Genomic DNA, 55,905 nt, shown 5'->3' with positions numbered 1-55,905 from the left:
TCGTCGTCACCGCCTTGCGGCAGGCGAAGCGGCCTGACTACGCTCGGTCGTCCTCCCGGTGAACCGGCGGTGCATGGTGGCTGTCACGCAGGGGCATGAGCTTGCGGGGGGTCGGCGCACCGAAGAAGTAGCGCGTGATGGAAACTGTTTGGTGGATACGGACGTTGTGAAGATGTCCGGCTCGGCCGGTGTAGGCAATCAGGGTTCGTCCTGCCCCACGGGCGGGTCTGTTTCGGTCAAGGGGAATCGCCCGTGAAGTTGTTTGCGAAGTTGTTCGGCAAGAGCGCGCGAGAGGGCGGCGACAACGCCACCGCCCGTCATCGCGCGCAGCCTGACGCGGAGGATCGGCGCCCGCTGTTCCGGGACCAGGTCGCTGGTCCGGGCGGTGACATTTCCGGTGGTCAGGGCGCGGCGTCTGTTGACCCTGCCCAGTCCGGCGGCATAGGTTTCGGGCAACCGTCAACCTCAGGTGCGGGTGGAGGGTTCGCCTCCGGCCCGTACGCGTCCAACGCCCCCGCGGGGCAGCCGCGGCAGGAGGATCCGTCGATGTCGGTCCTGGTGTGTACGAGGTGCGGTAACCGGAACGCGGAGAACGCCCGGTTCTGCTCCCACTGCGGCGCGCCGCTGCGGCCGGGAGTGACGCCGGAGCGGGCCTCCGAGACGACGTCCACGATCTCGATCTCCGGCCTGGAGGCCTACGACTCCGAGGCGACCGGCCAGACCCCGCTGCCGATGCTCTCCCCGGAGGCACAGGCCGCGGTGGACGCGCTGCCGCTCGGCTCGGCGCTCCTGGTGGTGCGCCGGGGGCCGAACTCGGGCAGTCGCTTCCTGCTGGACAGCGACCTGACCACGGCCGGCCGGCATCCGCAGAGCGACATCTTCCTGGACGACGTGACGGTCTCCCGGCGGCACGTGGAGTTCCGGCGGTCGACCGACGGCTCCTTCACGGTGGCCGACGTGGGCAGCCTGAACGGCACGTACGTCAACCGGGAGCGCATCGACCAGGTCGCGCTGGCCAACGGCGACGAGGTGCAGATCGGCAAGTACCGGCTGGTGTTCTACGCGAGCCGGCACGGCATCTGACCCACCCCCGGACCGGCGTCCGGGGGGAGACCCCAGGGAAGGTCCATGCTGCGTACACCGAGCGGCGGTGCCGGAAGCGGTACCGCCGCCAGGGACGGCGGGCTGATGAGCATCGGCACGGTGCTCAACGTGCTGCGCGACGAGTTCCCCGAAGTCACGATCTCCAAGATCCGTTTCCTGGAGTCGGAGGGGCTCATCGAGCCGCAGCGGACTCCGTCGGGTTACCGCAAGTTCAGCACCGAGGACGTCGAGCGCCTCGGTCACGTGCTGCGGATGCAGCGGGACCACTATCTGCCGCTCAAGGTGATCCGCGAGTACCTGGACGCCATGGAGCGGGGTGAGGCCGCGCCGCTGCCCCTCGTCGGGCGGCAGCGCACCGCGGAGGACGGCCCGGAGCCGCCCGAGAGGCCCACGGTGGCCCGGATCGGCCGGGCCGGGCTGTTGGCCGCAGCGGACATCGGCGAGGCCCGGCTGGGGGAGTGGGAGTCCTACGGGCTCATCGCTCCCCTGGAGGACGGGGCGTACGACGCCGAGGCGGTCACCGTCGCCGCCCTCATCGCCGAGTTGGGCCGTTTCGGGATCGAGCCGCGTCACCTGCGGGTGATGAAGGCCGCCGCGGACCGTGAGGCGGGGCTGGTGGACCAGGTGGTGACCCCGCTCAAACGCCACCGTAACCCGCAGACCAGGGCACTGGCCGAGGCGCGTACGAAGGAACTGGCGGCGCTCACGACGAAGCTGCACGCCGCTCTCGTACGGACCGCGCTCGGCGTACGGCTCCCCTGAATCCCGTGCGGCGACCGGGCCGCGTCCGCCCGGGACCGGGGCGGAAACGGCCTCGGGAACCCGAGGAGCCGGCGGGCCTCCGGCGGCCGGATCGGGCACCTGTTCCCGGCCCGACTACCCAAACGTCCCGGGGACGGCCTAGGGTTGCTGTGTGAACGAGCTCGATGTCGTAGGTGTCCGGGTCGAGATGCCCAACAACCAACCGATCGTGCTCCTGCGCGAAGTGGGAGGCGATCGCTACCTCCCCATCTGGATCGGGCCGGGGGAGGCGACGGCGATCGCCTTCGCCCAGCAGGGCATGGCCCCCGCGCGACCGCTGACCCACGACCTGTTCAAGGACGTGCTGGAGGCCGTCGGCCAGGAGCTGACCGAAGTCCGCATCACCGATCTGCGGGAAGGGGTCTTCTACGCGGAACTGGTGTTCGCCAGCGGGGTCGAGGTCAGCGCCCGGCCCTCCGATGCCATAGCGCTGGCCCTGCGCACCGGGACGCCGATCTACGGCAGTGACACGGTGCTGGACGACGCGGGCATCGCCATTCCCGACGAGCAGGAGGACGAGGTGGAGAAGTTCCGCGAGTTCCTCGACCAGATCTCGCCCGAGGACTTCGGCACCAGCAGCCAGTGAGCGGTGAAGGTCGCCCGCCGGCCCCCGGTTCCACCGGGGTCGGTGGGCCGCTCCCGGAATCCGCCGCTCCGGCAATTGCCTCCGGCCAGTGAGAGCGTCCTACGGCCTCCCGCGAGCGCATTCGGCTAGCCTTTCCCCGCGGTGGGACACGGGAAACCACTCTCAGGGTGATTATCACTCGGCGTGCCGAGTGTGGCGATCGTTGACGCACCCCTGGTGACTGCCTACCGTCGAGAAGGCAGGTCAAGGACGGAGGTCGGCGTGAGAACAAGCGGCGACGGTACGGCTGGGGGTGCCCCCGGACGCGGTTTCGGGGAGAGCGGTCCGTACCCGCCCCCGGACTCGCGGTTGCGGCCGGGTGGGGGTCACCCGCATCCGGGCGGCGCGGCCGATCACGCCCCGCAGCTGCCGACGGCGGTGCCGAACGGCAAAGGGGTGGCGTCCATGGCGTCCGAGGAGATCGGCTACCGCGGGCCCACGGCCTGCGCGGCCGCCGGCATCACCTACCGGCAGCTCGACTACTGGGCCCGCACCGGCCTGGTCGAACCCAGCGTAAGACCCGCCTACGGGTCGGGCACCCAGCGTCTGTACAGCTTCCGGGACGTCGTCGTCCTGAAGATCGTGAAGCGGTTCCTGGACACCGGGGTGTCGCTCCAGAACATCCGCACGGCGGTGCAGCACCTCAGGGAACGCGGTTTCCGTGATCTGGAGCGCATGACCCTGATGAGCGACGGCGCCACCGTGTACGAGTGCACCTCGCCGGACGAGGTCCACGCCCTGCTCCAGGGCGGTCAGGGGGTCTTCGGGATCGCCGTGGGCGTGGTGTGGCGGGACGTGGAGAGCGCGCTCTCCCAGTTGCACGGCGAGCGGGTCGACACGGGGGAGACCCTCGTCGGGCAGAACCCCGCGGACGAGCTGGCGCGGCGCCGCAACCGGGCGGTCTGACCGCCCGGTCCCCCCGGGGTGTGCGCCGCGGTCACCGCGTTGTCAGTGCCGTGGTGCAGCATCGGAGATGTGAGAAACGCGCCCACGGTCCTGCATCTCGACATGGATGCCTTCTTCGCCTCGGTGGAGCAGGCGTCCAAGCCGAGCCTGCGCGGGAAGGCCGTCGTCGTGGGCGGGCTCGGACCGCGCGGGGTGGTGGCCACCGCGTCGTACGAGGCACGGGTGTTCGGGGTGCACTCGGCGATGCCCATGGGGCAGGCGCGCCGGCTGGCGCCCAACGCCGCTTACCTGGTGCCCCGCTTCACCCTGTACCGGACGGTCAGCGAACAGGTGATGGCGCTGCTGCGGGAGCTGTCGCCGCTGGTGGAGCCACTCAGCCTGGACGAGGCGTTCGTGGACCTGGAGGCCGGGGACGCGGCCTGGGACGAGACGTCGGCGCGGCGGGCCGGGGAGAGGCTCCGCGCCGACATCCGGGCGGTCACGGGGCTCACCGGGTCGGTGGGGCTCGCCGCGTCCAAGATGCTCGCGAAGATCGCCTCCGAGCAGGCCAAGCCGGACGGCCTGGTGCTGATCGAGCCGGGTACCGAGCGGGCGCTGCTGGGACCGATGCCGGTGCGGACCCTGCCGGGGGTCGGGCCGGCCACCGGGGACCACCTGCGCCGGGCCGGGATCACCACGGTGGAGGAGCTGGCGGAGGCGGGTGAGGACGAACTGGTCCGGATGCTCGGCAAGGCGCACGGTCACGCGTTGTACGCGATGGCCCTGGCCCGTGACGAGCGGCCGGTGGTGGCCGAGCGGGGCACCAAGTCGATCTCGGTGGAGGACACGTACGACGTGGACATCCACGACCGGTCGCGGGTCGGCCTGGAGGTGCGGCGGCTCGCCGACCGGTGTGTACGGCGGCTGCGCGAGGCCGGGCTGTCCGGGCGGACCATCGTGCTGAAGGTTCGCAGGTACGACTTCTCCACGCTGACCCGTTCCGAGACGCTCAGGGGGCCCACGGACGATCCCGCGGTCGTCCGCGAGGCGGCGGCGCGGCTGCTGGACTCCGTGGACACCACGGGCGGGGTGCGGCTGCTCGGCGTCGGCGTGTCCGGGCTCGCCGACTACACGCAGGAGGACCTGTTCGCGCAGGCGGCGGGGGAGCGGGCGGAGGACCTCGCCGAGGAGGCGGTGGTCCCGGCCCCGGTGGAGCGGGCCGAGCCGGCCGAGCGGCAGTGGCGGGCCGGCCAGGACGTGCGGCACGAAGAGTGGGGACACGGGTGGGTGCAGGGCAGCGGACTGGGCCGGGTCACCGTGCGCTTCGAGACACCGCAGTCCGGGCCGGGCCGGGTGCGGACGTTCCGGGTCGGTGATCCGGCGCTGGCACCGGCCGAGCCGCTGCCGCTGGTGACGGACCCGGACCTCGCCGGCCCGCCGTACCTTCCCGGGCCGGCGGACGGGCCGCCGTCCGCGCCTCTTCCGCCGTCACTGCCGCCGGCGGCTGTCACGGGCGCCCCGGCCGGTGCGGGCCGCCCGGACGCCGGGCGGCCCGGCGGCGGGGATCAGGGGCCCGGCGTCGAGCGTGACTCCTCCGTAGAGGCCAGGGTGCCGAAGTCGTGGTCGGGCAGCGCGGACGGGGGCGCCGTGTCGAGACCGTAGTGGCGGTAGAGCTGGAGTTCCTGCTCGGGGGAGAGGTGGCGGCCCACACCGAAGTCGGGGGCGCCCTTGATCAGGGCGCGGTCGAACGGGACGTGCAGGATGCCGTCGCGCAGTTCGCTCGGCTCCAGGGGGACGAAGGCGTCCCGGGAGAAGAGACTGGTGCGTACGGCCGCCCATTCGGGTACGCCGGTGGCGTCGTCGAGGTACACCTCGTCGATGGTGCCGATCTTGTTGCCCTTGACGTCGAACGCCTTGCGGCCGATCAGGTGGCGCGGATCGATGTCGGTCTGCACGGTCCCTCTCTCTCCACGTGGTCGCAACTCATCCGTAAGCACTACGAAAGAGCACATTCAAGGAGGCGGCCACTCGAGGGCTCGGCTGTTGACCCCGCTGGTAGGCTGACAGCGGCTGCTGACCCCGCGCGGGAGAGTCCTCCGACCACGTCGGAGGCGCCGAAGGAGCAAATCCTCCCCGGAATCTCTCAGGCTCACGTACCGCACGGGCGAGGTCACTCTGGAAAGCAGGGCGGGTTGCACGGCGTCCGCCCTCACCGACGGTGAAAGCCGGTGCCCGCGCGGGCCCGGTGAAGCTCTCAGGTCGAGATGACAGAGGGGGAGGCCGTCGGGGTATCCGTACCGGGGTGCCCCTCGAAGGTCGCGTCAGACCAGGAGGCCTCCGCAATGACCGCCCACCGCATTCCGCTCTCCGAACTCGAAGCGGGCATCCCGTTCGAGCAGCGCCACATCGGCCCTGACCAGGAGGCGCGGGCGAAGATGCTCGCGCACGTCGGGTACGGCTCGCTGGACGAGCTGACCGCCGCCGCGGTGCCGGACGTGATCAAGAACGCCGACGCCCTCGACCTGCCGGACGCCCGCACCGAGGCCGAGGTGCTCGCCGAGCTGCGCTCCCTCGCCGACCGCAACCAGGTCCTCGGTTCGATGATCGGTCTCGGCTACTACGGGACGTTCACGCCGCCCGTCATCCTGCGCAACGTCATGGAGAACCCGGCGTGGTACACGGCCTACACGCCGTACCAGCCGGAGATCTCCCAGGGCCGCCTGGAGGCTCTGCTGAACTTCCAGACGGTGGTCGCCGACCTGACCGGCCTGCCCACCTCCGGTGCCTCCCTGCTGGACGAGGGCACCGCCGCCGCCGAGGCGATGGCGCTCTCCCGGCGCATGGGCCGCAACAAGAAGGGCCTGTTCCTGGTCGACGCGGACGTGCTGCCGCAGACCATCGCCGTGATCCAGACGCGTGCCGAGCCGGCCGGCGTCGAGGTGGTCGTCGCCGACCTCGGCGACGGCATCCCGGCCGGGATCGCCGAGCGCGAGATCAACGGCGTGCTGATCCAGTACCCGGGCGCCTCCGGTGCCGTGCGGGACATCAAGCCCGTCATCGACCAGGCGCACGGGCTCGGCGCCCTGGTGACGGTCGCCGCCGACCTGCTCGCGCTGACCCTGCTGACCTCCCCGGGCGAACTGGGCGCGGACATCGCCGTCGGTACCACGCAGCGCTTCGGCGTGCCGATGGGCTTCGGCGGCCCGCACGCCGGCTACATGGCCGTCCAGGAGAAGTTCGCGCGCAGCCTGCCCGGCCGCCTGGTCGGCGTCTCCGTCGACGCCGACGGCAACAGGGCCTACCGCCTGGCGCTCCAGACCCGTGAGCAGCACATCCGCCGGGAGAAGGCCACCAGCAACATCTGCACCGCGCAGGTGCTGCTCGCCGTGATGGCCGGCATGTACGCCGTCTACCACGGCCCCGAGGGCCTGCGGACCATCGCCCGCCGCACGCACCGTTACGCCACCCTCCTCGCCGCGGGACTCAGCGCCGGCGGGGTCGAGATCGTCCACGGCGCCTACTTCGACACCGTCACCGCGCGCGTGCCCGGCAGGGCCGCCGAGGTCGTCGCCGCCGCCCGGGACCAGGGCGTCAACCTGCGCCAGGTCGACGCCGACCACGTCTCCATGGCCTGCGACGAGACCACCGGGCGGGCCCAGCTGGCCGCCGTCTGGACCGCGTTCGGTGTCGAGGCCGACACCGAGGCGCTGGACCCGGTGGCCGAGGACACGCTGCCCGAGACGCTGCTGCGCACCGACGCCTACCTCACCCACCCCGTCTTCCACCAGCACCGCTCCGAGACCGCGATGCTGCGCTACCTGCGCAGGCTGGCCGACCGCGACTACGCGCTCGACCGCGGCATGATCCCGCTGGGCTCCTGCACCATGAAGCTCAACGCGACCACGGAGATGGAACCGGTGACCTGGCCCGAGTTCGGGCAGCTGCACCCCTTCGTGCCCGCAGAGCAGGCCGAGGGCTACCTGACGCTCATCCGTGAGCTGGAGGAGCGGCTCGCCGAGGTCACCGGCTACGACAAGGTCTCGCTCCAGCCGAACGCCGGCTCGCAGGGCGAACTGGCCGGCCTGCTCGCCGTACGCGGCTACCACCGCGCCAACGGCGACGAGCAGCGGACGGTCTGCCTCATCCCGTCCTCCGCGCACGGCACCAACGCGGCCAGCGCCGTGATGGCCGGCATGAGGGTCGTCGTCGTCAAGACCGCCGGGGACGGCGAGATCGACATCGAGGACCTGCGGGCGAAGATCGAGAAGCACCGTGACGAACTGTCGGTGCTCATGATCACCTACCCGTCCACGCACGGTGTGTTCGAGGAGCACGTCGCCGACATCTGCGCCCGGGTCCACGAGGCCGGCGGCCAGGTGTACGTCGACGGCGCCAACCTCAACGCCCTGGTCGGGCTGGCCAAGCCGGGTCACTTCGGCGGTGACGTCTCCCACCTGAACCTGCACAAGACGTTCTGCATCCCGCACGGCGGCGGCGGTCCGGGCGTCGGCCCGGTCGCCGTCCGCGAGCACCTGGCGCCGTACCTGCCCAACCACCCGCTCCAGCCGGCCGCGGGCCCGGAGACCGGTGTCGGCCCGATCTCCGCCGCCCCGTGGGGCAGCGCGGGCATCCTGCCCATCTCCTGGGCGTACGTCCGCCTGATGGGCGGCGCGGGGCTGAAGCGGGCCACGCAGGTGGCCGTGCTGTCGGCGAACTACATCGCCAAGCGCCTGGAGCCGCACTTCCCGGTCCTGTACACCGGTCCCGGCGGCCTGGTCGCGCACGAGTGCATCATCGACCTGCGCCCGCTGACCAAGGCGACCGGCGTGAGCGTCGACGATGTCGCCAAGCGCCTGATCGACTACGGCTTCCACGCCCCGACGATGTCCTTCCCGGTGGCCGGCACGCTGATGATCGAGCCGACCGAGTCCGAGGACCTCACCGAGCTGGACCGTTTCTGCGACGCGATGATCACCATTCGCGCGGAGATCGAGAAGGTCGGCTCCGGCGAGTGGTCCGCCGAGGACAACCCGCTGCGCAACGCCCCGCACACCGCGGCCGTGCTCGGCGGTGAGTGGACGCACGCCTACAGCCGCGACGAGGCCGTCTTCCCGGCCGGTGTCTCGGCCGCCGACAAGTACTGGCCGCCGGTGCGCCGCATCGACCAGGCCTTCGGCGACCGCAACCTGGTCTGCTCCTGCCCGCCGCTGGACGCGTACGAGGACTGAGCGAGCCGCTGGTGAGGGTCCCGCCCGGGTGCCGGGCGGGACCCTCCGCGTTCTGTCTACACCGTCGCCAGGGAGACCTCGGTCGCCTTGATCAGGGCGACCACGTCGGAGCCCACGAAGAGGCCGAGGTCCTCGGCCGCGTCCCTGGTGATGGCGGCGGTGAGTTCGCCGCCGTCCACGGTGACCTTCACGGAGGCCATCACGTCGCCGATCACGAGGTGGGTGACCGCGCCGGGCAACTGGTTGCGGATCGACAGACCCCTGACACGGTCGGTGGCCAGGGACACCTCCGTCGACTTCACGAGGACGCGCACGGGGAGGTCCGGGGCGAGGGCGAGCTGCTCGACGGCCTCCAGGGTGATCGCGGCCGTCACGTTCTGGCCACCGTCGAGACGGACGCCGACGGTCGCCATCACCTCGCCGGGGCGCACCTCGGTGACGGTGCCGGGCAACTGGTTGCGGATGCTCAGGGTCATGACCCCCCACCGTAGTGGGGCGAGGCGCTCAGGCCGGGTACGCGTGCGTCTGGGTCGCCTTGACCGTCGCCCAGACCGGGGCGCCGGGACGCAGGTCCAGCTCGGCCGCGGCGACCGTCGTCAGGTCGGCCGTGAGCGGCAGTCCGCCGGTGAGGTCGGCGCGGACGCGGTCGCCGTGCGTCTCCAGACCCGCGATCTGGCAGTGCCACACGTTGCGGGCGCTCGCACCGGCGGGCCGGTCCCGGAACAGGGTCACCGCCGACGGGGGGAACGCCACGAAGACCGGTCCCGACAGCTCCTCCGTCGTCGTGATCGAGGGTCCGGCGTCGAGCCGTACCGTGTGGCCGGCGGCCCGGCCGCGGTAGAGGTTCAGACCGACGAGCTGGGCGATGTAGTCCGTGCGCGGGTGGCGGGCGATACCGGCGGGCGTGCCTTCCTGCACGACCCGCCCGTCCTCCACGACCACCAGCCGGTCCGCGAGCACCATCGCGTCCAGCGGGTCATGGGTGACCAGTACGCAGACCGCCTCGAACTCGGCCAGGTGCCGGCGGAGCTGGGCGCGGACCTCCAGCCGGGTACGGGCGTCCAGGGCCGCCAGCGGCTCGTCCAGGAGCAACAGCCGGGGGCGGGTGGCGAGGGCGCGGGCGAGGGCGACGCGCTGCGCCTGGCCGCCGGAGAGGCGGCGCGGTCTGACGCCCGCGTGGCCGGCCAGGCCCATGCGGTCCAGCCAGGCCGCCGCCTGCGCGCGGGCCTCGCCCTTGTCCGCGCCGCGGCAGCGGGGCCCGAAGGCGACGTTGTCCAGGGCGGACAGGTGCGGGAACAGCAGGTAGTCCTGGAAGACCACGCCGACCGGGCGGGACTCCGGGGGAGTGTCCTCCAACGGGGTGCCGTCCAGGCGGAGGTGGCCGCCGGTGAGCGGGGTCAGCCCGGCGAGGGCGCGCAGCGCGGTGGTCTTGCCGGCGCCGTTGGGGCCGAGCAGGGCGAGGACGTCCCCAGGCGCGACCGTCAGGGTCACGTCCAGGCGGAACGGGGGCCGGTCGACGACGAGGCGGGCGTCGAGACCCTCGTCGGACGCAGGCGTCCGGTGCGCCGTGGGGGCGTGGAGGTCGGTGGGCTCGGGGCCGGTGTTCCTCATGAGGCGGTCGTCCAGCGGTCCCTCAGGCCGGCCAGCACCGCGATGGACACCGTCAGCAGGACGAGACTGAGGGCGACGGCGGCCTCCGGGTCGTTCTGGAGGGCCAGGTAGACGGCGAGTGGCATGGTCTGGGTGCGGCCGGGGAAGTTGCCCGCGAAGGTGATCGTCGCGCCGAACTCGCCGAGCGCGCGTGCCCAGGCCAGCACCGCGCCCGCCGCGACCCCCGGGGCGATCAGCGGCAGCGTGACCCGGCGGAACGCGGTGAAGCGGGAGGCGCCCAGCGTGGTGGCCGCCTCCTCGTAGCGGGGATCGGCGGCGCGCAGCGTGCCCTCGACACTGATGACCAGGAACGGCATGGCCACGAACGCCTCCGCGACCACCACGCCGGCGGTGGTGAACGGCAGGGTGATCCCGAACCAGGAGTCCAGCCACTGGCCGATGACGCCGTTGCGGCCCAGGGCGAGCAGCAGGGCCACCCCGCCGACGACCGGCGGCAGCACCAGGGGCAGCGTCACCAGGGCGCGTACGAGACCGCGGCCGGGGAAGTCCGTGCGGGCCAGCAGCCAGGCCAGCGGCACGCCGAGGACGAGGCACACGGCGGTCGCCGCGGTGGCGGTGACCAGGGACAGCTGGAGCGCCTGCCACACCTCGGCGCTGGTCAGCTGGTCCGGCAGAGTGCGCCAGGGCGCCCGGACGAGCAGGGCGAGCAGCGGCAGCAGCAGGAACGCCAGGGCCAGCAGGCCCGGCAGCAGCAGCGGCAGCGGCACTCCGCGCCGGCCCGCGGCGCCGGCGCGCCGGCGCCGCGGCCGGCCCGTGCGGGGGCCGGTCGCGGTATCCGCCTTCCGGGGCGAGGTCACGGCTTCAGGAACCCTGCCCCGGTCAGCACCTTCTGGCCCTCGGCGGAGCGTACGAGGGCGATGAACGCCTTGGCGGCCGCGGCGTTCGGCGCGTTCTTCAGCAGGGCGATCGGGTAGTCGTTGACGGCTCGGGCGGACTCGGGGAACTCCACGCCCTCCACCTTGCCGTGCGCGGACCGCACGTCGGTCTTGTAGACCAGGGCCGCGTCGGCCTCCTTCAGCTCCACCTTCGCCAGGGCGCCCTTGACGTCCTGCTCGTAGGAGACGGGCGTCAGCCGGACCTTCCCGGCGGCCAGGGCCTTCTCGGCGGCGGCCCCGCACGGCACCGTCCTGTCGCACAGGACGACCTTCAGACCGGACGCGGTGAGGTCCTTCAGGGCGGACAGCTTGTGCGGGTTGCCCGGGACGGTGGCTATCTCCAGCTGGTTGCGGACGAAGGTGGCCGGGGTGCCGGCGGTGCTCTTCTTGTCGGTCACGACCGCCATCGTCTTGGGGCTGGCGGCGGCGAAGACGTCCGCCGGGGCCCCGGCGTTGATGCCGGCGGCCAGGCTGTCGCTGCCGTTGAAGCTGAAGGTGACCTTGGTGCCCGGGTGCTGCCTCTGGAACTCCCGGCCCAGCGCGGTGAAGCTCTCCTTCAGGGAGGCGGCGGCGAACACGGTGACCGTGCCGGACAGCTCGGGGGCGGACCCGGTGGCCCGGTGGGACGACGAGTCCGAGGAGGAGGAGCAGGCGGCGAGTGCCATCAGGGCGGCCGCCACCACGCCGGCCGACTTGCCTGCCCGGCGGGTCCGGCACATGGAACGGGTCATCACGGAGGTACTCCTCGGTTCGGTGGAACAAGCTGTCGCGCCCCTGGACGGCCACCATCGACCGTGCGGCGATGATACTGCCGCATCTGCCAGGTGTAAGTCTCCTGTCTCATCGCATGAGCCCGGCACTCACGCCTTAGGGCTTGCATGTGCGTTCGTACGGCATGCGACTGTCGCCGGTTCGTTCGCCGGGGCCGGCGAGGGACTGCACCACGATCCTCACGGTGGACAGCAGTTCGCCGGTGCGCGGCTTGAGAGCGCAACCACCCGGTCGGTCCGGCTGTCCCAGGAGATATGACTCCCCCCTGGCCGCCGCCCTGGTCGCACTGCGACGTAACGACGCCGGACCCGTGCTCCGGGACGCCGATCGGCACGCACACCAAGTGCCTGGCCCACCTCGCACCCGCCGACCGCGCCGCCTATCTGGCCGGCCTCGTCCCCGGCGCCGACGTCAACGTCCGCGGCACTCGCATCACCGCCGCGCTCCTGCGCCAGCTCCTTGACGCGGTCCGCCTTGCCGGGCGGCGTCCCTGTTTGGGCGAGGTCGACTTCAGCCATGTGGACTTCCCTGACGGTGCGGACTTCATCAACGTCGACTTCGTCGGAAGCGACGCGAACTTCTATCTGGCTTCCTTCGCGGGCTTCGCCTGCTTCAACGGCTCCCGGTTCGCCCGCGGCGGCGTCAACTTCCACGACACGACGTTCTCCGAGGCTGCCTTCCGCGGCATGGTCGTCAACGGGACCGCCACTTTCGTGGGCTCTCGATTCAGTGGCGACGCCCGGATCGAGCACGTGACGTGTAGGCGCGTCCTCGCTCTCTCGAACGCGAAGTTCGGGGGACAGACTCGAATCGATGCAGCCGCGGCGCGGGTGATGTGCCACCAGACGCGATGGGACGCGGCCGCCTCGCTGACCCTGCGGTACGCGGATCTCGACCTCACCGGCGCCATCATCAGCCAGCCCTTCGCTGTCTCGGTCAGTCCTTTCGCCCGCCCGGCGGAATCCGCCTGGTTCAGGGGGAGGACTCCGGACGTCCGTGTCGTGTCCCTGGCGAGTACCGACACGACGCACGTGTTGCTGACCGACATGGACCTACGGAGCTGCCGGTTCGCCGGTGCGGTGCATCTGGACTTGTTGCGCCTGGAAGGGAGCACACGTTTCGACCGTCCGCCGACCGGCGTCCACTGGCGGCACGGGGTGCCGCGGCGGTGGACCCGGCGCCGCGTACTCGCCGAGGAACACGCCTGGCGGGCCCTCGGGCAGTCGCCCGCGAACCCGGCCGCTCCCACTGACCGTGAGTGGAAGCCGGGACCGCACCACACCACGCACCCGGCCCGCACGCCCAACCCGGACGACTTGGCCCCCCTGTACCGGGCGCTGCGCAAAGGCTCCGAGGATGTGAAGAACGAACCGGACGCGGCCGACTTCTACTACGGCGAAATGGAGATGCGCCGCAGGGACCCCGCGCGCCCCCTCGGGGAACGCGTCCTCCTCACGCTGTACTGGGCGCTGTCCGGCTACGCGCTCCGTGCCGTGCGCGCCCTTTTCTGGCTCATCCTGGCCATGACCGGCAGCTTCTTCGCCCTCATGCTGTGGGGCCTGCCCAACGCCGACCCCGAGCCCCGGATCACCGGCAAACAGACGGCAGTCGGCCAGGATGTCCGGCTCACCGTCGACAACCCCGACCCGGCGCTCACCCTCGGCTACGGCGACCGCGTCACCGGGAAACGCGCCGAGAAAGCCCAACGCGTCCTCTTCAACAGCGTGATCTTCCGCTCCAGCGGCCAGAACCTCACCACCGCCGGCACCTACACCGAAATGGGCTCTCGCATCGCCGAACCCGTCCTCCTCGGCTTCGCCCTCTTCGCCTTACGCGGCCGCATCAAGCGATGACGTGCCGAGCTGTTCCGGCCTCTGGTGACGGGTTCGGGTATGCGGCTGTCACCAGTTCCCCGGGGAGGGGGCCGGCCTGGTGGTGACCGGACGTGGTCCGGCGTGAGGCGGACGACGGTCAGACCCGGTCGATGTGCACGTTGGTGGACTTCACGCGGGCAGTGGCCTCCATGCCGACCTCGAGGCCGAGTTCCTCCACCGCTTCCCGGGTGAGCAGCGAGACGAGCCGGTGCGGGCCGGCCTGGATCTCCACCTGGGCGGCGACGTCACCGAGCTTGATCGCGGTGACGATGCCGGGGAAGGCGTTGCGCACGGAGGTGCGGGAGGCGTCCTCCTCGCCGCTGCCGGCGCCCGTCCGGGCCAGTTCGACCGAGAACGCGGCCAGGTCCCGGCCGTCGATGACGCGCCGCCCGGACTCGTCGCGGTGGGTGGTCATGCGGCCGGCGTCGGCCCAGCGGCGGGCGGTGTCCGGGCTGACGCCGAGCAGCCGTGCGGCCTGGCCGATGGTGTAGGACTGCATGGCGGTCACGATAGGGCACCCCTGACCGGGCTCGCGGCCGTGCCCTCACCCGGTGTGCACCCGGGGCCGGCGTGCTCGGTCCGGCTCCGCCTCGCGCAGCACCTCCCGGGTCACCGGGGCGACCTCGCCCTGGCCGAACAGGAAGAAGCGCAGGAAGTTGGTGAACGGGCTGCCCTCGGTCCACTCGAAGTAGATGTGCGGGGTGCAGCCGGTGACGTCCCGCACGTGCAGCAGGAGCGCGGCCAGGGCGTTGGAGATGGAGGAGTGCTCCAGGGTCAGCACGCGGTAGCGGCCGTGCAGGACCTCGCCACGCACGGTCAGGCCCGTCTCGAACTCGGACGGGTCGGTCACCGTGACCTCGGCGAAGACGAAGTCCTCCTGCTCGGGCATGTCGTTGTCGACGCGGATCTGTTCGATCTTCTCCCGGTACTCGGCCTTGTCGCGGCGGTCCGGCTCGTTGGCTATGAACCGCATCTTCCGGCTGGCCATGTCCCGGATGAACCGCTCCGCCAGCGGGTCGAGGGACACGCTGGTCACCCGCAGTTCGAAGGCGCGGGCCAGCCGGGACAGCAGGGAGACGAGGATGATGCCGGCGATGAAACAGGCGCCGATCTTCACACCGTCCGGGCGTTCGATGACGTTGACCACGGTCGTGTACAGGAACACCGCCGCTATCACCGCGAACCCGATGGTCCAGCCGCGCTGCCCGGCCTTGCGCGCGGCGATGGTCACCGCGATCGCGGCCGAGCTGATCAGCACCAGGACCCCCGTGGCGTAGGCGCCGCCCTGTTTGTTGACGTCGGCGTCGAAGATCCAGGTCACCAGGAACGCGATGAGCGTGAAGACGATGACCATGGGACGCACGGCACGCGCCCAGTGCGGGGCCATGCCGTAGCGGGGCAGGTAGCGCGGCATCAGGTTGAGCAGGCCGGCCATGGCGGAGGCGCCCGCGAACCACAGGATGGCGATGGTCGAGACGTCGTACACCGTGCCGAAGACGCCACCGAGGTACTCGTGCGCGAGGTAGGCGAGGGCGCGGCCGTTGGCCGCGCCGCCGGGCTGGAACTCGCGCTCCGGGATCAGCAGCGTGGTGATGAAGCTGGTGGCGATCAGGAAGCAGCTCATGATGAGCGCGGCCGTGGTCAGCAGCTTGCGGGTGTCCCGGATCCGGCCGGTCGGCCGCTCCTCGGTGTCGTCCGGGTCGCCCTGGACGTGCGGCATGACGGCGACCCCGGTCTCGAAGCCGGACAGGCCGAGGGCGAGCTTGGGGAAGACGAGCAGGGCCACGCCGACCATCGCGAAGACGTTGCCGTGTTCCGCGGTCAGGGCGCCCGCCCAGTCGGTGACCAGGTGGCCGGCGGTGATGACGTGCCACAGGCCGACGACCACGACGACGACGTTGAGCCCGAGGTAGACGCCGACGAGGGCGACGGCGACCCCGATCGCCTCCAGGAAGCCCTTGAGGAAGACCGCGCCGAGCAGGGCCACCAGGAACAGGGTGATCACCATCTGCTTGCCCTGGAGGGCGTCGGTCAGGTGCGGGTTCTCCACCAGGTGGGTGGAGGCGTCGGCGGCCGAGAGCGTCATGGTGATCAGGAAGTCGGTGGCCGCGAAGCCCAGCAGCGTCAGCACGAACAGCTTGCCCTGCCAGAAGGACAGCAGGCGTTCCAGCATCGCGATGGACCCCTCGCCGCGCGGGCTCTCCTGCGCCACCCGGCGGTACACCGGCAGGGCGCCGGCCAGGGTCACTATGACGAGCACGACGGTCGCCACCGGGGAGAGCAGACCGGCCGCCAGTGCGGCGATGCCCGGCTGGTAGCCGAGGGTGGAGAAGTAGTCGACACCGGTCAGGCACATCACCCGCCACCAGCGCTGTCCCTTGTGCGGGGGCGCGGGCTCGGCGTGCGGGCCCGTGTGACCGCCGCCCTTGCCCATGTCGGACAGCCCTTCCAGCATCCAGGCGCGTAGGCGGCTGGTACTGGGAGGGCGCTCGGTCGTGGCCATCGGCGTGCTCCTGACGTGCGGCTCAGCTCTTTCCGGCCATCACGCGGGACGGCGGCAACAGCGTAAGCAGAGCGTGATGCCCAGGCCTGTGGATCGGGGCCCGGACGGCGTCAAGCTTGCGTTAAGAATGGCCCGGGAGAGCGGGTGCCGCACGAAATGCGGAGGCCGGGGGGTGGGGGACGGTCAGCGGGGACGGGGCGGCCGGAGGTGCGGGGGTGGGTTCGGTGGGACGGCCGCCGACCACCGAGCGTCACAGGCGGCCGGGCATCCGTGAGTGCCCTTCGCGGGCGGCCGGGCATCCGCGTGGGTGGTGACACCGTGGCACGCCGCCGGTCCGGGCGCCCGGCCGTCGATCCCGCGCGGCCGTCCCCCCTCCCGGTGATCGCGACCTCCCGATAGGATTCGCTACTGACTCCGAAACTTTCGAACCCTCTTCGGGAGCGAGCATGCGGACCTACGAGAATCCCGTCCTCCCCGGCTTCCACCCCGACCCGAGTGTCTGCCGGGCCGGGGACGACTACTACCTGGTGTGCTCCAGCTTCGAGTACGTCCCGGCCGTTCCCCTCTTCCACAGCCGGGACCTGGTGCACTGGCGTCAGATCGGCAACGTCGTCGACCGGCCGGAGCAGCTCGCCCTGTCCGACGACGTCCCGGCCTCGGGCGGCGTCTACGCGCCGACCATCCGCCACCACGACGGACGCTTCTACGTGATCACCACCGCCGTCGGCGCCGGCGGCACCTTCCTCGTCACCGCCGACCGCCCGGAGGGGCCCTGGTCCGACCCGGTGTGGATCGACCTGCCCGGCATCGACCCCGACCTCGCCTGGGACGAGGACGGCGCCTGTTGGTGCGCGATGGCCGGGGTGACGGTCGCCCGGATCGACCCGGCCACCGGCAAGGTGCTGGAGGGCCCGCTGCCCATGTGGTCCGGCACCGGACTGGCGGACCCCGAGGCCCCGCACCTGTACCGGATCGGTGCCTGGTGGTACCTGCTGCTCGCGGAGGGCGGCACCGGACCGGGGCACGGGGTGTCCGTCGCCCGGGCGCGATCGCCGCGCGGCCCGTGGGAACCGGCGCCCGGCAACCCGCTGCTGTCCCACCGCGGCACCGGCCAGCCCGTCCAGTGCACCGGGCACGGCGACCTGGTGCGGGCGGCCGACGGCAGCTGGTGGATGGTGCTGCTGGGCACCCGGCCCCGCGGCTGGTTCCCCGACTTCCACGTGCTCGGCCGGGAGACCTTCCTGGTGCCGGTCGAGTGGGCCGACGGCTGGCCCGAGGCGGGGCCGGTGCGGGAGCGGCATCCGGCGCCGGCCGCCTGGGCGCCGGTCGACGGGCCGCCCGTGCGGGACGACTTCACCGGTACCCGGCTCGCGCCGCACTGGATCTCCCCGCACCGCAGGCCCGAGGGCAGCTGGTCACTGACCGAACGTCCCGGGCGGCTCACCCTGACGGCCACCGGTGACAGCCTCGACCGGCCCGGGCACACCTTCGTGGGCCGCCGCCAGCAGCACCACGACTGCCGGGCCGCCGCGCTGCTGGAGCCCGGGGCGGCGCGGGCCGGGCTGTCCGTCCGGCTCGACGAGGCGCACCACTACGACCTCGAGGTGAGCGGGGGAACGGCGGCCGTGATCGCGCGGATCGGCCCGCTGCGCCAGACGGTCGCCGAACTGCCGGTGCCGGCCGGTCCCCTCACCCTCGCCGTCGACATCCGTGCGAGCCGCAACCCGGGACCGCAGGACGGCCCCGACACCCTGGTCTTCACCGTCGGCACCGGGGCGCAGCCCCTCCGGCTGGCCGAACTCGACGGCCGGTACCTGTCCACCCAGGTGGCCACCGGCTTCACCGGCCGAGTCATCGGCATGTACGTCACCGAGGGCCGCGCGGCCTTCGACTGGTTCGACTACGCGCCCACGGACGCCGCGAGGTGACCCTCGCGGACATGCTTCAGGGCCGGTACGCACCCGGTGGGTGCCGACCGGCCCCTCGATCGCGCGCCGTTCTCAGGCGGCCGTCATCACCCGCTCCGCACCGAGCGGACGGTGCGGAGCGATGACGCGGCCGTCGGGCAGCAGCTCGCCGGTGTCCTCGAAGAGCAGGACGCCGTTGCACAGCAGGCTCCAACCCTGCTCCGGGTGGTGCGCCACGAGGCGGGCGGACTCCCGGTCGGCGGATTCGGCTGTCGGGCACGGCGGCTGGTGCTGGCACATGGGCGGGATCTCTCGCTCTGTCGTGGTCATGTCCGTCCCCCGTGGTGATGAGTCGGTCGGATTCCAGTGTTGTCCTCTGGGCGTCATTCCGCAGGGATTTCACGGCACCGGTTCTCACAGGTTCATGACGCGTCACCCGCCCGGTCGGTTCAGTCCAACTGCACTGTCCCTTTGGGTGGTTCGCAGTGACCGGATAGGGCTAGTCCATACGGAAGAGATCCGTTGGCATATGCCCATGCCGAACATCCGCGCGGGCGAGACGTCGGACGCGGACGCCGTGCAGACGTCGGACACGTGCCCCGTGCAGACGTCGGAGGCGGACGCCGGGCGGCGTCCGCGGAAAAAGAGAGTCGTACCCCGCTTCCCTCACGGGTGGCGGGGTACGCGGGCGTGGGTCAGGCGGGCGAGCCGAGCAGCGGAAGGGGAGTCGCCCGATGGGTCAGCACCGGAAGCAACTCGGCGACCCGGAACGGGCGGTGCGCCGGGATGCCGGGTGGCGCCGGGGCGAGCGGCACCAGCAGGTCGCCGGCGGCCGGGTGGCCCTCGGTGCCGTCGCCGGTGCGGTCCTCGTGCAGCCAGAGGGTGAGCATGTACAGACCGGGGAGGGACAGCAGCCTCGCCTGGTACGGCTGCTGGAGCGCCTCGGCCTGCTGGACCGCGCGTTCGGTGGAGGCGACGTAGGGGCCCTCGAAGAAGTGCGAGAAGGCCCAGCCGTCGGGAGTGAGCATGGTCTCGGCCGCCGCCACCGCGCGATCGCCGCACCGGATCAGGAAGCGCCAGCCGGCCAGCCGCGTCGCGGACAGGCCTTGCGCGGTGATCCGGTCCAACACGTGCACGGGCAGAGGCAGTTCGGGTGTCGCGGGGCCCTGCGCGGCACGCAGGGAAGGGGTGCGTGCCTCACGGACCGCGGTGGGGGAACCGAGGGCGGTGAGGACGGAGCGCAGGGCGGGCGCGGGGGCAGGGGGAACATGCAACGGCATGGTGGGTCGCCTCTCATTCGACAGGCGCGGCGGCGCGAGGAGGGTGGGGCGGACGGCGCTGTCTGCTCACGGAAGGCCGGAGAGGTGGGGCCCTGGGCGGGTCGGAACGAGAGTGCGGCTCTGTCTGTGGCCCGTCAACCGTGACGGCAGAAACGCGGCAGGAACCAGGACCGAGGGCGCCAACCTTGTGCCTTGTGGACGGAGTTTATACGACGCGTGTTCGGCCGGTGTTTCGGCTATCCCATTTCCGTGTGACGGACAAGGCGGAATTGGGCCGCTGATTCGCGGAGAAAATCCCGATTTCGTGGGGGATCCCTCGCCGCTGACCTCGTCGTACGCGCCGGTAGCGGTCGGCCGAATGTCGTCGGCGTTTTTCACGAGGCGTACGGGGCACCCGAAGGTGCGAGCTGCGGCATGCCCCGTGAATGTGCCGCGGGGAACATTCCGACAGAGTAGCGGGCGGCGGGCCGATACGGGACGTTATCGATCGCTTCGGCTGGGCATCATCCCACCTGACGTGGGAGCCCGGCGAACGGATCGTCGGCCCGCCCGTCCGAGGAGGGACTCTTCCATGGGGGAGAAGGTCGTGGCAGGGCAGTTCGACCTGTCCGATCGCCAGCGCTATCGCGAAAGGCTCCAGAAGTGCTTGACGGGGCTGGAGCGACTGCTGGCAGAGAAGCGATTCGACCGGCCCAAGAACCTCATGGGCGTCGAGATCGAATTGAATCTCGCCGGCCGTGACGGCATGCCGAAAATGTTGAATGGACAGGTACTTGAGCGCATCGCCAGCCGTGACTTCCAGACCGAACTCGCCATGTTCAACCTGGAGGTCAACATAGCCCCGCACCGCCTGGGCGGCCGGGTGTTCGACCAGCTCGCCGAGGAGCTGCGGACCTCCCTCGCCTATGCCGACCGGAAGGCCGGTGAGGTGGACGCGGGCATCGTGATGATCGGCATCCTGCCCACGCTGGGCCGTGACGACCTGGTCTCCTCCAACCTCTCGGACGCCGACCGCTACACCCTGCTCAACGACCAGATCGTGGCCGCGCGCGGGGAGGACTTCCGGCTCGACATCGAGGGCGTCGAGCACCTGGTGTGCACGTCGAAGTCGATCGTCCCCGAGGCCGCGTGCACCTCCGTGCAGCTGCACCTCCAGGTCACACCGGAGCGGTTCGCCGATGTGTGGAACGCGGCCCAGGCCGCGTCCGCCGCGCAGATCGCCGTCGGCGCCAACTCGCCGTTCCTCTTCGGTCACGAGCTGTGGCGCGAGTCCCGGCCCCCGCTGTTCACCCAGTCCACCGACACCCGTCCGCCCGAGCTACAGGCCCAGGGCGTACGGCCGCGGACGTGGTTCGGTGAGCGGTGGGTGTCGTCCGCGTACGAGCTGTTCGAGGAGAACCAGCGCTACTTCCCGGCGCTGCTGCCGATCTGCGACGACGAGGAGCCGCTGGAGGTCATCGAGGCCGGCGGGGTGCCGAAGCTCTCCGAGCTGGTCCTGCACAACGGCACCATCTACCGGTGGAACCGGCCGGTGTACGACATCGCGGACGGGGTCCCGCACCTGCGGGTGGAGAACCGGGTACTGCCCGCCGGGCCCACCATCACCGACGTCATCGCCAACGCGGCCTTCTTCTACGGCCTCGTCCGGGCCCTCGCCGAGGAACCCCGGCCGGTGTGGACGCGCCTGCCGTTCGCCGCGGCCGAGGCCAACTTCGACGCGGCGTGCCGGCACGGCATCGACGCCCGCTTCGTCTGGCCCCGCCGCGGCAGGTACGGCGGCACGGGCGAGGTCGACGCGGTCACCCTGGTCCGCGACGAGCTGCTGCCGCTCGCCGCCGCCGGGCTGGACGCCTGGGGGGTGGAGCCCGCCGACCGGGACCTCTACCTCGGCGTGATCGAGGAACGCTGCCGGCGCCGGGTCAACGGCGCGAGCTGGCAGGCGGACACGTTCCACCGGGCGCTGGAACAAGGCATGTCGCGGGACGCGGCACTGGCGGCGACGACGCGGCGGTACGCCGAGCTGATGCACGTCGGGGAGCCGGTGCACACCTGGCCGGTGGGCCTGCCGGAGCCGGTACCGCTCGGCTGACGCCTGGTTACCCGACCCGCGGCTCCCGTGCCGGGAGTGAGAACTCCCGGCACGGGAGCCGCGTCCGCGTGCCGGCGCCGCGCCCGCCCCCCCCGCACGGCGGGCCCGGTGTGCGTCGCCGCCGGTGCCTTCTGGAATCCTTGCCGTGGCGACAGCGGGCCAGGGGCCCGTGCGGCGGTTGGAGACAGGGGTACAGGTGGAGGCTGAGTCGGGAGCCGGTTCCCCGGGGTGGGCGCGTGACCCGCGGCGGATGCTGCGGGACGAGACACTGCTCGTCCTCGCGCTCTCGCTCGGGGCGAGCGCGCTGTCCGCGCTGATCAGCTTCATCGGCTCGGTGACCCGGCCGGGCGGCCTCAAGGACCAGGCGGCCACCCTCAACGCCTCGGCCGCGCCCGGCCGTCCGTGGCTCGACCTGGCCTGGCAGCTCTTCGGCATCGCCAGTGCCCTGGTCCCCGTGGCCCTGGTGGCGCACCTGCTGCTGCGCGAGGGGGCGAGCCTGCGGACGCTGGGCTTCGACCGCACCCGCCCCGGAACCGATCTGGCCCGGGGCGCCGGCGTCGCGGCAGTGATCGGCAGCACCGGTATCGCCTTCTACCTCGCCGCCCGGGGCCTCGGCTTCAACCTCACGGTCGTCCCCGAGGCGCTGCCGGACGTGTGGTGGAAGTTCCCGGTCCTGATCCTCTCCGCCTGCCAGAACGCGGTCCTCGAGGAAGTCGTCGTCGTCGGCTACCTGCTGCGCAGGCTGGGCGGACTGGGCTGGACCCCGGCGGCCGCGCTGGTGGCCAGCGCGGTCCTGCGTGGTTCCTACCACCTCTATCAGGGCGTCGGCGGTTTCCTCGGCAACATGGTCATGGGCGTGGTGTTCGTGTTCCTGTACCGGCGCTGGGGCCGGGTCGGACCGCTGGTCGTCGCCCACTCACTGCTCGACATCGGCGCGTTCGTCGGTTACGCGCTCCTGGCCGGCAAGGTGGGCTGGCTGCCGACCGCCTGACCCGGCGGCCGGGCCGGTCAGGCGCGCAGTTCGCCGTCGATGACCGTGACCGCGCGGCCGGTGAGCAGCGTCCGCTCGCCGCGCAGCCCGGTGCGGACCAGCCCGGTGCGGCGGGAGGCCTGGAGCCCGGTGAGGTCGTCCCGGCCGAGCCGTGCCGACCAGTGCGGGGCGAGCGCGGTGTGCGCGCTGCCGGTGACCGGGTCCTCGTCGATGCCGACGTTCGGGAAGAAGCAGCGCGAGACGAAGTCGTAGCCGCGCGCCGGGTCGTCGGCGCGGGCGGTGGCGATGACCCCGCGGGACGAGAAGGCGCCGAGGGCCCGGTGGTCGGGGGAGAGGCCGAGGACGGTCTTCTCGTCGGCCAGCTCCACCAGCAGGTCGCCGACGCCCGGCCCGGTGTCGAAGGCGGCGACCGGCGCCGCGCCCAGCGCCTCGGTGATCCCGGCCGGCAGTTCGGCGGGGGTGAGCGGGGCGGTCGGGAAGTCCAGCGTGATCGACCCGTCGGCGGCGGGCGTCGCGACGAGGACGCCGCTGCGGGTGGCGAACCGCACGGGGCCCGCGTGCGCGCCGGTGGTGTGCAGGACGTGGGCGGTGGCCAGGGTGGCGTGGCCGCACATAGCGACCTCGGTGACGGGCGTGAACCAGCGCAGCGCCCAGTCGGCCTCGCCGTCGCCGGGCAGCGGGTGCGCGAACGCCGTCTCGGCGTGATTGACCTCCATGGCGACGTTCTGGAGCCAGTCGTCGTCGGGGAAGACGTCGTCCAGGAGCAGGACCCCGGCCGGGTTGCCGGCGAAGGGGCGGTCGGTGAAGGCATCGACGATTCGCATACGCATGCCGCTGACGCTAGCGGGTGCGCCGGTCCTCCGGTGTTCAGTGACATCGGACGCTGACCGGCTGACACCGAACAGCAAGCCGCTCCGGCGCCGACCAGGAGAGCAGACCGGCCCGTCCCGCCTGAAGCCTGCCGTGCAGTTCCGCTTTGAGATCAGTCACGTGGTTCTCCCCTCCAAGGATGCGGCCACCCAATCACGACCTTGTCACGTAGTCGTCTCCGATATATCGTTGAGTCATCGCGAACGTAACGCGAGCCGTGTTGACAGATCATTGATGGATGGAGTGAACGCGATGCGCAGCCATGGATTCGAGCGTGGACACCGGCATGAGGGCCACGGCCGCCGCGGCATGGGCGGCTTCGAGGGGCGGCGGGCCGCCTTCGGTCCGTTCGGACCGGGCGGCCCGGGATTCGGCCCCGGCGGCCCCGGTTTCGGGCCCGGCTTCGGACCGGGACCCTGGGGGCCGCGGGGCCGGGGCGGCGGACGGGGACGGGCGCGGCGCGGCGACGTCCGCGCCTCGATCCTGGCCCTGCTCAAGGACCGGTCCATGCACGGCTACGAGATGATCCAGGAGATCGCCGAACGCAGCGGCGGCGCCTGGAAGCCGAGCCCCGGCTCGGTCTACCCCACTCTCCAGCTGCTGGAGGACGAGGGGCTGATCACCAGCGCGAGCGAGGGCGGCAAGAAGCTGTTCTCCCTCACCGACAGCGGTCGCACTGCCGCCGAGGAAGGAGCGCAGGCGCCCTGGGAGGAGGCCTCGCGCGGGATCGACTGGGAGGCCCTCGGTGAGGTCCGCCAGGCCGGCTCCGGGCTCATGGAGGCCTTCGGCCAGGTGTTCCGGACCGGCACCGAGGCGCAGCGCGAGAAGGCGCTGGCCGTCCTCAACGACGCGCGCAGGAAGCTGTACCTGATCCTCGCCGACGAGCAGTGAGACCCGCCCCCCTCGGACCGCGCGGTGCGAGGGGGGCGCGCCGGATCTCCTCCGCAAGGATGACTTCGGGGTCACCGATGTCCACTCTGCGTGGGACGCGAGAATGGTTCCCCTCGTGGATGACCGGAGCCCGTCCGGCTGGTGGGGTGGAAGGCGTGCACACCCGTACCGCCCACAGCACCGCACCCGACGAGCCGGCTCCGCACCCGGACGGCGCCGACGTGCTCGGTGCCGGCCTGGCGGCGGTGGTCACCGGTGCCCGTCGCAGGGCCGTCCGGGACGGCGACCGGCAGACCGACACCGCCCATCTGCTCCACTCCCTGCTGGAACACGATCCCGAAGTGCGTGCCGCCGTGGGCGGGCCCGCGCGGCTCGCCCGGCTCCTCGGCTACCTCGTGCAGCGCAGCATCGGCTACGGCCTGCGCTGGCAGGGCAGCGTGGAGGACTCCGGGCCGGTCGCCGTCGTACCCCCGCCCGCGGACCCGGTCGACCTCGCCGGCGGCGCGGACCCGGCGAAGGGTGCCGGTCCCGTTCCGCCCGTCGGCCCGGACGGCCACGGCCCGGACGGCCGGGAGACCGGGAGCGGTCAGGGCGGCGGATGGTCGCCCGCCGCGTCGGCCGCGCTCGCGGACGCCCGGGCCGTGGCCCGGCGGCGCGGCGCTCACGAGGTCACCGGCACCGATCTCCTCGCGGCGCTCGTCACCGATCCGGGGTCCCGGGCCGTCGAGGTCCTGACCCGCGCCGGTGTCTCCGCCCCCGAGCTGATCACCCGGGCCGCGGCCGGGACCGGCGGGGTCGGCGCCTGACCGCTCCGTCGTCCATCAGCCGAGACAGGTGTCAACGGGAGTGACGCTGCTGTCGTCGCCTGTCATCATGGGCCGGTGCGTACGTCTGTGAGTAGTCAGGACAGCTCCGGCAAGGGCGTCGGGCTCGGCCTCGCGCTCGCCTCGGCGCTGGCCTTCGGCGGGTCCGGCGTGGCCGCCAAGCCGTTGATCGAGGCGGGGCTCGACCCGCTGCACGTGGTGTGGCTGCGGGTCGCGGGCGCCGCCCTGGTGATGCTGCCGCTCGCCGTGCGGCACCGCGCCCTGCCGCGCCGCCGGCCCCTGCTGCTCGCCGGGTTCGGGCTGCTCGCCGTCGCCGGTGTCCAGGCCTGCTACTTCGCGGCCCTCTCCCGCATCCCGGTCGGCGTGGCACTGCTCGTCGAGTACCTGGCGCCCGCCATGGTCCTGGGCTGGGTGCGGTTCGTGCAGCGGCGGCCCGTGAGCCGTGCCGCCGCGGCCGGGGTGGTCCTGGCGGTCGGCGGCCTCGCCTGCGTGGTGGAGGTGTGGTCGGGCCTGGGTGTGGACGCGGTGGGCCTGCTCCTGGCCCTCGGTGCCGCCTGCTGCCAGGTCGGCTACTTCGTCCTGTCCGACCAGGGCACCGACGCCGGCGCCGACGCGCCGCACCCGCTCGGCGTCATCGCCTACGGGCTCCTCGTCGGAGCCGCCGTGCTCACCGTCGTCGCCCGCCCGTGGACCATGGACTGGCCGGTGCTGACCGGTTCGGCCCGGCTGAACGGCACCACCGTGCCGGCCCTCGCGCTGCTGGCCTGGATCGTGCTGATCGCCACGGTCCTCGCGTACGTCACCGGGGTGCTGTCCGTGCGGCGGCTGTCGCCGCAGGTCGCCGGGGTCGTGGCGTGCCTGGAGGCGGTCATCGCGACCGTGCTGGCCTGGGTGCTGCTGGGCGAGCACCTCTCCGCTCCCCAGGTGGCCGGCGGCGCGGTCGTCCTGGCCGGCGCGTTCATCGCGCAGATGTCCGCCCCCGCCGGGGACGGCCGGGAGCCGGCCGCCCCGGACGGCGCGGAACGGGCACTCTCCGCCCGCGGCACCGCCGCGTAGCGCCCGGCCGTGGTGCCGGACGCGCTCGGCCTCCCGCCCCCGGCCGCCTGAGGCGGACCTCCGCGGCCGGAGCCGGTGGCGGCGTCGGACCGCGTCGTCACAGCGCCGCGAGGTAGTCCGGCAGGTCGGTGCCGGGTGCCAGGTCGGCCTCGGGCACCGGTGCGCCGTACCCCTTGCGGAGCGGGACGACACCGGCCCAGTGCGGCAGGCCGAGGTCCTCCGGCTCGTCGTTGGCGCCGCCCGTACGCACCTTGGCCGAGACCTCCTCCAGGTCCAGGCGGATCACCGCGGTGGCCGCCAGCTCCTTCTTGTCGGCGGGTCGGGAGTCGGCGGCCCGGCCGGGGACGACGTGGTCCACGAGCGCGTCCAGGGCCAGCCGCCGCTCCTCGGGGTCGGTGACCTCGTGGGCGGTGCCGTGCACCACGACCGAGCGGTAGTTGATCGAGTGGTGGAAGGCGGAGCGGGCCAGCACCAGCCCGTCGACGTGGGTGACCGTGAGGCACACCGGCAGTCCCGGGTCCGCCTGCCCGGTCATCCGCAGCGGCCGGGAGCCGGTGGACCCGTGGACGTAGAGCCGCTCGCCGACCCGGCCGTACAGGGTGGGCAGCACCACCGGGGCTCCGTCCCGCACGAAGCCGAGGTGGCAGACGTATCCCTCGTCGAGGATCGCGTGCACCAGTTCCCTGTCGTAGGAGGCGCGGTCCGCGGAGCGCGTCGGCACGGTCCGGTCGGTCGGTGTGTAGGCGGCTGCCTGTGTGTCCTCGGTCGTGTCCTGCATGACGGTCCCCTCCATGGCGGCTGACGTGCGATCCTTATTGCACTAGTGCATAATGTTCTTTGTGCTAGGAGAATATAGGATCAGTGGGCGGGGCGCAGCCGAGATCGCGGCCGACATCGAACGTGCGGTCGGCACGGGAGAGCTGGAACCGGGCCGGCACCTGCCTCCGATGCGGGAGCTGGCGGCCCGGCTCGACGTGAACCCCAACACGGTGGCCGCCGCCTACCGCAGCCTGCGCGAGCGCGGGGTGATCGAGACGGCCGGCCGCCGGGGCAGCCGCGTCCGGCCCCGCCCGGCCACCACCGGACGCGAGCAGCTGCGCGTGGAGGTGCCCGCCGGGGGCCGGGACCTGTCCACCGGCAACCCGGACCCGGCCCTGCTGCCCGATCTGGTGCCGGCCCTGACCGCCGCGGCGCGGGCGGCCGGCCGGCGGCCCGTCCTGTACGGCGACGACCCCGTCGACGCGGACCTCGCGCGCGTGGCCCGGGCCGAACTGGACGCCGACGGCGTGCCCGCGGGCCCGACGGCCGTGACGTCCGGCTCCCTCGACGCCGTCGAACGCCTCCTGAGCGCACACCTGGTGCCGGGCGACACGGTCGCCGTCGAGGACCCCGGCTGGGGCGGCCTCCTCGACCTGGTCCCCGCCCTGGGCCTGCGCGTGGCCCCGGTCGGCGTCGACGACGACGGTCCCCTCGACGGCGACCTGCGGCGCGCCCTGGAGTCCGGTGCCCGCGCCGTCGTCGTGACCGACCGCGCGCAGAACCCCACCGGCGCCTCCGTGACCGCCGCCCGCGCGGATGCCCTGCGCGCGGTGCTGCGGGACCACCCGGGGACCCTGCTCGTCGAGGACGACCACGGGCACGGCATCGTCGACCTGCCGCTGCACCCGCTCGCGGGCGTCACCCGGCACTGGGCCTTCGTCCGTTCCGCCGCCAAGGCCTACGGCCCCGATCTGCGTCTCGCCGTCCTCACCGGTGACCCGCTCACCGTCGACCGGGTCCGCGGCCGCCAGCGGCTGGGCCCCGGCTGGGTCAGCCTGCTGCTCCAGCGGACCGTGGCCCACTTGTGGACGCACGACGGGATCGACCGGGCGGCGGTGGCGCGGGCGTACGGCGCCCGGCGGGACGCCCTGGTCCGCGCGCTGGCGGAGCACGGTGTCGCCGCGCACGGCCGCAGCGGCATGAACGTCTGGGTGCCGGTACCCGACGAGACGGGCGCGGTGGCCCGTCTCGTCCAGGCCGGCTGGGCGCCGGCCCCGGGCGCCCGGTTCCGGGTGGCCTCGCCCCCGGGCATCCGCCTCACCGTCTCCCCGCTCGCCGAGGAGGACGTCGTCCCGCTGGCGGACGCGGTGGCCGCCGCGGTGCGCCCGTCACCGGCACGCAGCTACGGCTAGGGCCTCTCGTTCGGATCACGCAGGGCTCGCGGGCCCTGGCACCCGCGGCTCGCGGCGTTGCGAAAGACCCCGGCGAGCCGACCGGGGGCGCGGCGCCGGAGCCCGCGTCCCCGTCACGCCGTCTTCGTGCGCAGCTGCGTGAGCGCGGCCCCCGCCAGTACGACCACCGCACCCACCGGGGTGCTCCAGCGCAGTGACTCGCCGAGGATCGCCACGCCCGCGGCAGTGGCGACGACGGGGATGAAGTACGTCACCATCTGCGCGGTGGTGGGGCCGACCTCGGCGACCAGGCCGTACTGGAGCAGCACCGCCAGTCCGGTGCCGAGCGCGCCCAGTGCGGCGACGGCCAGCAGCGGCACGAGCGCGAAGTGCCGCGGTACGTCGGTGAACAGCGGTGTCACCAGGGCCAGTTGCGCCGTCGCCAGCAGCAGCTGGCCGCCGGTCATCGCCAGGTGCGAGTTCCCGGTGCCGGCCAGCGTCCGCCGGACGTAGATCCAGCCGACCGCGTAGCTGAACGAGGCGAGCAGCGCCATCGCCGTTCCGGTCATGTCCAGGCCGTGGAAGCCCTGCCAGACCCCCAGCACCGTCAGCACCCCGAGGAAGCCGAGCCCTAGGCCGGCGACCCGCACCCGGGTCGGCCGGTCCTCGGAGAGGGCGACCAGGGACAGGGCCATGCCCCACAGCGGGGACGTGGCGTTGCAGATGCCGGCCAGCGTGGACGGGATCGTCAGTTCCGAGTAGGCGAACAGGGAGAACGGCAGGGCGTTCAGGAGGAACGCGGCGACCGCCATGTGTCCCCACAGCCGGACCCCGCGCGGCAGCCGCTGCCGCTTCACCGCCATCGCCGCCAGCAGCACCGCCGTACCGAACACCAGCCGGCCCAGGGTGACCTGGAACGGCGCGTACCCGTCCGTGCCGACCTTGATCAGCAGGAAGCTGAAGCCCCAGATCGCGGACAGGGCGCCGAAGCGCAGCCGCCAGTCGAGGCGGGCGCGGGGACGGGCTGGGGTGGTGGACCGGGTGCGGGGTGCGGTGACCGTGCTCATGGACTCAACGATGCGATACTCAACCTCGTAGCACAATCGAGATTTTCCGACCGGTACCTCTTAGAATCACTTACATGTTGAATCTGGAGCGCCTGCGCACCCTCGACGCACTGGCCCGGCACGGCTCGGTCAGCGCGGCGGCCGACGCGCTGCACGTCACCACCTCCGCGGTCTCCCAGCAGCTCAGCAAGCTGGAGCGGGAAGCGGGGCAGCGGCTGCTCGCCAGGAACGGCCGGGGCGTACGGCTCACGGACGCGGGCCGACTGCTGTCGGAGCACGCGAACCGCATCCTGTCGCAGGTCGAGCTGGCCGAGTCGGACCTGGAGGCGCACCGCGGCCAGGTCGCCGGCGAACTCCGGCTGTCCGCGTTCCCGACCGCCGCCCGGGGACTCTTCCCGGACGCGCTCGGCGCGCTGCGCACCGCCCACCCCGCGCTGCGGGTGCGCTCCAGCGAGCTGGAGCCCGAGCAGGGCATCGCCGCGGTCGTCCGCGGCGACCTCGACCTCGCGGTGGTCCTGGACTGGTACAACAAGCCGATGCCGGTGCCCGACGGCCTGGTCAAGGCCGCCCTGCTGGACGACCCCGCCGACGTCGCCATGCCGGCCGGGCACCCGCTCGCCGACCGCGAGGAGGTGGACCTCACCGAGTTCGCGGGAGACGAGTGGATCACCTGGGGTCAGGGCGAGTTCTGCCACGAGTGGCTGATGTTCACCCTGCGGTCCAAGGGCGTCGAGCCCATCGTCGGCCACCGCGCGGGGGAGACCCACACCCAGCTCGCGCTGGTGGCCGCCGGCCTCGGGGTGTGCATCGCCCCGCTGCTGGGCCGCCACCCGGTGCCCGAAGGTGTGGTCCTGCGGCCGCTCAGGCAGCGGATGCGGCGGCACGTGTACGTCGTCTGGCGCGCGGACGCCGACCGCCGCCCCTCCATCCGCGCGGCCGTGGACGCGCTGCGCACGGCGGCACGGGAACTCGGCTGAGGCCTACGCCCCGCCCAGCTTCCGGAAGTCCCACGACACGATCTTCTCCGGCGTCAGCCGCGCCCACGCGTGCCGGCCGTCGTGCGGCATCTCGTCCACACCGAAGTTCTTGCGCGCGAACAACGTCTCGGCCGTGTCCAGTTCGGCGCACAGCTCACCCGTGCGCGGCACCTCGCCCACGAACTCCACCCGGCCGGACAGCTCGACCCCGCGCAGCTGGTCGTACTCCTCTCCCGAGTCGACCACGACCGCCACCCGCGGATCGCGGCGCAGCTGTGCCCAGCGCCGGCTGCGGACCACCGAGTACAGCCACAGCGAGGTGCCGTCCCAGGCGAACCACAGCACGCTGACGTGCGGGACGCCGTCGGACGAGACGGTCGCCACCCGGCAGGTGCGCTGAGCGGTGAGGAACGCGTCCAGCTCGCCGGGCGTCATCATGATCCTGCGGCCCCGACGCTGCTGCGTGACGGTCATGCGGCCCCCTCTTCTCCATGTCGTGCCGGAGGAACACCCCCTGCCGCGCCGATCCTCTGACATGACGTCAGGAAAGGGAACGCCGGCGCGTCGCCTCCGTGTCCGGCGGGCCCGGCGCCGGGTCAGGCCAGTTCGATCTCGTCACCGGAGACGGTGATCTTCGCCGGAGGCAGTGCCTTGGTCGCTGGGCCCTTCTTCACGCTGCCGTCCTCGGCGGAGAAGTGGCTGCCGTGGCAGGGGCAGACGATCTCGCCGTTCGCCACGCTGCTCACCGCGCACCCCTGGTGGGTGCACTTGGCGGAGAACGCCCGGTACGTGCCCGCCTTCGGCTGCGTGACGACGACGCCGTGATCCTTGAAGATCCTGCCGCCGCCCTCGGGGATGTCCGACGTCTTGGCGAGGGCCGTGCCGCCGGCCGGGGCACCGCTGTCCTGCGCGGAGCCGGCGGCGCCGGCCCCGGTGCCCGTGGTGTCGGCCGAGTCGCCGTCCGAGCCGCAGGCGGTCAGTGCGGCGGCGAGGCCCGCCGCTCCCACCGCCGCCATGACGGTGCGACGGGCCGGTGCCGGTGCCGTTTCCGGCGGGAGCGAAGCGCTGGTCATGTGGGAATTCCCTTCCGCGGAGCGTCGTCGTGATCCGTCATGGGGTACGGCCCTGCGGCGTCGTCCGTTCAGACGCGCGCCCGGAACGCCGCCGTCCGGCCGGCGGGGGAGCCGGCCCGCCGTGTGATCGCGGCCGGTGCGCCGCCCGTCACTCCGGACGCTTGAAACGGTGGGCGGCCCACAGGAGGGCCAGCGCGCCACCGGCGAGGAGGAGGGCGGCCTCGAGGACGAGCGGCGGCTGCCGGCCGGCCCATTCGATGCCGCCGGCGGCCGCCCGGTCCGGTGCCCGCACGGCGATGCAGCCGCGCAGCAGGTCCACCCCGTAGGCGATCGGATTGGCATCGGCCAGCGCGCGCGCCCAGCCGGGCATGGTACGCAGCGGGAAGAAGGCACCGGAGACGAACAGCAGCGGCATCATCACCAGCCCGAGCAGCACGTGGAACGTCTCCGCTCGGCGCAGGCTCACGGCCACCGCCAGGGCCAGGGCGGTGACGGTGAAGGAGGCCAGGATCATGCCGGCGAGGAGCAGCCCCAGCAGCAGCGGGTCGTAGGGCAGGCCGGCGACTCCGCCGAGGGCGAGCAGTACGGCGCCCTGGACCGTGGCGGCCAGTGTCCCGCCGACGCAGCTGCCCAGGAGCAGGGTGGTGCGGCTGACCGGGGCCATCAGCAGCTCCCGCAGGTATCCCCGTTCCCGGTCGTTGATCAGGCGGACGCCGACGGTGATGGCCGGCATCTGCACCGTCATCATCAGCATCCCGGGGAACAGGTACGTGCGGTAGCCGACGCCCAGTGAGGCGCTGGGGATCAGAGCGGTCAGTCCGCCTCCCAGGATGAGGAGGTAGAGCACGGGCTGGAGCAGCGTCAGCGCGGTATGGGTGCGTTGGCCGGCCAGGCGGAGCAGATCGCGGTGGACCAGCGCGTGGACCGCCCGCAGTTCGTGCCGCAGGCGGGCCGGCCGTGCACCGACCGGGGCGACCGGGGGCCGGGGGGCGAGTGTGGTCATCGGCCGCCGTCCGCTTCCGCCGTGGGCGCGGACGGCTCGGGGACGCTGATCGGGGCCCGCGCGGGTTGCGTGGCGTGGAAGCTGCGGCCGGTGTGGTGGAAGAAGACGTCGTCGAGGGTCGGAGCGGTCGCGGAAGCGGCGTGCACGGCGACCCCGTGTCCCTCCAGGGCCGAGCACAGGCGGGGGATCCAGGTGCTGCCGTCCGGTACTCGCAGACGCACTCCGTCGGCTTCCACGGTGACGACGCGGTCCGCCGGCGCCATCCGGCCCACCACCCGTCGCGCGGTCGCGTCGTCGCTGGTGCGCAGCACCACCCGGTCGTCGCCGATGCCAGCCTTGAGCGCGGCGGGCGCGCCCTGTGCCACCAGGCGGCCGCGGTCGATGATGGCGATCCGGTCGCAGTTCTCCGCCTCCTCCAGATAGTGGGTGGTGACGAAGAGCGTGCTGCCGTGCCGGTCGCGCAGTGCGCGCAGGTGCTCCCAGATCTGGGCGCGGGCGTAGGGGTCGAGGCCGGTGGTGGGTTCGTCCAGGAACAGCACCCGGGGTGCGTGCAGGAGCGCGCGGGCGATGTCCAGGCGGCGCCGCATGCCGCCGGACAGGGTGCCGGCCGGGGAGCTACGCCGGTCGGTGAGGCCGACCGTGTCCAGCACTTCGGTGGCGCGCCGGCGGGCGTGGCGGCGGCCCAGCCCGTACAGGCGAGCGTGGATGTAGAGATTCTGGTCGGCCGTCAGCTCCGGGTCCGTGGCGCTGTGCTGGAAGAGCATGCCGACGTGTCGGCGTACCTGGTGTGGTTGGGTGAGCACGTCGGCACCGGCCACCGTGGCGTGACCGGCGGTGGGCCGGGCCAGGGCGCAGAGCAGCGCGATGGTGGTGGACTTCCCCGCGCCGTTGGGCCCGAGGAACGCGAAGGTCTCGCCCTGCGGCACGTCCAGGTCCAGGTCGCGTACGGCGTGGGTGAGGGTGCCCTGCGGCCCCGGGTAGCTCTTGGTCAGCCCGCGGGTGCTGATGGCGTACGCGGGTCCGGGAGCGCGATGCGTGGCGTGCGGGGTGGTGAGGGGAGCCGTCATGAGGAGCGCTCCCGCATGCTCTTCCTCACCGGCACGCGGCTGCCGGCCGATGACCGTCGCGGGCGGGGGAGACGGGGGTGGACGGCCCGGTGGGGGCGACGGCCGGTGGCGCCGACGCGCTGGACGGACAGGGCGATCCCCTCGGCGGTCGGAGCGGTACGGATGCGCGGGCGCGGGGCCAGGGGGTTCATGTCGTCTCGTCGGCCTTACGGGTCGGGGGATCGGCTGGGGCGCGTTCCCGTGACGGAGGCGGGGGGGGGGGGAGAGAGAGGACCGGCTGCGTCCGAGGTCGCTGCTCACTCCGGCCGGCGGCTGTCCGGATCAGCTGCCGGCCGAGTGGCGCTACCGGACTAGCAGGTGATGCCGATGCAGATGGTGTTGAGGGCGGTCAGCAGGCCCACGCAGACGCACGTGGCGGCGTACGGCGTTCCGTCGATGCTGACGGGGTCGGTCTCGGGAAGGGCGTGCAGCCTCGCCAGCAGTTCGAGGTCCTGGTTCTCCATGGGGTTCTCCTTCTCTGTGGGGGTGGCGGCAGATCACCTGCCGCTCAGACCGGCAGCTGGACCATCCAGTGCCGGGGGTCGGCGTGGCGGATCCGGAGGAGGAAGGCCAGGATCCCGGCGCTCCCGTCGCTCCAACTGGTCGATACGTCGCCGTACTCGTTGGGGAAGACCACGTGGCCGTGGCGGCGGGCCTGTTCCGCGGTGATGAGACGGGCCAGCTCCGTGGCCATGGCGTGGTGAGCGGGGTCACCGGTGGCTTCGGCCAGGTCCAGGATGAAGTCGCCGTTGCCCGCCAGTCCGTGGCACTGGGTGAGAGCGGCACAGGAGGCGCGTTCCATGACGCCGTGCGCGGCCCGGCGGGCGAGATCGCCGAACGTGGCATCGCCGGTGACCTGCCACAACCGGACCAGGAAGGTGCCGACGCCCGCGGCGCCGTGGCACCAGTACGGGGCCGTGGGCACGTCCTGGGCCTGGGCGGGCCAGTGGGCCGCCGGGCCGTTGAGCACGGCACCGGCCGCCAGGTGCTCGCCGGCCTCCACGGCCAGCTCCAGGTGCTCGCGGCGCTCGGAGACGGCCGCGGCGGCGAGCAGGAAGAAGCCGATGCCGGCCGTTCCGTGGGCGAAGCCGAGGTAGCGTTTGCCGGCCTCCTGGGAGACGGCTTCCGCGGGGATCGCCCAGCTGACTCCGGACGGGCCACGGTCCGCGGCTGCGACCAGCCGGTCGGCGGCGTCGACGGCCAGTTCGGCGAAGCGCGCGTCGCCGGTGCGGTGCCACAGGTGCAGGGCGGCGAGTCCGCTGCCCGCGGCGCCGTGGGTGATGTCGTGGCTGGGTGTGGACCGCTGCGGTGCCAGGGCCAGCGCCAGCGCCTGATCGGTGAGTCCGCGGTCGTCGACGGCGCGTCCGGCGTCGTACAGGGCCCAGGCGGTTCCCCGGCCGCCGAAGTGCAGGCCGGGCCGGGTGGCTCCGGGCGCGGCGCGCCGCGCGATCCAGTGGCCCGCGGTGGAGATCAGTTCCGGCAGGCGGGGATCGCCGGTGAGTTCCCAGTACCGCGTCAGGACGGCCAGGACGCCGGCCGCGCCCTGCTGCACGGTGCAGGGATCGGTCTCCCCGGCCGTGGTGGACACGGGCCACAGCCGCCGGTCGTCGGACGGGGTCATCGAGTCGATGAGGTGGTCGACGAGCCCGGCCACCGCGTCCTGGAGGTCACCGTCCCCCGCCGGGCCGGCCGCGGCCTCGCCCACCCGCTGTGCCGGAACCACCTCGCGGAGGGCGTCGCGGGCCGCCTGCGGCGTCCAGCGTTCGGCGGGTTCGTCCCTCATCAGGCCGAGGAGCATGTCCGTCAGGCCGGCCGGCAGGCACAGCGGCCGGGCGCAGGCGGCCAGCCATTCGGCGAGCCGCTCCTCCGCGGCCCTGTCGGCGGGTTCCTCGGGCAGCAGGTTCGGCACCTTGCCGGCGAGGACGAAGCACGCGGTGGCACCCAGGCTGTAGTAGTCGGCGGTCGGGGAGACGGGTGCGTCGGTGAGGCGTTCGGGCGCGCTGAACCCCGGGGTGCCCAGGCGGGTCGGCCGGGGCGAGTCGTCCGCCAGGACCGCCAGCTCCAGGTCGATCAGGCGCAGTTCGCCGTCCGGGCGGACCATGACGTTGCCGGGTGTGAAGTCCCGCAGCACGCAGCCGTGGGCGTGGGCCGCGGCGACCAGGTCCACCAGGCGTGCGACCATGGCCAGCGCGTCGGCACGGTGACGCTCGCCGCCGAAGTCGCGGGAGTGCTCGGCGACCCAGGTGCGCAGGGCCACCCCCGGCACCTCCTCCTGCGCCAGGAACAGGTGCCCGCCGTGTTCGAACAGTGCCAGCGGCTCCGGAGCGAGCCCCAGGCCCCTGAGCTTCTCCAGTGTCCGGGCCTCGGCGCGCAGCCAGTCGCGGACGTCGCGGCCGGCCGCGTCGGCCTCCACGTGCGGCCGGGCCTCCTTGATCACGACGGGAGCCCCCGTGTCGACGTCGGTGCCCCGGTAGACGCCCCCCTTGTTCGTGTGCCGGATGGCCTCCCGCACCGCGAAACGTCCGCCGAGCACCACCGGGCCGCTCGCCGCCTCCGCCGGGCGCGGCGGGACGGGCACCGCGGCGGGGAACGGGCAGACCGCCCAGGGGGGCGGGGAGTACTGGCCGGTCCGCTTGTCCTCCACGGGGTTGCCGTCGGGGTCCTCGATGAACCACACCAGCAGGCCGTTGTCCGCCAGTCGCTGCCGGGCGACGAAGGCGCCGTAGCGGTAGTGCACCAGGCTGTGGGCGGCGTAGGGGTGGTCGGACAGGATCCGGGGGCCGGCCAGCCCCGCCGTGGCCCGGTGCAGTTCCTGGGCCAGCCGCGCCGCGTCGGCGTCGGAGCGCGGGTAGACGGTGAGGAACTTGCCCGCGTTCCCCCGCGGGGTGGCGCGGGAGTTGAGCGCGCCGACCTGGTCCAGCGACCGGGCGAACTTGAACGCCGACTCCTCCGGAAGCAGTACCTCCAGAGCCTGCGCGAGGACCGTCGGCGCCGAGGCCGCCGTCGCCGACAGGTGCAGCTTCCAGCCCTGCTCGCGCCGCGCCCCGGACCGGGGGGTGACGAGGCACCACATCCCGTCCGTCCCGGTGGTCCAGCGCTCGCCAGCGGCCGTGGCGTGCAGCGCTCGGTCGAGCAGGCCTTGCAGGTCGGCCTCGGTGGCTCGGCTCGTCATCGCGTGTCCTTCCGAACGGCGGGAACCGTCGGTGGAGACGTGCCCGATGGCATAGACACACCAACACAGCCCTGCCCGAATTCATCCCATCCGGTAAGCGTGTGGTGGTGTTCTCCACCCGGCGAACGCGCCCGGTGCGGACGGGGGTGAGCGGGCGCGCACTCCTCACCGGTGATCACCCTCGGTTACTATGCTCACTTCGTGCCCTTGAGGCGCGGGCGAGGGGCGGACGACCGCCGGCGACCGTCGGCGGGACGGACATCCGCCCGCCGGCCGGACCCCCGGATCTCCCCGGGGCCGTCGAGGCGTGCTTCCTGGTGCTGTGCTGCGCTTGATCTGGTATTGCAAGGCTGAAGAGATGGATGGCCCGGGGAAATGCTGAAAGAGGTCACCGCGACCCGCTACATCACACCCCTGCGCGAGGGCGGCTCCCTGCCGGGGCTCGTCGAGGCGGACGACCTCGGGACGTACGTCGTGAAGTTCGCCGCCGCCGGACAGGGCCGCAAGACCCTGGTGGCCGAGGTGGTGTGCGGCGGACTCGCCCGGCGCCTCGGGTTCCGGATGCCCCGCCTGGTCACCGTCGCACTGGACCCCGTCCTCGGGCTCGGCGAACCCGACCAGCAGGTGCAGGACCTGCTCCGCAACAGCGGCGGCACCAACCTCGGCATGGACTTCCTCTCCGGCGCCCTCGGCTACGACCCGCTCGCCTTCCCGGTGAGCCCGCTGGAGGCCGGCCGGATCGTCTGGTTCGACGCGCTGGTCAACAACGTCGACCGCTCCTGGCGCAACCCCAACCTGCTCGTGCACCGGGGCGAGCTGTGGCTCATCGACCACGGCGCCACGATGATCTGGCACCACAACTGGCCCTCCGCCGAGGCGTCCGCGGCCCGCCCCTACGACGCCGGCGACCACGCCCTGGCCCGGTTCGCCCCGGACGTCGTCGGCGCCGCCGCCGAGCTGGCCCCCCGGATCACCGAGGACCTGCTCGCCGAGGTCACCGCCGAGATCCCGGACGCCTGGCTCACCGACGAACCCGGCTTCGACACCCCGGACGACCTGCGCCGGGCCTACACGCGGCCGCTGCTCGCCCGCGCGGCCGTCATCGCCGGGCGCGTCACCGGCATCGGCACCGAGGAGGGCAAGTGAGCGAGCGCCACATCCACATGGCGGGCCACGTCACCGAGCGGCACATCACCCGCGCGGGCCAGGGCGGCGACCGGGACGTGTTCGAGTACGCGCTGCTGCGGGTCGTCCCCCGGGTGGAGCGCGGGGAGTGCGTCAACGCGGGCGTGGTCGTCTACTGCCGCGCCCGGGGCTACGTCGGCGCCCTGACCCACCTGGACGAGGCGCGGCTGCTCGCGCTGGACCCGCGGGCCGACGTCGACGGGGTCCGCGCGGCGCTCGGTGCCGTGGAGAAGGTGTGCGCGGGCGGGGCGGAGGCCGGGCAGGCGGCCGGGGACGACGCCGGGCGCCGGTTCCGCTGGCTGATCGCGCCCCGCTCCACGGTCGTCCAGCCCGGTCCCGTGCACACCGGGCTGACCGCCGACCCGGCGGCCGAGACCGAGCGGTTGCTGGACCTCCTGGTGAGGTAATGGATCACACCGGCCGGGTGTGCCGTTGACACCGGGTGCCAGGGCTTCTAGCGTCACGGGTGCTGAAGGTACTAAGCGGTCGCTCACCGCTTGAGGGGCTTCCCCCCGGAGCCCCGGCAGTTCTCTCAAGGGCGAGGAGAAGCAGCAATGTCCACCACTGAACAGCGGGTCGCGGTAGTCACCGGCGCGGCACGCGGCATCGGCGCCGCCACCGCCGTACGACTGGCCGCCGAGGGTCACGCGGTCGCCGTGATCGACCTCGACGAGGCCGCCTGCAAGGACACCGTCGAGAAGATCACCGCGGCCGGCGGCAAGGCCGTCGCGGTCGGCGCCGACGTCTCCGACGAGGCGCAGGTCGAGGCGGCCGTCGCCCGGATCGTGGCGGAGCTGGGCGCGCCGACGATCCTCGTCAACAACGCGGGCGTGCTCCGCGACAACCTGCTGTTCAAGATGAGCGTCTCCGACTGGGACACCGTCCTGAACGTCCACCTGCGCGGCTCCTTCATCATGACCAAGGCCGTCCAGAAGCACATGGTCGACGCGGGCTTCGGCCGGATCGTCAACCTGTCCTCCTCCTCGGCGCTCGGCAACCGCGGCCAGGCCAACTACTCCGCCGCCAAGGCCGGTCTCCAGGGCTTCACCAAGACCCTCGCCATCGAGCTGGGCAAGTTCGGCATCACCGCCAACGCCGTCGCCCCGGGCTTCATCGCCACCGAGATGACCAAGGCCACCGCGGACCGCGTCGGCATGGGCTTCGAGGACTTCAAGAAGGCCGCCGCCACCCAGATCCCGGTGCAGCGCGTCGGCGAGCCCGAGGACATCGCCAACGCCATCGCCTTCTTCACCGGCGAGGCCGCCGGCTTCGTCTCCGGCCAGGTGCTGTACGTCGCCGGCGGACCGCTCGACTAGGGATTCAGAGGTAGCAGGACATGACTGAACTCCCGGAGCTGTCCGGCAAGGTCGCCCTCGTCACGGGCGCGAGCCGCGGCATCGGCTACGGCGTCGCCGAGGCGCTCGTCGCCCGCGGTGACCGCGTGTGCATCACCGGCCGCAACGAGGACGCCCTGAAGGAGGCCGTCGGCAAGCTCGGCGCCGAGCGGGTCATCGGCGTCGCGGGCAAGGCCCACGACCTCGACCACCAGGCCGAGGCCGTCCAGCGGACCATGGAGGCCTTCGGCCGCGTCGACTTCCTGGTCAACAACGCCGGCACCAACCCGGTCTTCGGCCCCATCGCGGACCTCGACCTGGAGGTCGCCCGCAAGGTGTTCGAGACCAACGTGGTCTCCGCGCTGGGCTTCGCCCAGAAGACCTGGCACGCCTGGCAGAAGGACAACGGCGGCGCCATCGTCAACATCGCCTCGATCGCGGGCCTGTCGGCCTCGCCGTTCATCGGCGCCTACGGCATCAGCAAGGCAGCCATGATCAACCTGACCCAGCAGCTGGCGCACGAGTTCGCACCCGGCGTGCGGGTCAACGCGATCGCCCCCGGCGTGGTCAAGACCAAGTTCGCGCAAGCCCTGTACGAGGGCCGCGAGGAGGAGGCCGCGGCCCCCTACCCGCTCGGCCGGCTCGGCGTGCCCTCCGACATCGGCGGCGCCGCCGCGTTCCTCACCTCCGCGCAGTCCGACTGGATCACCGGTCAGACGCTCGTCGTGGACGGCGGCATCTTCCTCAACGCCGGCGTGCACTGAGCACCCCTTCCGGGCGCCGGTATCCGAACGGACCGGCGCCCGGGACACCACCGGACGTCCGCCCAGCGGACTGACAACGTCGTCACCGCCCCGACCGGTCCAGAAGGCCTGTTTCCGGGGAGGTTCAGCGCGCCGGACGCTGCGGTATGGTCTGCCGACCCTTGGTATGGCAGATCGAGGAGCGTGCGCGTGTTCAACCGGAACCGATTCCTGCGGAGAGTCGCGGCGATCGCGTCCATAGCCCTGGTGGCGGGCTGCGGCCTGCTGTCCGAGGGCGACCCCGGCAGCCGGGGGCCGATCGTCGTCGGCACCACCAGCGCACCCAGCACGCTGGACCCGGCCGGCGCCTGGGACGGCTCCTGGGAGCTGTACCGGAACATCTTCCAGACGCTCCTCGCCTACCCGAACGGGGCCACCACCCCCCAGCCGGACGCCGCCCGGAGCTGCGCCTTCACCGACCACGGCAGCCGCACCTACCGCTGCCTGCTGCGCTCCGGCATGAAATTCTCCGACGGCGACCCGCTCACCGCCGAGGCGGTGCGGCACTCCATCGACCGCATCCGCACCATCGACGCCCCGGGCGGCCCCGCCGGACTGCTCGGCAGCCTGGACCGCGTCGAGACCCGCGGCGACCGCGAGATCGTCTTCCATCTGAACAAGTCCGACGCCACCTTCCCGTTCGTGCTCGCCACCCCCGCCATGTCGATCGTCGACCCCGACGACTACCCGGCGACCTCCCTGCGCAAGGACACCTCGGTCCACGGCTCGGGCCCGTACAAGCTCCAGTCCTACGAGGAGAACGACAAGGCCGTCCTGGTCCGCAACGGCAACTACCGGGGCTTCGCCGAGCCGCAGAACGACGCGGTGACCATCCGTTACTTCCAGGACTCCGCCGCCATGGTCAAGGCGCTGCGGGGCAAGCAGATCGACGTCACCTACCGCGGTCTCGGCGCCGACGACATCCTCGCCCTCCAGCAGCACGACACCGGCGACCTCCAACTGGTCGACGGCGCCGGCACCGACATCAGCTACCTGGTCTTCAACCCCGCGGACCGCTGGGCCCGGCAGCCCGCCGTGCGCAGGGCCGTCGCCCAGCTCGTGGACCGGGGCGCCATCGCGCACAAGGTGTACAAGGACACCGTCGACCCGCTGTACTCGATGGTCCCCAAGGGCCTCACCGGCCACACCACCGGCTTCTTCGACGACTACGGCGACCCGAGCGTCGCCAAGGCCCGCGCGATCCTCTCCGACGCGGGCATCACCCAGCGGGTCCCGCTCACCTTCTGGTACACCACCGACCGCTACGGCTCCGAGACCGGAAGCATGTTCCAGGAGCTGAAGCGGCAGCTTGAGGGCTCCGGCCTGTTCCGCATCACCCTGCGCAGCCGCCCCTGGAAGAGCTACGTGGTCGGCTACCAGAAGGGCGAGTACCCGGTGTTCGGGCGCGGCTGGTTCCCCGACTTCCCCGACGCGGACAACTTCATCGCCCCGTTCGTCGGCGAGCACAACGCGCTCGGCACGCCCTACCCGGCCAAGGAGATCACCGGCCGGCTGCTGCCCCACGCGCGCGCGGAGAGCGATCGCGCCCGGACCGTCAAGGACGTGGAACGGGCCCAGCAGATCATGGTCGACGACGCCCGGCTGCTGCCGCTGTGGCAGGGCAGGCAGTTCGTGGCGGCCAGCGACGACATCTCCGGCGGCGAGCAGGCCCTCGACCCGTCGACGATCATGATGATGTGGACGCTGCACCGTAAGACCAGCTGGTGAGGGCCCTCGGCACCCCCGTTGTCAGTGGTCGCCTGTAGGTTCGGACGCCTGGAAGTGACCGCACATCGTGAGGACGTTGACGTGACCGACATCGCCATGCTGCCCGAGTCCTGGCGCGGGGTTCTGGGCGACGAGCTGCACCAGCCCTACTTCAAGGAGCTGACCGAGTTCGTCGAGGAGGAGCGGGCGAGGGGTCCGGTGTATCCGCCGCGCGAGGAGGTCTTCGCCGCGCTGGAGGCGACGCCGTACGAGCGGGTCAAGGTCCTCGTCCTCGGCCAGGACCCGTACCACGGCGAGGGCCAGGGCCACGGCCTGTGCTTCTCGGTCCGCCCCGGCGTGCGGACCCCGCCGTCCCTGCGGAACATCTACAAGGAGATGCGCGACGAACTGGACCTGCCCGTCCCGGACAACGGCTACCTGATGCCGTGGGCCGAACAGGGCGTGCTGCTGCTCAACGCGGTCCTCACCGTCCGGGCCGGCGAGGCCAACTCGCACAAGGGCAAGGGATGGGAGAGGTTCACCGACGCCGTCATCCGCGCGGTCGCCTCCCGCCCCGACCCGGCGGTCTTCGTCCTGTGGGGGAACTACGCCCAGAAGAAGCTCCCGCTGATCGACGAGTCCCGGCACGCCGTGGTCAAGGGCGCGCACCCCTCGCCGCTGTCCGCGAAGAAGTTCTTCGGCTCCCGGCCGTTCACCCAGATCAACGAGGCGATCGCCCGCCAGGGCCACGAGCCGGTCGACTGGCGGATCCCGAACCTCGGCTGACCGCCCGCGCAGACCCGCACTTTGCCCCGGCTCCGGGAACACGTCCGCCTACGGCGGGTCGCACCGGGCCGGACTCGATCGGCGTCGTAGGACACTCGCGCCGCCGGCGGCGTCCGCTCCAAAGCCTCCCCGCTCCGCCGGCGGCCCGTTACCCGGCCGCGCGGGGCGGCCTGCCGGGGATTGCCGGCGGCGCCGGTTAGCGTCGGATCGGACGGCTGACCGGACGAACAGCCGACGACGGCCTGGAGGACGCGGTGGCGGAGCGACAGGAACAGGCGGCGCCCGACGCCGTGCTGACGCGGATCGGGCAGGTCGTGATGCTGCACCACGGCGGCGACCGCGAGGAGGCCCGCAGCCGCTTCCTTGACCTGTGGGCGGAGATCGGCGAGCACGGCGCCCCCCTGCACCGCTGCACCCTGGCCCACTACCTGGCGGACACCCAGGACGACCCGGCGGACGAACTCGCCTGGGACCTGCGCGCGTTGTCGGCGGCCGAGGAGCTGCCGGACGGCGTCCGGGGCTTCCTGCCCTCCCTGCACCTCAACCTGGCCGCCGACTACGCCAGGCTGGGCCGCACCGACGCGGCCCACAGCCACCTGCGCCGCGCCCGCACCGCCGCGAGCCGGCTGGCGGACGACGGCTACGGCGAGGGCGTGCGGTCCGCGATCGGCCGGCTCGAAGCGCGGCTGGGCCGGGACGGCACCCCGGGCGACGACAACTGGTCCCCACCCCGCCAACGCCCCAGCTAGCGGCCACCCACCCGGGCGCCGGGCCGCTGTCGCGGTGGGCGCGGCCATGTCGCGGGTCGGGGCGTGCGGCTCGGGCGGGATCGCCGGCCGGCGGTCCCCGTATCCTGCCGGGAACGCACATCGGCGAGTGGCAGGGGAGAGCACGTGAAGGTCGGCTGCATCGGACTCGGGGACATCGCGCAGAAGGCGTACCTGCCGGTGCTGGGCTCGCAGCCGGGGATCGAGCTGCACGTACAGACCCGTACGCCCGCCACCCTCCACCGGGTCGCCGACACCCTGCGCCTGCCGGCGGAGCAGCGGCACACCACGCTGGACGCGCTGATCGACGCCGGCCTCGACGCCGCCTTCGTGCACGCCCCCACCGCCGCGCACCCCGAGATCGTCACGCGGCTGCTGGAGGCGGGAGTGCCCACCTACGTGGACAAGCCGCTCGCCTACCGGTTCGCAGACTCCGAGCGGCTGGTCGACCTCGCCGACCGGCGCGGTGTCACGCTCGCCGTCGGCTTCAACCGCCGCTACGCCCCCGGGTACACGCAGTGCCTGGACCACCCGCGCGAGCTGATCCTCATGCAGAAGAACCGTATCGGGCTGCCCGAGGAACCACGCTCGATGATCCTGGACGACTTCATCCACGTCCTGGACACCCTGCGCTTCCTGGCGCCCGGCCCGGTCGACGACGTGACCGTCCGGGCCCGCGTCCGGGAGGGGCTGCTCCACCACGTCGTGGTCCAGCTCGGCGGTGACGGCTTCACCGCGCTAGGCGTGATGAACCGGCTCAGCGGCTCCGCCGAGGAGATCCTGGAGGTCTCCGGCCAGGACAGCAAGCGCCAGGTGCTCAACCTCTCCGAGGTGATCGACCACAAGGGCCAGCCGACCGTGCGCCGGCGCGGCGACTGGGTGCCGGTGGCCCGCCAGCGCGGCATCGAGCAGGCGGTCCTCGCCTTCCTCGACGCCGTCCGGGCCGGACAGGTGCTCAGCGCCCGGGACGCGCTGGCGACTCACGAACTGTGCGAACGGGTGGTACGAGCGGTGCGGGACCACTGCGGCGCAGCCTGAGCGCCCGCGTCCACTCGGCGGCGCACAGCACGGCCAGCACCAGCAGCGCCACGGGCACCGGCCAGTCCCCGTAGCGGACGTACGGCGTGACACCGTGCGCGAGCGGCACGTCGTACACGCGGGAGGTGTCCGCGCCGGTGCCGAGCCACGGCCCGAGAAGCTGCCCCTCCGGGCCGTACACCGCCGACACGCCCGTGAGGGTGGCGTGCACCATCGGGCGGCCGGTCTCCGCGGCGCGCAGCGCGGCCAGCGACGCGTGCTGCTCCGGCGCCCAGCTGTGCTGGAAGGAGGAGGTCGACGACTGGCCGAGCAGGAGGTCGGCGCCGTCCTCGGCGAGGTGTCGGCTCATGTCCGGGAACGCGGTCTCGAAGCACACCAGCGGGCCGATCCGCAACCCGTGCCCCACCTTCATCACCGTCTGTCCGCTGCCGCGTCGCCGGTCCTCGCCGGCCGCCCGCCCCACCGACGTGACCCAGCCGAGCAGCGAACGGGCCGGTATGTACTCGCCGAACGGGACCAGCCGCATCTTGTCGTACCGGTCGCCGGTCAGCCCGTGCGGGCCGACCAGGATCGAGCTCTTGTAGATGCCGGGCCGGTCGGAGCGGCGCGCGTCCACGTTGACCAGCACGTCGGCGCCGGTGCGGCGGGCGAGGGCCGTGATCCGGCGGGCCAGGTCAGGCCGGTCGTCCAGGTCGAAACCGACGCTCGACTCGCCCCACACGATCAGGTCGACGTCCTGCCCGGCGAGCCGCCGGGTCAGCCGCTCCTCCCGGTCGAACCGCTTCTCGCCGCTGTCCCGGCCGGTCACGATCCCCGGCTGGACGACGGCGACCCGCACCCGGCCGTCGACCTCCGGGCGCGGCGCCCACGCCCAGGCTGCCGACGCCGCGGCGGCCGTCGCGACCAGCGAGGCCACGGCCGGCACCCGGGCGGCGCGGACGGAGATCAGCACGGTCACCGCCACGTTGACGGTCACCACCAGGAAGCTGAGCAGCCACACCCCGCCGACCGAGGCCAGCCGCAGCGCCGGGCCGACCTGCCACTGACTGGCGCCCAGCATGCCCCACGGCCCGCCCAGGCCCTGCCAGGACCGGACCAGTTCCACCGCGAGCCAGGCCGACGGCAGCACCAGCAGCGCGGCGGCGCCCCGGCCCGGCGACGGCGTCCCGCCGAGGAGCCGGCGCGCCAGCCACCCCCAGGGCGCCCAGAGCACGCCGAGCAGGGCGGCTATCAGGAAGATGAACACGTGCAGGCTCGGCAGCAGCCAGTGGTGCACGGCCACCAGGAAGCCGAAACCGCCGCACCAGCCGTCGTACGCCGCCCGCCGCCCGGTCGGCGCCGAGCGGGCCAGCAGCAGCCAGGGCACCAGGGCGACGTACGCGAACCACCACAGTGACGGCGCCGGGAACGCGAGCACGGGCAGGGCACCCGCGAGGACCGCGGCGCCGGAGCGCGGCCAGGGGGAGGTCAGGCAGCGGTCGATCATCCTCATAAGGACCCTCCCTACCCAGGGAATGCCTCAGTGTGCGTCTTCGGCCGGCGGCCGGCGCCACTTCTCGAGCACGACGGCCTCGCGCAGCCGCCAACCCTCCGATGTGCGCAGCAGATCGAAGTCGTAGCGGCCCGCGGACACCGGGTCCGGCGCGGCCGGGGTGCCGGTGTCGGTCCACCGCCCCGGGGTGAGGTAGTCGGCCCGTACCCGGGCGGTGTCCCCGGTGTCGTGGTCCAGGAGGCCGAACCGCACCCGGCGGTTGACGATCAGGTGCTGGCGGACGGCGAGCAGCGCCGTGTTCGCGGCGAGCCAGCCGGCGACCTGCCCCGCGCCGCCCTCGATACCGCCGGCCGCACGGTAGTCGGCCCGCCCGTCCGCCGTGAACAGCCCCTCGTACGCCGTCCAGTCACCGTCACCCACCGCCACGGCGTACTCGGTGACCAGGTCGTCCACGGCCAGTCGGTCCATCACGATCGCGAGTTCAGCACGCTGCGTCATCGGCTCAGTGTTGGGCACGGGGGACGCGGCGCCAAGGGGGCGCCCGATATTCGGTGGTGCGCGGCGGGGCCGGCGACGGAACCTTGTCCCCGTGAACGAACAATCTTCCGAAACCGAGCCGAAGTTCCGTGTCCGGGCCCGGCACACGGGGTCCACGGTCGTCGTCTACCAGGCCTACCGCCCGGAGATCGGCCGCCCGGCCGCCCGCACCGGGCGCTTCCCCTCCGCCTGGAAGCGTGACCGCATGACCTGGATCAAGCCGTCCTTCCTGTGGATGATGTACCGCTGCGGCTGGGGGACCAAGGAGGGCCAGGAGACGGTCCTCGCCGTCGAAGTGCGCCGCGAGGGCTTCGAGTGGGCCCTGCGGCACGCCTGCCTGTCCCACTACGCCCCCGAGCTCCACCCCGACCAGGCGGCCTGGAAACGGGAGCTGGCCCGCTGTCCCGCCCGCGTCCAGTGGGACCCGGAGCGCGACCTGCACCACAACCCGCTGCCGTACCGGTCGTTGCAGCTGGGGCTGGGCGGGGAGGCCGCCGTCCGGTACGCCGACGAGTGGATCGTCGGCATCGAGGACGTGACCCCGCTGGCCGCGGAGATCCGGGGGCTGGTGCGGGCCGGCGAGGAGGAGCGGGCGAGCGGGCTGCTGCCCGAGGAGCGGCCGTACCCGCTGGCCGACGAGGTGCTGGCGCGGTTGCGGGCGTGACCGGCGGCTCAGGCCGCCTCGACGACCCGGCAGCGGACCGCCGCCGCCCACTCGACGACCAGCAGCTCGTACTCCGCGCGCTCCTGGGCCGACAGGGTGCCGCCCGCGCGCAGCCACAGCGCCCGGATCTTGTCGTTGACCTCGGCGGCGGACCGCACGGAACCAGGGGACGGGGAATCGGGGGACATGCGGACCAGCCTAGGGGCAGAAGCTGACCCTGCGCCACCGAATGGCTACGGAGCAGCTATGGGCTCGGTCACCGCCGCGCCGCGCGCCACCGGGCGTACCGGGCGTCCGCCCAGCCCAGAGGGCATATGCCGGTGCGGGTCGCCGGACACCGGCGGTAGGGGAGATGTCCGAAACGACAACGGGGCGGACAACGGCGAGCGGGCCGGGCGTCGGGCACGGGAAGTGCGCTGCGCTCTGGGCGCCGGCCGCGGGGACGGTCTGCCTGCGCGGGCCCGGGGTCGCTGCTCCCCGGGCCACGGCCCGGAGTACTGCCCCCCGAGATACTGCACCGGACCCGCGAGGCGATCGAGGCGCTCCGCACCCGCCGGACCTCACCGACCTGCTCCCCGTCGTAGACGCGGATCGTCTCGTGGCCGCGGCCGCGTGACCCGACTGATCCCGCCCATTTCGTACCCAAACGGGTGATACGTGAGACCGTGTCGCCCATCAGGCGCCTTGCGCAGGCGCGATGACCACCCCCAGGTCGCGCGGCCGCCCTGGTCCTGCCGGTCAGCTCGCGGACTCGGCCGCGTGTGGGCTGAGGACTCCCGCCGAGACGAGGGCGATGATGACGATGCCGAGGGCGACGCGGTACCAGACGAACGGCATGAAGCTCTTGTGGGAGATCCACTTCATGAACCACGCGATCACCGCGTAGCCCGACGCGAACGCGATCACCGTGGCGAACAGGGTCGGCCCCCACGACACGTCACCCGCGCCGAGCGAGTCCTTGACCTCGAACGCGCCGGAGGCGAGGACGGCCGGGACGGCGAGCAGGAAGGAGTAGCGGGCCGCGGCCTCGCGCCGGTACCCCATGAACAGGCCGCCGCTGATGGTCGCGCCGGAGCGGGACACGCCGGGGATCAGGGCGCAGGCCTGGCAGAGGCCGAAGACGAGGCCGTCCTTGACGCCCAGGTCCTCCAGGGTCTTGCGCTGCTTGGGCGCCCGGTGCCGGCCGCCGGTCTCGTCGCGGGCGGCCAGCCGGTCGGCGACGCCGATGACCACGCCGATGACGACGAGCATGGCCGCGGTGATCCGCAGATCGCGGAACGGTCCCTCGATCTGGTCCTTCAGGGTGACGCCCAGCACGCCGATGGGTATGGAGCCCACGATCACGAGCCAGCCCATCTGCGCGTCGTGGTCGCGGCGCGCGGCCTTGTCGGCCAGCGACCGGAACCAGGCCGCGACGATCCGGCCGATGTCCTTGCGGAAGTAGATCAGCACCGCCGCCTCCGTGCCGATCTGCGTGATCGCGGTGAAGGCTGCCCCGGGATCCTCCCAGCCCGAGAACGCCGCGGTCAGCCGCAGGTGCGCGCTGGAGGAGACGGGCAGGAACTCGGTCAGTCCCTGGACGAGTCCGAGGACGAGGGATTCAAACCAAGACATGGAGGTACGGCGTCCAAGCGCTGGGGAGAAAAGGTGATCATGTGACGAGCGAAGCGTAGCGGGCCCGGGTGACACCGCGAAAACAGGGCCCGGACACCGCTCCCGGCCGACCGCGAACCCGGCCACGGTCCAACCGGCCTCACCCCGGGCCGGGTTGCGCACTTCGTACGCCTCACAGCGCGTGATCCCACGCCCCGACGGGGGCGTCCCGCCCGCCACGTGCGAACTCCCCCCGCGATGAGCCCTGTTGAACACCGATCGGGCAGCACGTCCTCCCGGTGTACTGCCCACGTCGGCCGAGCACTGTGTCCGCCCGTGGCCGGGCACCGGCCGGACGGCGTCCCCGGGCGCGCGGCCGGTGACGTGTACGCCGGCCGCTGCCGGTCCTTCACCCCCCGGATGACGTGAGTCCAGCAGTACGACCGGGGCTGGTGGGTCAACGGCGGGACGGGAGGCTGCCGCGACACCGGCGTCCCCGATGAGCAGTGGGTCGGCCGGTGACGTCGGGCGGCGCCGCCCGACGGGGACGGGGAGGCTCAGCGCCCGAGGCCGGTCACGGTCCCGGAGCCGGCCGCGCGGCCGTGGTGACGGAAGGCGAAGGACTGGCCCACCTCCAGCGCGACGGCCTCCTCGAGCGCCGGCGTCACCGCGGCTGCGTGCACCGGCCGGACCACATCGGTGCCCTCGGGCAGGGTGACGGTGCCCTGTACGGCGGCGGCGCGGACGTGGACACGGAGGCGGTCGCCGGAGAACACGTCCGCGCCTCCCTGTTCCGCGGACAGCACGGCGATGTCCGCCGTGAAGTGGCGGTGGGCGGCGATCGAGCCAGGTGCCGCGAGAACCTGCCCCCGTGCCACGTCCGCCGCGGCGACGCCGTCCAGCGCCACGCCCACGTTCAGTTCCGCACCGGCCTCCGCGATCCACACCCCGTTCCCCTCGATGCCCGCGACGACGGCGGCGGCGGTCGGCCGGCCGGCCGGGCCGACGATCTCCACCGGTTCGCGCTCGCGCACCCGGCCGCGTTCGACACGGCCCGTCACCATGACCGCGCCCCGCCGCGCGGGGAAGACGTCCTCGACGACCATCAGGAACGGCCGCTCCACCGCGTCCGGCCCCGAGCCGTCGACGCGTCCACCCATGTCCTCTCCTTCGTCCGTGCGGGAGGACCGCGCCGGTTGTCCGCCCGCCGGCCCGTCAGGCCAGGGCGCGTCCCGCGGCGGCGACCAGGGCGTCGGTGGCGGCGATGGCGGCCTCGCGGTGGGCGGCCAGCGCGGTGTGGTCGGTGGCGTCACGGATGCCGAACGCGGCCAGCGCGGCCCTGCGGGCCGGTTCGGCCAGGGACGGTTCCAGCACGGAGACCGCGACCAGGGGAGCGGTGACGGCGGATCGGGTGGCGTGCGACGCCGCCCGGGCCGCCGCGGCCGCCTCCGGGCTCGCGCCGGTCAGCCGCAGGTCCTCGCGGTGCCACATGGCCCGCCGGTGGTCGCCCAGCGCGGCCACCAGCTCGCCCAGCGCCGACCGCAGCGCGTCCGCCCTGCGGTCGGCGCGGGCGGCCCGCTCGTGCCGGAACTGGATCAGGCCGGTGAGCGCGCCGCCGAGCAGCGTGCCGGCCACGGCGATGACGCTGGCCCACATCGAGGGGTCCTCCGCACTGCGAGCCGTCCTGCGCCGCGGTGACGGCTCACCGGCCGCGCAGCTGGTGGCGTTTGCGCCAGGCCACCACCGAGCCGGCCAGCGCCGGCAGGGCGATGCAGCCCATGGCGATCAGGAAGGCGGGGGAGGTCGGCGAGGAGGCGCGGGCGCCGGCGACCGCGTAGGCGGCCGTGTTCGGGACCGAGCCCAGGGCCGTCGCCAGCAGGAACGGCAGCCAGCGCATGCGGGAGACGGCCGCGCAGTAGTTCGCGGCCCAGAACGGCACCCCGGGGAACAGCCGGGCGACCAGCATCGACCGGAACCCGTGCCGGCTGAGCTGCCCGTCGGCCGCCTTCAGCCAGCGGCCACGCAGCAGCGGGCGCAGCGCGTCCTGACCGAGCACCCGGCCGAGCCCGAACGCCACCCCGGCGCCGAACACGGTGCCCGCGAGCGCCGTCGCCAGCCCGAGCTGCGAGCCGAACAGCGCGCCCGCGGCCAGGTTGAGCAGGGGACGCGGGACGAACGCCACGGTGCACAGCCCGTACGCGGCCGAGAAGACGAGGGCCGCGGCGACCCCGCCGAGCTGTGGCGGCCAGCCGTGCGTCAACAGCCGCTGCGGCTCGAACAGGAGCACGGTCGCCACACCGCCCGCGAGCAGGGCGAACAGCAACGAGAGCCGGGCGTGCGGGGACCGCAGCACCCGGGCGCAGCGGGCGGTGAGTCTCGAACCCGGCAGCACGGGGCCGGACGCGGCCACGGGGACGCCCGCGGCGGTGGAGGTGGTCAGGGGGACGGCGAGCTCCGTGCCGGCGGCCCGGGGAGAGGCCGCGGCGGTGCCAGAGCGGTTGGCGTCGAGCATCTGGAGACACTAACCGACACCCGTGTGTGAGCGCCGTATGGTCGGAAATCGCCCACCGTGCAAAAGGGTTCGTCACCGGACAAACCGCGTGGCGCCCCCGGACAGGTCACAATGGACGGGTGACCGACCAGATACCCGTGTCCCGCACCACCGATCACGGCACCGCCAAGCTGATGCCCGACGTCGACCGGGAACGGGCCTGGCTTCTCACGGTCGACGGCGCGCCGCAGTCGTACGTCGACCTGGACGACCCGGCGTACCTGGAGTTCGAGTACGCGCGCCGGCTGGGGTTCGCGCTGGACGCCGCCGCCGACGAGGGGGCGCCGCTGGACGTGGTGCACCTCGGCGGCGGCGCCCTCACCCTGCCCCGGTACGTGGCGGCGACCCGGCCCGGCTCGCGGCAGGACGTCGTCGAGGCGGACCGGGGCCTGCTGGAGCTGGTCGCCGAACACCTGCCGCTGCCGCCGAGCGCCGGTGTCGTGCTGCACGCCGACGACGCCCGGGCCTGGCTGGAGGGCGCGCCGGACGACCACGCCGACGTACTGGTCGCCGACGTGTTCGGCGGCTCCCGGGTACCCGCCCACCTGTCCACGCTCGGCTACGTCCGCGCGGCCGAGCGGGTGCTGCGTCCCGGCGGGGTCTACCTGGCCAACCTCGCCGACGCGGCGCCATTCGGCTTCCTGCGGGCCCAACTCGCCAACCTGGCAGCCGTGTTCGAGGAGCTCGCGCTGATCGCCGAGCCGGCGGTGCTGCGCGGCCGGCGGTTCGGCAACGCGGTGGTCGTGGCCTCGCACCGGCCGCTGGACATCGCCGCGATGGCCCGGCGCAGCGCGGCGGACGCCTTCCCGGCGCGGGTCGAACACGGGCTCGCGGTGCGGGAGTTCATCGGCGCGGCCGGGCCGGTCGAGGAGGCCGACGCCGTACCGTCGCCCGAACCCCCCGCCGGCGCCTTCGGCATCGGCTGAAGCCGCGGCCGGCGGCGGGCGGGGGCACCGGGACGGGATACGCCGCCGGTCAGGCGTCCCCGGTCACTCCACGATCGGGTCGCCGTGCAGCCGTACCGTGGACAGGATCTTGCGGATGGTGGCGTCGGGGATCTCGTCCGCGACCCCCTTCGCGCCGTAGAGCGTCCACCCCACGAAGCTGTCCTTGGAGTTCTTGAAGGCGAACGTCGTGGCCTTGCCGTCGGTGCTGCACTTGTTCTTCTTCGGCGCGCCGACGACGTACGACGTCGCCACGCTGCCCTTGAGTCCGGACGCCGTCGTGAACGGTTCGGCCTTGCCTATCCGCAGGTACTTCTTGGCCGCGTTCGACTGGTCGGTGTAGCCGCCGAACGCGAACGTGGCCGAGTCCGCGCGGGCGATCCCGGCGGTGCTCTTCCCACCGTTCTCGCCCTTCGTGCCGCTGGCCACGAGTGCGTACGACTCCTTGCTGCCGCCCTTCTCGGTGGTGCAGTAGTCGGGCTTCAGGAACGCGGGGCTGGAGAAGCCGATGTACGGGGAGCCGTCGCCCTTCTGCTCGTCCTCGAAGAAGGAGAAGATCCCGGGCCGCTCCACCTCCCAGTCGCCGGGCACGTCGAAGGCGGCGCCGTACTTGGGGTTCACCACGAGTTTCCAGCCGGCGACGGTCGGCTTCTCGGTGCCGCTCGCCCGCGGGTTGTCGGTCGTGGACGAGGCCGGAGAGGCCGCCGGATCGGCCGGCGCGGACGGGGTGGCGCCGTGTCCGCCCTTGCCGTTGTCCGCCTCGTCGTCCTTCGAGCCGCCGCCGCCCAGCACCAGGTAGCCGGTCACGGCGGCGGTGACCACCACGGCCGAGGCGGCGATGATCGCGACGAGCTTGGTGCGGCCGCCACCGCCCTGCGGCGGCAGCGGCGTGGGCACGGTGGGCGGCTGCCCCCACTGCGGTTGCTGCTGGTACGGGCCGCCCTGCGGGTACTGCTGGTACCCGGGCTGCTGGTACGGGTTCTGCTGCTGGTGCCCCGGCTGCTGGTACGGGTCCTGCCGCGGGTTCTGCGCGCCCCCTGGCGGCTGCTGATCTGGCCACATGGCCAGTAACCCTAGTGCGGTGCCGGACACGGTCCGGTCACCGGTGTTCGTCAGGTTCGCCGCGAAACCGTGGTGACGACGGCACCGGCTCTGGTCAGCGCCTGCTACTCGTGAGTAACATGACGGTCATGAGCGCAGACCAGATGTCGATCGGCGAGATGCTCGCCGCCACCGTGCCCATGGCCCGGACGCTGAACCTGGAGTTCCAGGAGACCACCGCCGACCGGGCCGTGGTGTCCCTGCCGGACCAGGGGGAGTACCACAACCACGTGGGCGGCCCGCACGCCGGCGCGATGTTCACCCTCGGGGAGTCCGCCAGCGGCGCCATCGTCCTGGCCGCCTTCGGGGAGCAGCTCTCGCGCGCCGTGCCGCTCGCCGTACGCGCCGAGATCGCCTACCGGAAGCTGGCGATGGGCGCCGTCACCGCCACCGCGACGCTGGGCCGCCCGGCCGCCGACGTCGTCGCCGAACTGGACGCCGGCCAGCGCCCCGAGTTCCCGGTGGCCGTCGAGATCCGGCGCGCGGACGGCGCGGTGACGGGCGAGATGACGGTCGTCTGGACACTGCGGCCCAACGGCTGACGCGACGGGCGCGGTCCCTCCCCCCGGCCTGCCGGTGGCGGCGCCGGGGGAGTCGGACCCGGCGCGCGTCCGGCAGGGGTTCGGCCGCCGACTGTCGTGCGAGGGCCGTAAGTTGGAAATTTCGTGCGCCATACGGGCTTTTACGGCGGGCGAGTTGGCTATTGCCACGAGAACCGGTTCGGGGATACCGGTGGTAACCATTGTGCGAAATGCCGACGTCGGTGTCGGGACCATTCGCAGTTCTTGTTTCCTGCGCGCCGCGTGTGCGAGGGTGAGCCACCCCGCGGGAGGGCTTCGGCGGACGCCGATGTCAGGGCCGGCTCTCAGATGTGTACCGAGCAGGCAGGTACATACCTATCAGGTACTGCTTTCCGACAGGACTCGCGCGCGCCCGCGTTCCTGCGGCTGGAAAGGAAATGGTCCCGTGCCGCCCCCTCGCCCCCCACGCCCGCCCTTCCCGCCCCCGTCCGCTCCGGCCGGCGAGTCCGACCGTGCCCTCGTCGCCCGGCTGACCGCACCCGGCGACGCCCGGCACCACGCCGTCGCCCTGCTCCTCGCCCGGCACTGGCGCCCCACCCGCGACTACGCCGTGCTCTGCCTGGCCTCGGCCGGATCCGGTGCCCAGCTCGTGGCCACCGCGGCCTTCCACCACGTGCTCGGCAGAATGGCCGGGGGCGTGCTCGGCGGCGCCCTGCGCCCCCAACTCCTCGCCGCCGTCCGGGACACCGTCCGCTCCTGGGCCGCGGACGAGGCCGCCCGCATCGCCCTGCCGGAACTGCGCAAACCCACCGGCGGCCGCGGCCTTCGCGCGACGAATCCCGAGACACCGGAGAACAGGCGGCTCGCCGCACGCGCATTCCAGGCCCTTCCCGGCGCCTCCCAATGCCTGCTCTGGCACACCGAGGTCGAAGCCGAACCCATAAACATACCGGCCGGTCTGCTGGGGGTCGACCCGACCACCGCGATCACCGCCCTGGAACTGGCGCGCGAGCAATTCCGCGCCGGCTGCGTACGCGCCCACCGGGAACTCGCGCCCTCCGGCGAATGCCGTTTCCACACCCGCCTCCTCGACATCCCGATCCGCCGCGGCGGCGTCCTGCTGCCCGACGTCCGACGGCATCTGACGGTCTGCCGCCACTGCCGCCACACCGCCGAGCAACTCGCCCACTTCGACGGCGGTCTGCACCTCCTGCTCGCCGAGACCGTGCTCGGCTGGGGCGCCCGCCGCTACCTCGACTCCCGCCCGGGCCGCGGCGCCCCCGCGGAACCGCCGCCCCCGCCGGTCGAGCCGCCCGCTTCCCCGGAGACCGGCGGCCGGCACAGCGCCGGGCCGGGGAACCGTCGTCGCGCGGTCGTGGCCGTCGGGGTCGGCCTGACCACCCTGGCGTTGCTCACCACCGTGCTCGCGGTCCGGAGCTGGTCCGATGACAACGGTGTCCACGCGCCCGCCACCACGTGGGGCGCCACCGGCACCCGCTCCACCGTCCCACCCTCGGCCGCCTCGACCGCCTCCTCCGGGGCGGCGGAGATCGCTCACGGTGCCCTGCGCCGCCTCGGCTCCGGGCTCTGCCTGGACGCGGGCGGCGACCGGGTCGCCCCGGGCGCGGCCGTCCGGCTCGCACCCTGCTCCCCGGCCGCCGGGCAGCAGTGGTCGTACCGGGCCGACGGACTGCTGCGCAGCGCCGCGCGGCCGTCGCTGTGCCTGACCGCCGACCCCCGCACCCGGCACGTCCGGGTGACCGGCTGCCGCGCCGGCACCGGCGGGATGTCGTACGACGTCACGGTCCGCGGCGAGATCCTGCTCCGCCGGCCGAGGGGCCTGCTGCTCACCCCGGGGTCCGGCCGTATCGCCGCCCGGGTCGGCGTGGCGGAACGCGACGGCTCACCGGAGCAGCGGTGGGTGCTGGAACCCGTCGCCGCGAAGGCACCGCGGTCCTCGGGCGCGGGGCCGTTCGTGACGCGGGGGGCGGGGGACGGCCCGGGTCCGGCGCGGGGGACCGGGACGGCGGAGCGGGACGGTGCCGGGCCGGGCGCGGGGCGGGGGCACGGTGACGTCCCGCGCGGGGGG

54 protein-coding genes and 1 riboswitch (2 of these 55 only partly in view) are annotated in these 55,905 nt (G+C 73.0%); of the genes, 28 read left to right on the top strand and 26 right to left on the bottom strand.

Going from position 1 to position 55,905, the window contains the following annotated elements:
* From ACIQVT_RS32860 to ACIQVT_RS32835, 6 genes are all read left to right on the top strand, one after another.
* On the top strand, positions 1–62 hold the end of the coding sequence (locus tag ACIQVT_RS32860) for a DUF881 domain-containing protein (RefSeq protein ID WP_403762685.1). The gene continues 793 nt to the left of window position 1, outside the view; 62 of the gene's 855 nt are visible here — the last part of the coding sequence; its start codon lies off the left edge, out of view; the stop codon is at positions 60–62.
* A 190-nt stretch (positions 63–252) separates the two neighbouring features.
* A complete protein-coding gene (locus ACIQVT_RS32855) occupies positions 253–1,083 on the top strand; it encodes an FHA domain-containing protein (protein WP_403762682.1) in 831 nt (276 codons plus the stop codon).
* 45 nt (positions 1,084–1,128) lie between these two features.
* On the top strand, positions 1,129–1,866 hold the full coding sequence (locus tag ACIQVT_RS32850; RefSeq protein WP_403762679.1) for a MerR family transcriptional regulator: 738 nt from the start codon (positions 1,129–1,131) through the stop codon (positions 1,864–1,866).
* A gap of 151 nt (positions 1,867–2,017) precedes the next feature.
* A complete protein-coding gene (locus tag ACIQVT_RS32845; RefSeq protein ID WP_365203914.1) occupies positions 2,018–2,491 on the top strand; it encodes a bifunctional nuclease family protein in 474 nt (157 codons plus the stop codon).
* Positions 2,492–2,752: 261 nt separating this feature from the next.
* The gene (locus ACIQVT_RS32840) at positions 2,753–3,436 is read left to right on the top strand and encodes a MerR family transcriptional regulator (RefSeq protein ID WP_403762675.1); all 684 of its coding nucleotides are present in this window, start codon (positions 2,753–2,755) and stop codon (positions 3,434–3,436) included.
* Between the two features lie 69 nt (positions 3,437–3,505).
* Entirely contained in the window at positions 3,506–5,077 is a 1,572-nt protein-coding gene (locus ACIQVT_RS32835; RefSeq protein WP_403762673.1) for a DNA polymerase IV, read from the top strand.
* Here ACIQVT_RS32835 and ACIQVT_RS32830 read toward each other — a convergent pair.
* The gene (locus ACIQVT_RS32830; RefSeq protein ID WP_403762670.1) at positions 4,981–5,427 is read right to left on the bottom strand and encodes a PRC-barrel domain-containing protein; all 447 of its coding nucleotides are present in this window, start codon (positions 5,425–5,427) and stop codon (positions 4,981–4,983) included. The genes ACIQVT_RS32835 and ACIQVT_RS32830 overlap by 97 nt on opposite strands.
* A 62-nt stretch (positions 5,428–5,489) precedes the next feature.
* Positions 5,490–5,584, top strand: a riboswitch (glycine riboswitch).
* 173 nt (positions 5,585–5,757) lie between these two features.
* On the opposite strand from ACIQVT_RS32830, the gene gcvP reads away from it, so the two are divergent.
* Positions 5,758–8,643: an aminomethyl-transferring glycine dehydrogenase gene (gene gcvP, locus ACIQVT_RS32825; protein ID WP_403762667.1), complete on the top strand. Its 2,886-nt coding sequence runs from the start codon at positions 5,758–5,760 to the stop codon at positions 8,641–8,643.
* Between the two features lie 56 nt (positions 8,644–8,699).
* Here the strand turns inward: gcvP and ACIQVT_RS32820 are convergent, their stop codons facing one another.
* Genes ACIQVT_RS32820 through modA form a run of 4 tightly spaced genes read right to left on the bottom strand, consistent with a single transcriptional unit; the run spans position 8,700 to position 11,920 of the window.
* Positions 8,700–9,119 carry a molybdopterin-binding protein gene (locus tag ACIQVT_RS32820; protein ID WP_403762664.1) on the bottom strand — a complete coding sequence of 140 codons (420 nt, stop codon included), beginning with the start codon at positions 9,117–9,119 and terminating at the stop codon, positions 8,700–8,702.
* A gap of 28 nt (positions 9,120–9,147) precedes the next feature.
* Complete coding sequence (locus ACIQVT_RS32815) at positions 9,148–10,254, bottom strand: ABC transporter ATP-binding protein (protein ID WP_403762661.1); 1,107 nt, start codon at positions 10,252–10,254, stop codon at positions 9,148–9,150.
* Positions 10,251–11,111, bottom strand: a complete 861-nt coding sequence (locus ACIQVT_RS32810; RefSeq protein ID WP_403762657.1) for an ABC transporter permease — start codon at positions 11,109–11,111, stop codon at positions 10,251–10,253. Before ACIQVT_RS32810 ends, ACIQVT_RS32815 begins: the two co-directional genes overlap by 4 nt.
* Positions 11,108–11,920: a molybdate ABC transporter substrate-binding protein gene (gene modA / locus ACIQVT_RS32805; RefSeq protein ID WP_403762654.1), complete on the bottom strand. Its 813-nt coding sequence runs from the start codon at positions 11,918–11,920 to the stop codon at positions 11,108–11,110. The genes ACIQVT_RS32810 and modA overlap by 4 nt, the downstream gene beginning before the upstream one ends.
* A 294-nt stretch (positions 11,921–12,214) precedes the next feature.
* On the opposite strand from modA, the gene ACIQVT_RS32800 reads away from it, so the two are divergent.
* A complete protein-coding gene (locus ACIQVT_RS32800) occupies positions 12,215–13,813 on the top strand; it encodes a pentapeptide repeat-containing protein (protein ID WP_403762651.1) in 1,599 nt (532 codons plus the stop codon).
* Positions 13,814–13,931: 118 nt separating this feature from the next.
* Here the strand turns inward: ACIQVT_RS32800 and ACIQVT_RS32795 are convergent, their stop codons facing one another.
* Together ACIQVT_RS32795 and ACIQVT_RS32790 are read right to left on the bottom strand one after the other, a co-directional pair.
* The gene (locus ACIQVT_RS32795; protein ID WP_403762648.1) at positions 13,932–14,333 is read right to left on the bottom strand and encodes a molybdopterin-binding protein; all 402 of its coding nucleotides are present in this window, start codon (positions 14,331–14,333) and stop codon (positions 13,932–13,934) included.
* Between the two features lie 45 nt (positions 14,334–14,378).
* Positions 14,379–16,337, bottom strand: coding sequence for an amino acid transporter (locus tag ACIQVT_RS32790; RefSeq protein ID WP_403762645.1), 1,959 nt, complete (start codon positions 16,335–16,337; stop codon positions 14,379–14,381).
* A 446-nt stretch (positions 16,338–16,783) separates the two neighbouring features.
* Between ACIQVT_RS32790 and ACIQVT_RS32785 the strand changes: the two genes are divergently transcribed.
* Complete coding sequence (locus ACIQVT_RS32785; RefSeq protein ID WP_403762642.1) at positions 16,784–18,265, top strand: glycoside hydrolase family 43 protein; 1,482 nt, start codon at positions 16,784–16,786, stop codon at positions 18,263–18,265.
* Positions 18,266–18,337: 72 nt separating this feature from the next.
* Here the strand turns inward: ACIQVT_RS32785 and ACIQVT_RS32780 are convergent, their stop codons facing one another.
* Positions 18,338–18,544 carry a DUF5999 family protein gene (locus ACIQVT_RS32780; RefSeq protein ID WP_403762719.1) on the bottom strand — a complete coding sequence of 69 codons (207 nt, stop codon included), beginning with the start codon at positions 18,542–18,544 and terminating at the stop codon, positions 18,338–18,340.
* A gap of 395 nt (positions 18,545–18,939) precedes the next feature.
* Entirely contained in the window at positions 18,940–19,524 is a 585-nt protein-coding gene (locus ACIQVT_RS32775) for a hypothetical protein (RefSeq protein ID WP_403762638.1), read from the bottom strand.
* A 571-nt stretch (positions 19,525–20,095) separates the two neighbouring features.
* Between ACIQVT_RS32775 and ACIQVT_RS32770 the strand changes: the two genes are divergently transcribed.
* Together ACIQVT_RS32770 and ACIQVT_RS32765 are read left to right on the top strand one after the other, a co-directional pair.
* Entirely contained in the window at positions 20,096–21,613 is a 1,518-nt protein-coding gene (locus ACIQVT_RS32770) for a glutamate--cysteine ligase (RefSeq protein ID WP_403762635.1), read from the top strand.
* A 250-nt stretch (positions 21,614–21,863) separates the two neighbouring features.
* A complete protein-coding gene (locus ACIQVT_RS32765; RefSeq protein ID WP_403762632.1) occupies positions 21,864–22,604 on the top strand; it encodes a CPBP family intramembrane glutamic endopeptidase in 741 nt (246 codons plus the stop codon).
* Between the two features lie 17 nt (positions 22,605–22,621).
* Here the strand turns inward: ACIQVT_RS32765 and ACIQVT_RS32760 are convergent, their stop codons facing one another.
* Complete coding sequence (locus ACIQVT_RS32760; protein ID WP_403762629.1) at positions 22,622–23,434, bottom strand: PhzF family phenazine biosynthesis protein; 813 nt, start codon at positions 23,432–23,434, stop codon at positions 22,622–22,624.
* Positions 23,435–23,726: 292 nt separating this feature from the next.
* Between ACIQVT_RS32760 and ACIQVT_RS32755 the strand changes: the two genes are divergently transcribed.
* The 3 genes from ACIQVT_RS32755 to ACIQVT_RS32745 all read left to right on the top strand — a co-directional run bounded on the left by ACIQVT_RS32755 (position 23,727) and on the right by ACIQVT_RS32745 (position 26,245).
* Positions 23,727–24,365: a PadR family transcriptional regulator gene (locus tag ACIQVT_RS32755; protein WP_403762626.1), complete on the top strand. Its 639-nt coding sequence runs from the start codon at positions 23,727–23,729 to the stop codon at positions 24,363–24,365.
* 155 nt (positions 24,366–24,520) lie between these two features.
* Entirely contained in the window at positions 24,521–25,171 is a 651-nt protein-coding gene (locus ACIQVT_RS32750) for a Clp protease N-terminal domain-containing protein (protein ID WP_403762623.1), read from the top strand.
* A gap of 75 nt (positions 25,172–25,246) precedes the next feature.
* Positions 25,247–26,245 carry an EamA family transporter gene (locus ACIQVT_RS32745; RefSeq protein ID WP_403762620.1) on the top strand — a complete coding sequence of 333 codons (999 nt, stop codon included), beginning with the start codon at positions 25,247–25,249 and terminating at the stop codon, positions 26,243–26,245.
* Positions 26,246–26,342: 97 nt separating this feature from the next.
* On the opposite strand, the gene ACIQVT_RS32740 is transcribed toward ACIQVT_RS32745, so the two are convergent.
* A complete protein-coding gene (locus ACIQVT_RS32740; protein ID WP_403762617.1) occupies positions 26,343–27,023 on the bottom strand; it encodes a pyridoxamine 5'-phosphate oxidase family protein in 681 nt (226 codons plus the stop codon).
* 61 nt (positions 27,024–27,084) lie between these two features.
* Here ACIQVT_RS32740 and ACIQVT_RS32735 point away from each other — a divergent pair, with 61 nt between their 5' ends.
* Positions 27,085–28,416, top strand: a complete 1,332-nt coding sequence (locus ACIQVT_RS32735) for an aminotransferase class I/II-fold pyridoxal phosphate-dependent enzyme (RefSeq protein ID WP_403762716.1) — start codon at positions 27,085–27,087, stop codon at positions 28,414–28,416.
* Between the two features lie 113 nt (positions 28,417–28,529).
* Here ACIQVT_RS32735 and ACIQVT_RS32730 read toward each other — a convergent pair whose 3' ends face one another.
* Positions 28,530–29,462, bottom strand: a complete 933-nt coding sequence (locus ACIQVT_RS32730; protein WP_403762614.1) for a DMT family transporter — start codon at positions 29,460–29,462, stop codon at positions 28,530–28,532.
* Between the two features lie 74 nt (positions 29,463–29,536).
* Here ACIQVT_RS32730 and ACIQVT_RS32725 point away from each other — a divergent pair, with 74 nt between their 5' ends.
* Positions 29,537–30,439: a LysR family transcriptional regulator gene (locus ACIQVT_RS32725; RefSeq protein ID WP_403762611.1), complete on the top strand. Its 903-nt coding sequence runs from the start codon at positions 29,537–29,539 to the stop codon at positions 30,437–30,439.
* A gap of 3 nt (positions 30,440–30,442) precedes the next feature.
* On the opposite strand, the gene ACIQVT_RS32720 is transcribed toward ACIQVT_RS32725, so the two are convergent.
* The 6 genes from ACIQVT_RS32720 to lanL all read right to left on the bottom strand — a co-directional run bounded on the left by ACIQVT_RS32720 (position 30,443) and on the right by lanL (position 36,793).
* Positions 30,443–30,913, bottom strand: coding sequence for a pyridoxamine 5'-phosphate oxidase family protein (locus ACIQVT_RS32720; RefSeq protein ID WP_403762608.1), 471 nt, complete (start codon positions 30,911–30,913; stop codon positions 30,443–30,445).
* Between the two features lie 122 nt (positions 30,914–31,035).
* Positions 31,036–31,512 (bottom strand): Rieske (2Fe-2S) protein, encoded by a 477-nt coding sequence (locus ACIQVT_RS32715; RefSeq protein WP_403762605.1) that lies wholly within the window; start codon positions 31,510–31,512, stop codon positions 31,036–31,038.
* Between the two features lie 148 nt (positions 31,513–31,660).
* On the bottom strand, positions 31,661–32,515 hold the full coding sequence (locus ACIQVT_RS32710; protein WP_403762600.1) for an ABC transporter permease: 855 nt from the start codon (positions 32,513–32,515) through the stop codon (positions 31,661–31,663).
* Entirely contained in the window at positions 32,512–33,582 is a 1,071-nt protein-coding gene (locus tag ACIQVT_RS32705) for an ATP-binding cassette domain-containing protein (protein WP_403762597.1), read from the bottom strand. The genes ACIQVT_RS32710 and ACIQVT_RS32705 overlap by 4 nt, the downstream gene beginning before the upstream one ends.
* A gap of 350 nt (positions 33,583–33,932) precedes the next feature.
* Positions 33,933–34,085, bottom strand: a complete 153-nt coding sequence (locus ACIQVT_RS32700; RefSeq protein ID WP_403762594.1) for a VenA family class IV lanthipeptide — start codon at positions 34,083–34,085, stop codon at positions 33,933–33,935.
* Between the two features lie 44 nt (positions 34,086–34,129).
* Positions 34,130–36,793, bottom strand: a complete 2,664-nt coding sequence (lanL, locus tag ACIQVT_RS32695; protein ID WP_403762591.1) for a class IV lanthionine synthetase LanL — start codon at positions 36,791–36,793, stop codon at positions 34,130–34,132.
* A gap of 375 nt (positions 36,794–37,168) precedes the next feature.
* Between lanL and ACIQVT_RS32690 the strand changes: the two genes are divergently transcribed.
* The 8 genes from ACIQVT_RS32690 (at position 37,169) to ACIQVT_RS32655 (ending at position 44,413) form a co-directional block, all read left to right on the top strand.
* Complete coding sequence (locus ACIQVT_RS32690; RefSeq protein ID WP_403762588.1) at positions 37,169–37,939, top strand: HipA family kinase; 771 nt, start codon at positions 37,169–37,171, stop codon at positions 37,937–37,939.
* Positions 37,936–38,385 (top strand): DUF3037 domain-containing protein, encoded by a 450-nt coding sequence (locus ACIQVT_RS32685; protein ID WP_403762585.1) that lies wholly within the window; start codon positions 37,936–37,938, stop codon positions 38,383–38,385. Before ACIQVT_RS32690 ends, ACIQVT_RS32685 begins: the two co-directional genes overlap by 4 nt.
* 147 nt (positions 38,386–38,532) lie before the next feature.
* Positions 38,533–39,294, top strand: coding sequence for a 3-oxoacyl-ACP reductase FabG (gene fabG / locus ACIQVT_RS32680; protein WP_403762582.1), 762 nt, complete (start codon positions 38,533–38,535; stop codon positions 39,292–39,294).
* A 20-nt stretch (positions 39,295–39,314) separates the two neighbouring features.
* Positions 39,315–40,076, top strand: a complete 762-nt coding sequence (locus tag ACIQVT_RS32675) for an SDR family oxidoreductase (RefSeq protein WP_403762579.1) — start codon at positions 39,315–39,317, stop codon at positions 40,074–40,076.
* 189 nt (positions 40,077–40,265) lie between these two features.
* Positions 40,266–41,843 (top strand): ABC transporter substrate-binding protein, encoded by a 1,578-nt coding sequence (locus tag ACIQVT_RS32670; RefSeq protein ID WP_403762576.1) that lies wholly within the window; start codon positions 40,266–40,268, stop codon positions 41,841–41,843.
* 81 nt (positions 41,844–41,924) lie between these two features.
* Positions 41,925–42,608 (top strand): uracil-DNA glycosylase, encoded by a 684-nt coding sequence (locus ACIQVT_RS32665; RefSeq protein ID WP_403762573.1) that lies wholly within the window; start codon positions 41,925–41,927, stop codon positions 42,606–42,608.
* Positions 42,609–42,862: 254 nt separating this feature from the next.
* Positions 42,863–43,357 carry a tetratricopeptide repeat protein gene (locus ACIQVT_RS32660; RefSeq protein WP_403762570.1) on the top strand — a complete coding sequence of 165 codons (495 nt, stop codon included), beginning with the start codon at positions 42,863–42,865 and terminating at the stop codon, positions 43,355–43,357.
* 144 nt (positions 43,358–43,501) lie between these two features.
* A complete protein-coding gene (locus ACIQVT_RS32655; protein WP_403762567.1) occupies positions 43,502–44,413 on the top strand; it encodes a Gfo/Idh/MocA family protein in 912 nt (303 codons plus the stop codon).
* On the opposite strand, the gene lnt is transcribed toward ACIQVT_RS32655, so the two are convergent.
* Positions 44,331–45,905, bottom strand: a complete 1,575-nt coding sequence (lnt, locus tag ACIQVT_RS32650; RefSeq protein ID WP_403762565.1) for an apolipoprotein N-acyltransferase — start codon at positions 45,903–45,905, stop codon at positions 44,331–44,333. The two genes, ACIQVT_RS32655 and lnt, sit on opposite strands and share 83 nt — an antisense overlap.
* A 27-nt stretch (positions 45,906–45,932) precedes the next feature.
* A complete protein-coding gene (locus ACIQVT_RS32645; protein ID WP_403762562.1) occupies positions 45,933–46,403 on the bottom strand; it encodes a nuclear transport factor 2 family protein in 471 nt (156 codons plus the stop codon).
* A gap of 91 nt (positions 46,404–46,494) precedes the next feature.
* Here ACIQVT_RS32645 and ACIQVT_RS32640 point away from each other — a divergent pair, with 91 nt between their 5' ends.
* On the top strand, positions 46,495–47,106 hold the full coding sequence (locus ACIQVT_RS32640; protein ID WP_403762559.1) for a DUF4291 domain-containing protein: 612 nt from the start codon (positions 46,495–46,497) through the stop codon (positions 47,104–47,106).
* 8 nt (positions 47,107–47,114) lie between these two features.
* Here ACIQVT_RS32640 and ACIQVT_RS32635 read toward each other — a convergent pair whose 3' ends face one another.
* From ACIQVT_RS32635 to ACIQVT_RS32615, 5 genes are all read right to left on the bottom strand, one after another.
* Positions 47,115–47,294, bottom strand: a complete 180-nt coding sequence (locus tag ACIQVT_RS32635; RefSeq protein ID WP_403762557.1) for a hypothetical protein — start codon at positions 47,292–47,294, stop codon at positions 47,115–47,117.
* A 550-nt stretch (positions 47,295–47,844) separates the two neighbouring features.
* Positions 47,845–48,720 (bottom strand): undecaprenyl-diphosphate phosphatase, encoded by an 876-nt coding sequence (locus tag ACIQVT_RS32630; protein WP_403762554.1) that lies wholly within the window; start codon positions 48,718–48,720, stop codon positions 47,845–47,847.
* A gap of 536 nt (positions 48,721–49,256) precedes the next feature.
* Positions 49,257–49,859 (bottom strand): hypothetical protein, encoded by a 603-nt coding sequence (locus ACIQVT_RS32625; protein ID WP_403762551.1) that lies wholly within the window; start codon positions 49,857–49,859, stop codon positions 49,257–49,259.
* Positions 49,860–49,914: 55 nt separating this feature from the next.
* The gene (locus ACIQVT_RS32620; RefSeq protein ID WP_403762549.1) at positions 49,915–50,355 is read right to left on the bottom strand and encodes a protein kilB; all 441 of its coding nucleotides are present in this window, start codon (positions 50,353–50,355) and stop codon (positions 49,915–49,917) included.
* A 46-nt stretch (positions 50,356–50,401) separates the two neighbouring features.
* The gene (locus ACIQVT_RS32615) at positions 50,402–51,211 is read right to left on the bottom strand and encodes a TVP38/TMEM64 family protein (RefSeq protein ID WP_403762546.1); all 810 of its coding nucleotides are present in this window, start codon (positions 51,209–51,211) and stop codon (positions 50,402–50,404) included.
* Positions 51,212–51,330: 119 nt separating this feature from the next.
* Between ACIQVT_RS32615 and ACIQVT_RS32610 the strand changes: the two genes are divergently transcribed.
* Positions 51,331–52,176: a spermidine synthase gene (locus ACIQVT_RS32610; protein ID WP_403762542.1), complete on the top strand. Its 846-nt coding sequence runs from the start codon at positions 51,331–51,333 to the stop codon at positions 52,174–52,176.
* A 63-nt stretch (positions 52,177–52,239) separates the two neighbouring features.
* Here the strand turns inward: ACIQVT_RS32610 and ACIQVT_RS32605 are convergent, their stop codons facing one another.
* Positions 52,240–53,256: a hypothetical protein gene (locus ACIQVT_RS32605; protein ID WP_403762539.1), complete on the bottom strand. Its 1,017-nt coding sequence runs from the start codon at positions 53,254–53,256 to the stop codon at positions 52,240–52,242.
* 128 nt (positions 53,257–53,384) lie between these two features.
* Between ACIQVT_RS32605 and ACIQVT_RS32600 the strand changes: the two genes are divergently transcribed.
* Positions 53,385–53,837, top strand: coding sequence for a DUF4442 domain-containing protein (locus ACIQVT_RS32600; protein ID WP_403762536.1), 453 nt, complete (start codon positions 53,385–53,387; stop codon positions 53,835–53,837).
* A 424-nt stretch (positions 53,838–54,261) separates the two neighbouring features.
* Positions 54,262–55,905, top strand: the 5' portion of a protein-coding gene (locus ACIQVT_RS32595; RefSeq protein WP_403762533.1) for an RICIN domain-containing protein. The gene runs 252 nt beyond the window's last position; only the first 1,644 of its 1,896 coding nucleotides appear in the window; the start codon lies at positions 54,262–54,264; the stop codon falls past the right edge of the window.

This window comes from Streptomyces sp. NPDC100445, assembly GCF_044759735.1.
GTDB lineage: Bacteria > Actinomycetota > Actinomycetes > Streptomycetales > Streptomycetaceae > Streptomyces.
The sequence above is the reverse complement of the archived record's forward strand: the minus strand, read 5'-3'. Positions and strand labels throughout refer to the sequence as shown.

Bases quoted from the DNA above. Each gene is read 5' to 3' on its own strand.
- ACIQVT_RS32635 (WP_403762557.1), bottom strand. From the start codon at position 47,294: ATGTCCCCCGATTCCCCGTCCCCTGGTTCCGTGCGGTCCGCCGCCGAG.
- ACIQVT_RS32770 (WP_403762635.1), top strand. From the start codon at position 20,096: ATGGGGGAGAAGGTCGTGGCAGGGCAGTTCGACCTGTCCGATCGCCAG.
- ACIQVT_RS32605 (WP_403762539.1), bottom strand. From the start codon at position 53,256: ATGTGGCCAGATCAGCAGCCGCCAGGGGGCGCGCAGAACCCGCGGCAG.
- ACIQVT_RS32710 (WP_403762600.1), bottom strand. From the start codon at position 32,515: ATGACCACACTCGCCCCCCGGCCCCCGGTCGCCCCGGTCGGTGCACGG.
- ACIQVT_RS32755 (WP_403762626.1), top strand. From the start codon at position 23,727: ATGCGCAGCCATGGATTCGAGCGTGGACACCGGCATGAGGGCCACGGC.
- lnt (WP_403762565.1), bottom strand. From the start codon at position 45,905: ATGAGGATGATCGACCGCTGCCTGACCTCCCCCTGGCCGCGCTCCGGC.
- ACIQVT_RS32625 (WP_403762551.1), bottom strand. From the start codon at position 49,859: ATGGGTGGACGCGTCGACGGCTCGGGGCCGGACGCGGTGGAGCGGCCG.
- ACIQVT_RS32780 (WP_403762719.1), bottom strand. From the start codon at position 18,544: ATGTGCCAGCACCAGCCGCCGTGCCCGACAGCCGAATCCGCCGACCGG.
- ACIQVT_RS32850 (WP_403762679.1), top strand. From the start codon at position 1,129: ATGCTGCGTACACCGAGCGGCGGTGCCGGAAGCGGTACCGCCGCCAGG.
- ACIQVT_RS32615 (WP_403762546.1), bottom strand. From the start codon at position 51,211: ATGCTCGACGCCAACCGCTCTGGCACCGCCGCGGCCTCTCCCCGGGCC.
- ACIQVT_RS32790 (WP_403762645.1), bottom strand. From the start codon at position 16,337: ATGGCCACGACCGAGCGCCCTCCCAGTACCAGCCGCCTACGCGCCTGG.
- ACIQVT_RS32715 (WP_403762605.1), bottom strand. From the start codon at position 31,512: ATGACCAGCGCTTCGCTCCCGCCGGAAACGGCACCGGCACCGGCCCGT.
- ACIQVT_RS32675 (WP_403762579.1), top strand. From the start codon at position 39,315: ATGACTGAACTCCCGGAGCTGTCCGGCAAGGTCGCCCTCGTCACGGGC.
- modA (WP_403762654.1), bottom strand. From the start codon at position 11,920: ATGACCCGTTCCATGTGCCGGACCCGCCGGGCAGGCAAGTCGGCCGGC.
- ACIQVT_RS32730 (WP_403762614.1), bottom strand. From the start codon at position 29,462: ATGAGCACGGTCACCGCACCCCGCACCCGGTCCACCACCCCAGCCCGT.
- ACIQVT_RS32620 (WP_403762549.1), bottom strand. From the start codon at position 50,355: ATGTGGGCCAGCGTCATCGCCGTGGCCGGCACGCTGCTCGGCGGCGCG.
- gcvP (WP_403762667.1), top strand. From the start codon at position 5,758: ATGACCGCCCACCGCATTCCGCTCTCCGAACTCGAAGCGGGCATCCCG.
- ACIQVT_RS32815 (WP_403762661.1), bottom strand. From the start codon at position 10,254: ATGAGGAACACCGGCCCCGAGCCCACCGACCTCCACGCCCCCACGGCG.
- ACIQVT_RS32690 (WP_403762588.1), top strand. From the start codon at position 37,169: ATGCTGAAAGAGGTCACCGCGACCCGCTACATCACACCCCTGCGCGAG.
- ACIQVT_RS32600 (WP_403762536.1), top strand. From the start codon at position 53,385: ATGAGCGCAGACCAGATGTCGATCGGCGAGATGCTCGCCGCCACCGTG.
- ACIQVT_RS32785 (WP_403762642.1), top strand. From the start codon at position 16,784: ATGCGGACCTACGAGAATCCCGTCCTCCCCGGCTTCCACCCCGACCCG.
- ACIQVT_RS32795 (WP_403762648.1), bottom strand. From the start codon at position 14,333: ATGCAGTCCTACACCATCGGCCAGGCCGCACGGCTGCTCGGCGTCAGC.
- ACIQVT_RS32725 (WP_403762611.1), top strand. From the start codon at position 29,537: ATGTTGAATCTGGAGCGCCTGCGCACCCTCGACGCACTGGCCCGGCAC.
- ACIQVT_RS32630 (WP_403762554.1), bottom strand. From the start codon at position 48,720: ATGTCTTGGTTTGAATCCCTCGTCCTCGGACTCGTCCAGGGACTGACC.
- ACIQVT_RS32765 (WP_403762632.1), top strand. From the start codon at position 21,864: ATGCTGCGGGACGAGACACTGCTCGTCCTCGCGCTCTCGCTCGGGGCG.
- lanL (WP_403762591.1), bottom strand. From the start codon at position 36,793: ATGACGAGCCGAGCCACCGAGGCCGACCTGCAAGGCCTGCTCGACCGA.
- ACIQVT_RS32645 (WP_403762562.1), bottom strand. From the start codon at position 46,403: ATGACGCAGCGTGCTGAACTCGCGATCGTGATGGACCGACTGGCCGTG.
- ACIQVT_RS32760 (WP_403762629.1), bottom strand. From the start codon at position 23,434: ATGCGTATGCGAATCGTCGATGCCTTCACCGACCGCCCCTTCGCCGGC.
- ACIQVT_RS32740 (WP_403762617.1), bottom strand. From the start codon at position 27,023: ATGCAGGACACGACCGAGGACACACAGGCAGCCGCCTACACACCGACC.
- ACIQVT_RS32800 (WP_403762651.1), top strand. From the start codon at position 12,215: ATGACTCCCCCCTGGCCGCCGCCCTGGTCGCACTGCGACGTAACGACG.
- ACIQVT_RS32820 (WP_403762664.1), bottom strand. From the start codon at position 9,119: ATGACCCTGAGCATCCGCAACCAGTTGCCCGGCACCGTCACCGAGGTG.
- ACIQVT_RS32720 (WP_403762608.1), bottom strand. From the start codon at position 30,913: ATGACCGTCACGCAGCAGCGTCGGGGCCGCAGGATCATGATGACGCCC.
- ACIQVT_RS32775 (WP_403762638.1), bottom strand. From the start codon at position 19,524: ATGCCGTTGCATGTTCCCCCTGCCCCCGCGCCCGCCCTGCGCTCCGTC.
- ACIQVT_RS32705 (WP_403762597.1), bottom strand. From the start codon at position 33,582: ATGACGGCTCCCCTCACCACCCCGCACGCCACGCATCGCGCTCCCGGA.
- ACIQVT_RS32700 (WP_403762594.1), bottom strand. From the start codon at position 34,085: ATGGAGAACCAGGACCTCGAACTGCTGGCGAGGCTGCACGCCCTTCCC.
- fabG (WP_403762582.1), top strand. From the start codon at position 38,533: ATGTCCACCACTGAACAGCGGGTCGCGGTAGTCACCGGCGCGGCACGC.
- ACIQVT_RS32830 (WP_403762670.1), bottom strand. From the start codon at position 5,427: ATGTGCTCTTTCGTAGTGCTTACGGATGAGTTGCGACCACGTGGAGAG.